Origin of the sequence: Clostridium chromiireducens (assembly GCF_003575225.1) — a bacterium.
Lineage (GTDB): Bacteria > Bacillota > Clostridia > Clostridiales > Clostridiaceae > Clostridium > Clostridium chromiireducens.
Genome location: NZ_QXDJ01000007.1, coordinates 115,344 through 173,014 on the forward strand (window position 1 = coordinate 115,344; position 57,671 = coordinate 173,014).

Consider the following 57,671-nt stretch of genomic DNA (forward strand, 5'->3'; position numbering starts at 1 on the left):
TAAATTTGTAGCATTTCCCTTAATTAAATCTTTAAAGGTTTGCTCTTCTTCAGGAGTAACATCATCACCATATCCAATAACAATAAACTTAAGATTGTCATTATTATAACGAGGAAGATGATGAAGTTCACCATTAACTGTTTGAAAGAAAGGCAATAAAAATCCTATGGACCTATCAATAACATTTTTGACATAGGAAGTATAACATCCATACTTTATTTGAGTAATAATTACGAAAGTACCACCTTCTAAGATGTATTTAGGCATTTCAGTATAAGAATCTTCTATAATACATCTTCCAGGAGTTTTAATCCAGCAATTAAAGCAACCTATACACCCTTTAATATTGTTTATCTCTCTTGAGAGAATTTTAGATTCAGATGGCAGCAGTGGGATAATCTCCTTTGAATCTTTGTCATTTAAATCATGAACTAATAACATTATAAGTCCTCCTTATATTAATATTAATTTATATTCAATGTATAATTTATTTATGTTTACACTGTCAACTTGATAATATCATAACATCTTAAGTTTACAGTGTCAACATGCCGTGGTATTATATATATAATCTCGGTAAGTTATCATATAAGCGTAAGCTATATATTGTATATCTATAAAGGAATTTAGAAAAGAGGTTTTTTAAATGCAAAATGATAAATATCACCATGGTGATTTGAGAGAAAGCTTAATTAGAATGGGATTAAAGCTATATAATGAAGAAGGTGCTGAGAAATTTTCTATTAGAAAGGTTGCGGCATTATGTAATGTAAGTCATGCGGCACCTTATAAACATTTTAAAAATAAAGAGGAGTTAATTAGCGCCATATCAGATTATGTATTTAGTAATTTTGAGTATTCATTAAGCGAAATAGTAGAGAAATATAGAACTGATCCATATGAAAGAATTATTGAATTAGGAAAAAAGTATGTGATATTCATGGTAGAAAATCCGGATTATTTAAAATTTGCCTTTTCTCAAAATAATGAGTACGGAATAACTGTAGAGAATAATGAATTACAAAGCTCTGATTATGGTACATTCAATATTTTTAAAAATTGTGCAATTGATTTCTTGAAAAGTAAAAATGTAAAAGAGGAAAAATATATACAAGATATAATTGCTATGTGGGCAATGGTTCATGGTCTTGCAACTATGTTATCTAATAAGATGTTCATATATAAAGGAAATTATATTGAATTAGTTGAAGAAATATTAAGACAAAATATAACTTATTAATATAACTTATGTCATTAAAATCAATGAGTGAAAAAAATTAATCATAGTGACTTTGTCGGAAAAAAATGATATATTAATAAAAAATGGGCTTATTTAAAGTTGAATTTTTATTAGAAGGAAGGTTGATGTATTCATGTATGAAATGAAAGAAGAGTATAAAATTGGTATAGAACAGATTGATGAACAACATAAGAAACTTTTTGAATTAGCAGATAGGGCATATATACTATTAAAAGATGAGTTTGCAATTGATAAGTATGATAAAATAGTAGAAATACTAGACGAACTAAAGGATTATACTATTTTTCATTTTAAATCAGAAGAAGAATATATGGAGAGTATAGGTTATAAAAGGCTATTTACTCAAAAAATAGAACATGCAAAATTTATCGAGTCCCTTGAAAATATAGATTATAAACACATCGATGTAGATCAAGATGAAAGTTTAGTTAAAATTTTGAACTTTTTAAATGATTGGTTAACAGAACATATATTAAAAACAGATAAATTTATAGGACAATAATATATTAATTGAAATAGATATAAAAGTTAAGAATTAGTATATAGAAAAAGTATTGCATATTTTATTATATAATTATATAATAAAAGTAAATAAATATTATATCTTCAGGGCAGGGTGTGAATCCCTACCGGCGGTATAGCCCGCGAGCTTTATAAAAGCAGATTCGGTGTAACTCCGAAGCCGACAGTATAGTCTGGATGAAAGAAGGTAACCTATTAGGAATTAAGATTTTCTTTATTCTTATTTGTTTGAGTATATGCCCTGATGTATTTTGCATCAGGTTTTTTTATTTCCTTTTATAAATCAAACAATTAAGTTATATAAAGTGAGAAGGTTTGAAAAGATTAAGCCTAATAAGCTACCCCAAGAAGATAAACTTTTGGGAGGCGTTAAAATGAACGAAAAAACAAGTAAACTAATCAAAATTTCTTTATTATCAGCAATTGCAATTATTCTTATGTATTTAGATTTTCCAATAATACCTGCATTTTCATGGTTGAAAATCGATTTAAGTGATGTACCAGCATTAGTAGGGGCATTTGGTTTTGGACCTATAGCTGGAGTTATAATAGAATTAATAAAAAATCTTTTGATTCCACTAATAAGAGGAAGCCAAACAGGATTCGTTGGAGAAACTGCAAACTTTTTATTTGGTGCTTCATTAATATTACCTGCATCATTTATCTATTATAGAAATAAAAGCAAAAAAAATGCGATATTAGGAATGATCATTGGTGGAGTTGTTATGGAGATAATGGGAATAGTGGGTAACATATACTTATTATTACCGGCTTATGGAATGAAAATGCCAGCGGATATGTTACAAAGCTATATTTGGGCATTGCTAGCGTTTAATGGTGTAAAGGCTATTATGGTATCAGTATTAACATATATATTGTATAAAAAAGTGTCTGTATCAATTTTTAAGGCTGAGCCAAACTTTGGTGGATCAGGAAAGAAGACAAAAACTGTATAATAATAGTGTAGTTTATTAAAGGTTATAACAAGATTTTGAAAATTTTGTTATAGCCTTTTATTTAGTTTTAGTTCATATGTGATATTATTCACAACGCCTTTCTTTTTTACCAAGCCAAAACCAATATAATATTTCAAAATTATTATATTTTACTTAAAAATAAAAAATCAATATTAATTAATAATTAATATTGATTAATAAAGGATTATTTAGTATTATATTAATATAAAGGTATTGTAATCATTATTAACCAAAAGATAGGAGGAAATACTAAAGTTTATAAGAATATATAAAGCTTATAGATAATAACATAATGTATAGCAGAGTAAATAATAAGTAATAATAATGTCATATTATTAAAATTTAAAATGTTAGCTTTAAAATATTTCAACTATAAAGCTAAATATAGATGTGTTATTTAAGCAAAGGAATTATGATATAAATGCTTAATTAATATATATATTGGAAATAAAAATACGCACTTTAGTATGTAATTATTAATACAATATATATATTTGATTATATTATATAATTAATTTAAGGGAGGTTTTTAATATGGAGAAATATGTATGTACAGTGTGTGGTTATATTTATGATGAGGCAGAAGGTGATCCAGATAATGGTGTAGCTCCTGGAACAAAATTTGATGATATTCCAGATGAATGGGTTTGCCCGCTATGTGGAGTACCAAAATCAGATTTTGAAAAAGAACAATAATTTGTATTGTTTTTTATACAATAATAAGGATATAATTTTATAAGGAGAAATAAAACAGTAGCTTTAAGAACTGTTTTATTTCTAGGGATGTAACCATAAGGGGCTATCAAAATAATTATAAAAGTTTTGAAAGTCCCTTATTTATATAAATATTAATTAATAATGTAGTGCAACAATAACAAGCAGGAGAATGAGTAGTATGTTTACTGAAGAAAGACTTAACGAGATATTAAATATTCTAAATATACAGGGGAAAATAAAAGTCAAAGATTTGAGTCAAAAATTTAAAGTAACGGAAGATTGTATAAGAAAAGATTTGAAACAGTTAGAACATGCGGGAAAACTAAAAAGAACATATGGAGGCGCTATTCAAATTAGGCAGTCGTCCCAATTACATGATATTTCAGAAAGAGAAAAAGTCGATATTTCAACTAAAACTGAAATTGCCAAGAAAGCATTAGATCTAATAGAAGATAGGGAAACCATATTCTTAGATATATCTACAATTAATATTTTGATAGCAAAAGCTATCGTGAACACTGCTAAAAGAGTAACAGTAGTAACTAATATGCTAGAAATTGCAAATATCTTATCGGCTTCAAATAATAATATAACGGTAGTATTGGCGGCTGGAGTTTTAAATAAATCCTTAAATGGATTTATAGGATCTGCAACAAATGATTTTATTAAAAAATATAAATTTGATAAATCATTTATAGGTAGTTGTGGAATAGATGCCTTTGACCGAAGTATAACCACTTTTGAGATCGAAGACGGAATAACAAAAGCAACGATAATACAATCTAGTAAAAAGACATTTTTAGTTATGGAAAATAAGAAATTCTTTGCAGATGGTAATTATAAATTTGCGATGATTGATGATATAAATTCTATAATAACTGACGAAAAACCCAATGAGCAAATTATTGATATATTAGAAAACAATGAAATTGAATTAATTTGATAATAGTTACCTGCATAATTAATATGGTTATGACCCTAGAAAGTTTGAAAAAACAATTAATACCTTAATAATGGTTTTTAGCTAATAAAACATACACTTGTGAATATAAGTGTATGTTTTATTTATGAGCTATTTATGTTTTAGTTTTATCTTAGCCACATTATCACTGCATCTTCTTTATTGTCTTCATAATAGCCTTTTCTAATGCCATCTTGCTTAAAATTATGTTTTTCATAAAGAGCTTTTGCGGCTGTATTGCTGCTTCTTACTTCTAAAGTATAGGCTACGCAGCCTTGCCTTTTACAGTGAGAAAGCAATTCTTCAAGTAGTTTAGATGCGATTCCTTGCTTTCTGTAGCTTGGGTGTACTGCTATATTTGTTATATGTGATTCATCTAATACAATCCATGTTCCTGCAAAACCAACAACTTTATCATCAATTTTAGCTACAAAATATTTTGCAACAGGATTAGTTAATTCTTGAATATAGGAACTTTTACTCCAGCAAACAGCAAAGCTTAATGAGCTGATAGTTAAAACGGCCTCAATATCTTCTTCTTTCATTAAATCAATATTTACACACATCTTACTTCATCCTTTGCTCATATTCTCTTTCAGCCTGCGGTTTTTTTAGATAAAATGGACTGGAATCTGAATTATCAAATATTCCATTTCTTAATAGAGAACTGCCAATCTCTCCTAAAGAAGATGCACGAACTAAATTAAGGTGATTAGGAGGGAAGAAGCAATTTGGACAATTTTCAATTAAATAGTCCTTATACTTATCTAGACCATCACCTATAAAAATTACTTTTTCATTCTTTGATTTGATTATTTCGATTAATTCATCCATGTCTAAAGCAGAATAATCTAAAAGTTTCTCAAGATAAACCTGCAGGTCAGTGTTTGTATCTAAATCTTTTGTTTTGCTTGAACTAGTTAAATTAGAATGTCCTCTATATAATGATGTGTAGACACTATTTCTTAAAGCATCCATTATTGGACATATAATACCGTCAAAATTAGCGACACTAAGTGCTAGGGCATCTAGGCTAGATACGCTTACATAAGGTTTTCCGCTTCCAAAACTAAGACCCTTTATTGTTGCCATGCCAATTCTAAGTCCTGTAAATGAACCAGGTCCTTTTGAAACTACATAACCATCAATGTCATTAATACTCATATTATTTGTATTTAATAAAGTTTCAATTATTGTCATTAAAATAACTGAATGTTCCTTTTTGTCATTTAGAGTAATTTCTCCAAGCAATTTTCCATCTTTCATTAAAGCAACAGTTGCAACCTTGGAAGATGAGTCTACTGCAAGTGTAATCATATTTTCAGCTCCTTTATATAATTATATCTCTCCCCATAAGGAGTCAAAAGTATTTTTCTGTAATCTTCACCTTTATTAAGATCTTTCGTTATCTTAATATGTAACAAATCCTCTGGCAGGATTTCTTCTATATAATTTGCCCATTCTATAATTGATACGGCATCTGAAAAAATATAATCATCAAATCCGATTGCATGAACCTCATCAGGATCACTTACTCTATATACATCAAAGTGATTAAGTTTTAATCTTCCACTTTCATACTCGTTAACAATTGTGAATGTTGGACTGGTGATAGTATCATATATACCTAGGCCTTGAGCAATTCCCTTTGTAATATGAGTTTTGCCGGTACCTAAATCTCCGGTTAAACAAATTATATCACCAGGATTTAGCATCTTGCCAAGTTGTATTCCTAATTTTGTAGTAGTATCTACATTATAAACTTCAAATTCCATGAAATTCCTCCTTTGGGTAAGAATCTAAATCTTACATTGTAGGATTTTAAGTTATTATATGTTCACATAATATAATTCTTATTATGGGATAATAAATGTAAAGATAATGAATTCTTATCTTCTTATTTTATAACAAAATTATATAAAATCAAATTATTAAATAATATTTACTATAAAATATATTATTAACCTAAATCTTTATAATACAAATTTAATAATCAGAAAAATGTAATAAATTTGTATATATTTATTTTGAATTAGTTGGTATAATAAGAACAAATGCATACTAAACTTAAATTGACAGATGAATAAGAAAGTAAATATGCATTATTACATATGATACTAACATAAGATTCTATGTTTAAATTAATAAATTTATTGGGGAATAAACTTTAGAAATTAATTAAGAATAAGTTAGAAAATTTATAAGTAAATGAGTTGAATTCTGGAGGTGACTTATTTTGAAGAAGATTACCTTTGCGATGGTAATCATAACTATTGCATTGTCTTTAGGTATGAGTTTATTTTCAAGCCCGTTATTAGCCAATACAGAAAATAATAGAACTGAAAGTAGAGATAAGTATTTAAACATAATGACAGTTAATAAACCACAGTATGATATGGTTAAGAAAATTATAAAAGATAAGTGTAATGTACAGTATATGTTTACTAATGAAAAGGACATTAGTGAATTCAAATATAGTGAAAGTGTTTTAAATAATATATCAAATATGGATTTGTTTATATATTCAGGTACTTCTTTTGAGCCCTGGAGTGTTTCGCTCATCGATGAGCTAAAAAAGGGGAATCTAGGTATAATAAACCTAGCTAGAGGTGTTAGACTTTTAAATTATTCTAATGAAAATAATACTAAAGAAAATCCATATTATTTTGAAGGTATAGAAGAATATAAGATAGCATTATATAATGTAAAAGCAGCTATTCAAGATAGGGATCCTCAAAATAGAGATTATTATGAGGATAATTATAACATAGCTATAAAAGAGTTTGATAAAAATATTAAATTATATGAAGATAAGTTAAAATCACTTAGTGAATATAGATTTATAACACTAAATAATGATTTTGATTACTTAACTAAATCATTAAATTTGAATACTATTCAACTTGATAATCACGAAATAGCTGAATTTATTAAGATAAATAATTTGGATCCTAAAAAAGTAATTATAATAGTAGATGGAGAAAATGGAACTAAATTAGATTTATCAGCATATAACACCATAAAATTATGGAAATATTATGGTGATATGTCTTTTGATGATTTGATTTTATATAATGTAAAGGAATTATCAAAGTGGGCAAAAGCAAAAGAAACAACATCAGTTACTACAACGAGTGAAGCATAATATAAATTATGAGTATATTGTATTAACCGTTATTTAATTATCTACTACCTTAAAAAGCATGTCTATTCGTTACTAGATGCACTTTTTAGGGTAGTTTTAATTTAGACATATAAAGGTAAATTTAAAAAAATTGTTGATTTATTTATAAATATATTATATAATGAGTAATGTCTTAGGGGTATGGCTCAACGGTAGAGTAGTGGTCTCCAAAACCATTGGTTGTGGGTTCAAATCCTACTGCCCCTGCCATAATTGTCGTAGTACGTTGTACTACGGCTTTTTTATTTTGTTAAAAATATATAATACTATAAATTTGAGAGCAATTTAAGGAAAATTGATTTAAGAATTATAATTTAATTAACTGAAAAATTTCACATTACTTAAAATCTGATGTAAAAACGAAATCTTGCTAATACGATCAATAAAGATAAATATATCTAATATATGCAACATTGAAAAGATCTGAGAATATAATATACGGTGTTGAATTTGTAAATATATTATTTTACTTTAAGTAAAATATGCAATTGTATTAGTAAATGAAGTTTACAATATTAAGGAAATGAAAAATATTTTGGAGGTTAATTTTTATGTCAAAAGAATACTCTAATAAAGATAAAGATTCTATAGGTTTTGATTTTATTTTCGATAAAAATGGAGATTATATTTATACAGCTAGTGAGTATGGTTTTGGTAAAAATGTAAAGATTCGTGGAAAGATTACAGCACCGGAAGATGGAAGTTATTCAGTAAGTATTGTATCTTCAGATGGCGGTGGTGGCCAATGGCAAAGTATTAAGGCAAGCGAGGAAATATCATGTATTATAAGTACCAGTTTCTTTCATAAAACCACTATAACAGTTAAGATAAGCTCAAATAAACCTGAATGTAATGGACATGCAGCTATAGATTATTCTATAAGTTGACAATTGCTTTAAATTTGATGATTTACTAGAAATATAGCATTAACAATTGATTTGAGATATAAAGCTCGAGTTGATTGTTAATGCTATAATATTTAAAATGATTGGTAATAAATTATTTAAGGAGCAAGTATTTTCACATAATTTAATAACTTACAATAAGACTATATTAAGTTACACATACTAAATAAAATATGAAAATAATAATAATTATGAGAGAGGAAATCATCCAGAGTAACATGCAATAGGAAAATTCTAGTTTAGATATGTTGACTATTTATATAAGCTAATAGATAATAATAGATACGTAGAAAAAAAGTGTAAAAACCTGCTGACTGTGAGGAGAGATTTATATGATTGGAGAAAAAATAAGAGAAAGAAGGCAACAATTAGGATTGAGCCTAAAGGAATTAGCTGAAAAAACAGATTTGACATCTGGTTTTTTAAGTCAAATAGAAAGGGACTTATCAGAGCCATCAATTTCATCACTACGTAAAATTGCAGAAGTTTTGGGAGTGGCTGTGTTTTACTTCTTAATAGATAATAAGGCCAAAAATCCAGTAGTGAGACATAATGGAAGAAAGAAAATAAGATTTTCCGAATCTCATATGACATATGAATTACTATGTCCAGATATGGATAGGCAGCTTGAAATGTTTATGGCTAAGCTGGAGCCAGGCGCAATGACTTGCAGTGAACCATTAACTCATCCTGGAGAAGAAGTAACCTATGTTTTAAAAGGTATTATGTGGATAAAAATAGGTTCAGATGAGTATACCCTTGAAGAAGGAGATACGATTTATTATTTTGGAACAACGCCACATCAAATTATTAATACCGGTACAGAAGAACTAATATTTATTTCAACCATTACTCCTCCTCAATTCTAAAAAATAATACAATCATTATGAATTTATTGACAACCTCTCTAAGAAATGATATTATACAGACATTAAATAAATTTAGTCACATTAAACTTATATTGACAATGGAGTCATCACATAATTATTTGTGGTGGCTTTTTTTTATTGGTACGAGATATTGAATAAGTATTCTTTAATTAAAATAAACATAGAGTAAGCGGTTTGTGCAAAGGCGTATATTATCATTAATCTATTGTTAAATAATTAGATAGAATAAGAAGTATCATGAAAAATTAAGTATAGGTAAAAATAATAGCAACTGATTTTATGTATTAAAGAGTAGAGAGGATAATCATAATGACTGAAAATTTTAAGAATGTTAACTTTAAGAGGAAAAATGAAAAGAAAACATCATTAGATTTTTTAAATATTGATGTTGCAAGAAAGGCACAAAAATTTCATAGTAGTTTTCATAATTATAGTATGACTCCGCTTACTGAGCTAAAAAATTTAGCGAGTGCTTTAGGCGTGAGTAATATATATGTAAAAGATGAGTCATACAGATTTGGATTAAATGCATTTAAAGTACTTGGAGGAAGTTATGCAATAGGTAATTATATTGCTGAAAAACTAGGACAAGATATAGATAATCTACCGTACGACAAAATGACTTCTGATGAAGTAAAAAAAGAACTTGGTGATATAACATTTATTACTGCAACAGATGGAAATCACGGGCGTGGAGTAGCATGGACAGCAAATCGCTTGAGACAGAAATCCGTAGTTTATATGCCAAAAGGCAGTTCTTTAGAAAGGTTAAATAATATAAAAACCGAAGGGGCAGATGCTTCAATAACTGATATGAATTATGATGAGGCCGTAAGATTTTCAAATGATTTAGCTGAAAAAAATGGATGGGTAATGGTTCAAGATACAGCATGGGAAGGATATGAAAAAATACCTACTTGGATTATGCAAGGATATACTACAATGGCATATGAAGCTTATATGCAGTTGCAAGAAATGAAAGAAGATATGCCAACACATATTTTTTTACAAGCAGGGGTTGGAGCTTTTGCAGGAGCGGTTCAGGGATTTTTTGCTAGTGTCTATGGTGAAAATAGACCAATAACAACAATAGTTGAACCTAATAAGGCAGATTGTATCTATAGAACTTCAGAAAAAAATGATGGAAAGCTCCATTTTGTTACAGGTGATATGGATACAATAATGGCAGGACTTGCTTGTGGGGAGCCATGCAGAATAGGGTACGAAGTGCTACACGACTATAGTGATAATTTTGTATCATGTCCAGATTATGTGACGGCAAAAGGTATGAGAGTTATGGGAAACCCTGTTGAAAGTGATAAAAAAATTATTTCAGGGGAAAGCGGAGCGGTTACCGTTGGACTCATTGCAGAAATTTTGGAGAATAAAGATTTACAATGGTTAAAGGAAGAATTAAAGCTTGATGAAAATTCAAGAATCCTTTGTTTCAGCACTGAAGGAAATACAGATAAAGAAAGCTATAGAGACATAGTATGGAATGGAAAGTATCCAAGCTATAGATAAACAACATATAATTTATACTTTCGATAAATTATCGCATAGGACTAAGTTAGCATTGGTTATGTAGTATGGGGATACACAGAAGTTTAATATATATGATATTTAAATTATAAGAACATTTTATGCAGTTTTTATCTATAAGACTAAGGAGGGTGGAATTAAATGAAAGGTTGCGAAAATGACACTAAAATTTTAAAGGGAAATATAGTATATACAGAAACAAGTGAATTGTTTAATATAGTTGAAAATGGATATATAGTAGTTTGCGGGAACTCTGTTGAAGGAGTATATAAGGAATTACCAGAAAGATATAAAAATATAAAGATTAATGATTATGGAAATAAACTTATAATTCCTGGTTTTGTAGATTTGCATACGCATGCTTCTCAATTTGCTATAAAAGGTATTGGATATGATAAAGAATTGTTACCTTGGCTTAAAACATATACTTTTCCGGAAGAAGCAAAATTTCGAGACCCATCTTATGCTAAAAAGGTGTATAAGGAATTTGCTAATGAACTATATGCTGAAGGAACTACAAGAGCTGTTATTTTTGCAACAATTCACCCTGAAGCTACAGAAGTTTTAATGAACTTAATTGAAGAAAAAGGAATAATATCATATGTAGGAAAAGTGAATATGGATAGAAATTGTCCCGATATATTAAGAGAAGACAGTGAAGAGTCAATAAAAATGACAATAAAGTGGTTAGATAATTGTAGTAAAAAATATAAATTTGTAAAACCGATAATTACACCAAGATTTGTGCCAAGTTGTACAGGATATCTAATGGAAGCGTTAGGTAATATCGCAACAAACCAAGTTGTACCAATCCAATCACATCTATCAGAAAACTTATCAGAAATTAAATGGGTAAAGGAATTACACCCAGAATGTAAAAATTATGGTGATGTATATAATCAATTCAATCTCTTTGGACAAACTAAAACTATAATGGCTCATTGTGTTCACTTAACAGAAGAAGAGATAGACACAATCGTAAAAAATAATGTTATAGTGGCTCATTGCCCAACTTCTAATGTAAATTTATCAAGTGGAATATCTCCAATAAATAAATTATTAAAGAAAAAAGTTCAGATAGGACTTGGTTCCGATATAGCTGGTGGAGAAAGTTTAAGTATGTTTTCTGTAATGGCATGCGCAATTAAAATATCAAAATTAAGAAAAGTATGCTTTATGGAAGATGAAAAATCTTTATCACTTCAAGAAGTTTTTTATTTAGCAACAAAAGGTGGAGGAAGCTTTTTTGGAAAAGTTGGAAGCTTTGAAAAAGGATATGAATTTGATGCATTAATAATAGATGATGATAACTTATGGAAAATTGATAAAGGAACGATTGAAGAAAGATTAGAAAGATTAGTATATCTAGGTGATAAGAAAAATATAACAAATAGGTACGTATGTGGAAATGAAATATAGGAAGGATGGGATATTTGTGGATAAGGATAGAAAAGAAAAATTAATAAAACTTTGCCAAGATATTATTAAGATTCAAAGCTACTCAGGGAACGAAGGAGAGGTAGTTGGGTGCTTGGAAGAGAATATGAAAAGTATTGGTTTCGATGAAATTATTGTAGATAAGTATGGAAGTATAATTGGAAAAATAAAAGGGAACAGACCGGGTAACAAAGTACTTTTTGATGCTCATATTGACACAGTTCCAGTAAATAATCCAGAAGAATGGAAGCATGATCCCTTTGGAGCAGAAATATATGAGGATAAGATTTATGGAAGAGGCACATCTGATATGAAAGGTTCTTTAGCAGCTATGATAATTGCAGCAGAATATTTTGCTAAGGACAATAACAGGGATTTTCCAGGAGAAATATATATAGCTGGGGTAGTTCACGAAGAATGTTTCGAAGGAGTTGCAGCAAGAAATATAAGCGAATTTGTAAAACCAGATTATGTAGTGATAGGAGAAGCCTCTGAACTTAATCTTAAAATAGGGCAGCGTGGACGTGCTGAAATTGTTGTTGAGACCTTTGGAGTTCCTGCTCATTCAGCTAATCCGGAAAAAGGAGTTAATGCAGTTTATAGCATATCTAAAATAATTGATAAGCTTCAAGAAATTAAATATGAAGAAGATGAGTTTTTAGGAAAAGGAATTCTAGAACTTACAGATATTAAATCATCGCCTTATCCAGGAGCATCTGTTGTACCAAGCTATTGTAAGGCAACCTATGATAGAAGGTTACTAGTTGGTGAAACTAAAGAAGGTGTTTTAGAGCCAATAATAAAATTAATAGATGAGTTAAAAAATGAATCAGCTAATATTAATTACAAGGTCTCTTATGCTAAAGGAACAGAGAAATGTCATACAGGAGAAGTGATTAAAGGAGAGAGATTCTTTCCAGCTTGGTGTTATAAAAAAGAAGAAGCATTTATACAAAAAACTTTCAAGGGGTTATGTGATATAGGATTGAATCCAGAAATAACTAATTATTCTTTCTGCACAAATGGGAGCCATTATGCTGGTGAAGCCGGTATAAAAACTATAGGATTTGGTCCATCAAAAGAAAACATAGCACATACTATTGACGAATATATTGAAATAGAACAGTTAGCTAAGTCATGTGCAGGTTATTATAAGATAATGGAAACATTATTAGGATTAGAGGACTAAGAAAATGAAATGGATGATAAGCAATGGAACTATAGTTGATGGAACTAATAAACCAGCATATAGTGGAGATTTAATTATAAATGATGATACAATTGTAGAAATTGGCGATTTAGAAAATAAAAAAGAAACTATGGATTATGTATTAGATGCAAGAGGTTTGATTATTTCTCCAGGATTTATCGATACTCATAGTCACTCGGATTTAGAAATATTAAGTAATCAAAATATAAAGCCTAAGATTTACCAAGGAATAACAACTGAGGTTTTAGGACAAGACGGTATATCTATGGCGCCACTGCCAAGTAAGTTCATTAAGGATTGGAGGAAAAACTTAAGTGGTCTTGAAGGTGACAGTGATGAGATTTCGTGGAATTATGAAACCGTAAAAGATTATTTTAATGCAATTAAAGATAAAGGATTAATATCTAATGTATGTTATCTTGTGCCCCACGGTAATATTAGAATGGAGGCAATGGGGCTTTCTGCTAATAAAGCAGAAAAAGATGATATAGAAAGCATGAAAATAATTTTACGAAGAGAGCTTGAATCTGGTGCTATTGGGATATCTTCAGGACTCATATACATTCCATGTGCATATGGTGATACAGAAGAGTTAATTGAGCTTTGCAAAGTAGTTGCAGAATATAATAAGATTTTTGTGGTACACCAAAGAAGTGAGGCAAACGAAATTATTGATTCAATGAAAGAAATAATTAGAATTGGTAAAGAAAGCGGTGTTAAAATACATTTTTCTCATTTTAAAATCTGTGGAAAAAATAATTGGCATAAAATAGATGAAATAGTTTCTCTTATAGAAGAAGCAGAAAAAGATGGAGTAAATATATCTTTTGATCAATATCCTTATGATGCTGGAAGCACGATGCTTAGTGTTATTATTCCACCATGGGTTCATAATGGTGGAACTAATAAAATGCTCGAAAGAATAAAGTCAAAAGATTTAAGACAAAAGATTATTAGTGAAATATATGAAAAAAACTGCAATTGGGATAACTTTGTTGAATTTGCAGGAGTAGATGGAATATATATTACGTCAGTAAAAACAGATAAGAGTAAAGCTGTTATAGGAAAAAGCCTAAAAGAGCTAGGTGAAATAAGGAATCAAGATCCGATAGAAGCAACTTTAGATTTATTAATAGAAGAGGAAAATGCGGTCGGTATGATTGATTACTATGGATCAGAAGAACATATAATCCAATTTATGAAAAGGCCAGAACAAAATTTTTGTACTGATGGTTTGCTTGGAGGAAAACCCCATCCAAGGGTATATGGAGCTTTTCCAAGAGTATTAGGTAGATATGTCAGAGAGCTTAAGGCTTTAACATTGGAAGAAGCAATATATAAAATGACTAGTAAATCTGCAGTCACAATGGGAATAAAGGATAGAGGATGTCTTGATGTCGGATTTAAAGCTGATATAGTAATATTTGATAAAGATAAGATAATAGATAAAGGTACATTTATAGAACCTGAGCAATTTCCAGAAGGAATATCATATGTAATTGTGAATGGAAATATTGTTTTAGAAAATGAAAATTACTCTCCAGGCAATTATGGAGTGATCATAAAGTGAGATAATTAGAATAAACTTTTACTATATCATTTAAGCCTTAAGAATTCTATATATTAAATGAAGAGGAACGAAGAATGATGGATGTAGATGGAGTTATACTAGCGGCGGGATATTCAAGTAGAGCTAATGCTTTTAAAATGGAACTTGAAATTAATAACAAGGCAATTTTACAGAGATGCATAGAAGCTTTATATGATAACTGTGATAATATAATAGTAGTTAGCGGATATAAGCATGAGAAGATAAATAGACTGGTAGAAAATTATACAAAGGCAAAAGTAGTATATAATGATGAATTTCATAAGGGAATGTTTAGCTCTATAAAAAAGGGAATACAAAATGTTAAAGCATCAAAGTTCTTACTTACCCCTGGAGATTATCCTTTAATAAATAAAAATATAGTAGAGAAATTACTGTGTGAAGAGAAGGAAATAGTTATACCAAGTTTTAATAGGAGAGGAGGACATCCGGTTTTATTAAGTAGAAATCTAATAAGAGAAATATTAGATGAACCTGATGATTCTAATCTAAAGAAATATTTAAGTAAGAAGCAGTGCTCGTACCTTAACATAGATGATGAGGGAATATTATTGGATGTTGATACCATGGAAGATTACGAAAATGTGAAGTATATTATTAAAAAATAATTATAATAATAAATTATTTTCAATATTATTGACTTATTGGAGAAAGAAGATATATAATATTTAATAAAAATAAAAAAATTTAATAAAAGTTAAGCATAGACAAAGAGGTCTTATTTCAAAATTAGAAGTAAGGCCTCTTTTTGTTTTTTTATCACTTAAAAAATTCTAATAAGGCTAAATTAAGAATAATTTTAGATAAGTATAATATAAAAATTTAGAAGTTCAATTTAAAAACTAAACTAAAGATATGCAAATTTATAAGCTGATTATTACTTAAAAGGATAACAGAAATAAAAATAAAATTTTTAAATTATCTAAGGTAGGGGGAGATATTATTTTTGATTTAGGAATATTAAATGGAAGATTATATTTAGAAGGAAATTTCATATACAGCAATCTATATATAAAAAATGGAATTATAGATACACTATCCACATCAATTTTGGATTGCAAAGAAAAATATGATGCAAATGGGAAAATGGTTTTACCAGGTTTCATAGATGCACATGTACACTTTAATTTAGGCGTTGGAGAAAATACTTCAAGCGATGATTTTTTTAAAGGTTCAAAAAAGGCAGCTATGGGAGGGATAACAACATTCATAGATTTTTTAGATCCAATTAATGATGTTAGTCAGCTAGACGAAGCTTTTAATAAAAGATATGAACTCGCAAAAAAAAGTGTTGTGGATTATGGTTTTCATGTGACACTTGGAAATCCAGATGGGGATGTTAAAGAGCTTTTAAATAAAAGTTCCTTACTTGGTATGCCAACTATAAAATTATTTACAACATATGCATCAACTAATAGACAAACAAAGGATTATTACATAGATGAATTGCTAAAGTATTCAAAGAAAACGAAAACTAGAGTATTAGTTCATGCAGAAAATAATGACATGATAAGAGAAAAAAATATTTTGGTAAAAGATCACGAGAAAGCAAGACCAGCACTTTCAGAAATTACAGAAGTTTTAAAATTAGCTGAAATGGCAAGATATAGAGATGGTCTTTTATATATTGTTCATACCAATTGTGGGACTACTATTGAAAGACTAAAGGAAGTTTATTCAGATGAATTACATTCAACAATAATATTAGAAAGCGCACCTCATTATTTTAGATTTAATTCTTCATTATATGAAAAAGAAGATGGATACTTATATACTATGACGCCACCTTTAAGAAGCGAAGAAGAAAGATTAAAGATGGTTAATAATATAGATGCAATTGATGTAATAGGTACAGACCATTGTCCGTTTTCTAAAAGATTAAAAAATAAGAAGTATACAAGTGAAATTCCTATGGGAATAGATGGAGTAAAATATTCGTTTTTAAATATGTTTACTCTTTTTGGAGAAAGCATAATCTCTAAATTTACAGTAGAACCCTCAAAGATTCATGGATTATACCCTAAAAAAGGAACAATAATGCCAGGAAGTGATGGAGATATAGTGATTTTTGACCCAAATAAGACAACTAAAATAATGGATGATAATTCTATTTATAATGATGAAATCCTGAAAGGTGAAATAAGTGCAACTATATCTAAAGGAAAGATTGTAGTTAGCGAAGGTAAGTTTTTAGGTGGACAAGGTGAGTATTTACCACGGAGGTTACAAGTATGATTAAAGCATTAATAAATGTTAATATATTTAATTTTGATTCATTAAAAGAAAAATCTTATGTGTTATTTGATAAACAGATAATAGAAGTAGGCTCGATGGAAAACTTTAAGGGAGCAGATGAAGTATATGACTGCAATAATCAAATATTAATGCCTGGACTTGTAAATTGTCATAGTCATATATATTCAACCTTTGCTAGGGGATGGATTACTGAATTTAATCCAAAAAGTTTCGTGGATTTATTAGAGCAAATGTGGTGGAAATTAGATAAAGTTCTTGATGAAAAAGATGTTTATTATAGTGCTCTTGTAAGTGGAATTGAATTTATAAAAAATGGAGTAACTACAGTAGTAGATCATCATGCTAGTGGGAAAAAAATAAAAGGCAGCTTAAATTTATTAAAAAGTGCCTTATGTGATCAGATAGGAATCAGAGGAGTATTTTGTTTTGAAAGTAGCGATAGATTCCCGATAGATGAATGTGTCGAAGAAAACATAGAGTTTAGTAAAATACATTCAACTATGACAAGTGGATTATTTGGAATGCATGCATGTTTGACATTAAGTGATGAGTCCCTAAAGAAAATAGCCGATAAGAGTAAGGGAATGCCAATACACATTCATGTTGGTGAAAGTGATGAGGATAATATAGAGAATATCAAAAATTTCAACAAAACACCTATAGAGAGATTAGAAGAACATGGATTGCTTAGAGAAAACTCGATTTTATCACATTGCATATACTTAAGTGAAAATGATATGGATATTTTAAAAAAGTATAAGGTTTATGTAGCATTAAATCCTACTTCTAATTTTAATAATGCAGTGGGTTTAGCTGATGTGTTGGAACTTGAGAAGAGAGAAATAAAATGTATTTTAGGTAATGATGGACTTGGATTTAATTTAACTAGAGACATGGTTAATTTAATGTTTGGAATGCATTTGAGGTATAAGAACCCTACAGCGTATTCTTTAGGGAATATTAGGAAGATTATAGAGAACAACTACGAGTATGCAAGTAACATATTAGGTTGTAAGCTTGGAAAAATTGAAGAAGGATACGAAGCGGATTTTCTAACTTTAGAATATACTGCACCTACGCCAATAACAGAAGATAATTTATTCGGTCATTTTTTTTATGGGATGTTAGATAATTTTAAACCTAAGAATGTTTGGTGTAATGGTGAAATTAAATTAAAAGATTATAAGGTATTGCATGATGAAGAAAAAATATATAAAGAATCAACTCAAATAGCACGTGAGATTTGGGAAAAGTGTAAGGAGAAATAATATATGAATTTGAATACAAGTTTAAGTGGAATAAATTTAGAAAATCCTCTAATGCCAGCATCAGGACCATTAGTTGGAGATAGCGAAAAAATGAAAATACTATCTGACTTTGGAGTTGGAGGAATTGTTACCAAAACAATATCTAGTAAAGGTGCAGAAGTAGTTAGGCCATGTATATATGGTGGACAAGACTTTGTTATGAATGCCGAGTTGTGGTCAGAATATGATCCAGAAGTATGGTTAGATAAATTTCTACCTGAAATAAAGGCAGAGATAAATAAACCATTATTTATAAGTGTAGGATATTCAAAAGAGGACATGGAAAACTTAATTCCAAAGCTAGATAAGTATGCTGATGCTTTTGAAATATCAACTCATTATGTGGGAAAAGATTTATCAACAATACAAGAAACGTTAATAACTATAAGAAAGCATACAAAAAAGCCAGTTTATATGAAAATGAGTCCACACATACCTGATCCAGTAGGGTTTGCGAAAATGGTTATAGAAAACGGTGGTAATGGAGTTGTAGCGATTAATTCTTTAGGACCAACTATGAAAATAGATGTAGCATCAAGAAAAGTATTAATAGGGAATAAAGAAGGAGAAGTATGGACTTCAGGACCAGCGATAAAACCAATAGCTTTAGCACTTATCAACAAAATTAAGAAAGCCCTTCCACAATGTGAAATAATTGGTGTAGGCGGGATAGCTTCAGCAGAAGACGTAATAGAATTTTTACTTGCTGGAGCAACTGCAGTTCAAATGCTGTCTGCTGCTATGCTTAAAGGAAAGAATTTATATAAAAAGATAGTTGATGATCTTCCAAGTGCTTTAGAAAAGTATGGATTTAACTCTATTGAAGAAGTATTAAATACTGAATTACAAACTGGCAATGTAAAGTATGATCCTATTTATCCATCTATTGATTACGATAAATGTGTTAACTGCAAATTATGCGAAAATATATGTCCGTATTTTGCAATTAGTAGTAAAAATGAAAAAGTTGAAATGGATAAGAGTAAATGTTTTGGATGTGGATTATGTGAATCTAAATGTCCAAAGAAAGCAATCAAAAACGTATTTTAATTTTAGCTCCTTATGAAATGGAGGAAAGATTATGGATAGTATAAGAAAATCAGTTATAAAAGCTGATCATGAAATTAAGGTAGACGGAAGTGCTAAATATATTGCAGATATTAAATTTAAAAATAGTTTATATGCTAAGACTCTTCGTTCAGAAAAATCAAAAGCTGTTATAAAAAGAATTTTTATTCCTGAGTTAAAAGATGGCTATTATGTAGTTGAAGGAAAAGATGTTCCTGGCATAAACAAGGTGAAGATAATTCAAAATGATATGCCGGTTTTTTCGGATAAAGAAGTTAATTATATAGGAGAACCGATCCTTTTAGTATTAGGCCCTGATCTTGAAGAAGTCATAGGTATTTTAAATAATATTAAGGTTGAATATGAAGAGGGCAATCCTGTTTTTGACATGAGAAGATCTACAGAAGTTTTTGATAAATATGAATACAAAAAAGGCAATATAGAAGATGCAATTAAAAAATCTATAAAGATAATAGAAGAAGAATTTTATACAGGATATCAAGAACAAGCTTATTTAGAGACTCAAGGATTAGTAGGAACTTATGAAGATGAGAAAGTTTCAGTATATGGAACTATGCAATGCCCATATTACGTTAAAGGTGCTGTTGTTCAAGCGTTAGGATTTAATGAAGATAAAGTGAGAATTGTGCAAACCACAACTGGAGGTGGCTTTGGTGGTAAAGAAGATTATCCGTCTCTACTCGGAGCACAGGTTGCAGTGGCAGCTTATAAAACTAAAAAGCCAGTTAAGTTAATTTTAGATAGAGTTGAGGATATGGCATTTACAACAAAGAGGCATCCAGCTTTGCTAAAATACAAAACAATTCTTGATGAGAATGACAAAATAATCGGAATGGACGTAGATATCATATTAAATGGTGGAGCATATGCGACTGTTTCTAGTGTTGTTCTTCAAAGAGCTTTGCTATGTGCAATAGGAGTTTATAACATACCAAATATCAGAGTTAAGGGGCGTGTAGTAAAAACAAATACTGTTCCTACAGGAGCCTTTAGAGGTTTTGGTGGTCCACAAAGCATATTTGGAATTGAAACACATATGGCTCATATAGCTAAAGAAATAGGATGTACTCCTTTAGAATTGAAGAATAGGTACTTTGTTAAAACAGGTGATGATACTTGTACTGGTGGAAAGTTTACTTATGATGTAAAGCTTGAAGAAATGCTAGAAAAAGCTGAAAAAATAAGTGATTTTAGCAGAAAATATAGTAAGTATTCAGGTGAACAAGGAATTGTGAGAAAGGGAATCGGAATGTCAATATTTCTACATGGATGCGGTTTTACTGGAAGCGGAGAGCGAGATTTTATCAAAGCCAAGGTAAAGTTGTTAAAGTATGAAAGTGGAGTTATTGAGATTCTAGTATCTAACACAGATATGGGACAAGGTCTACAAACAACATTTAAGAAAATTGTAGCAAAGGTTCTTGATAAGAATTATCAAGATATAATTTACAAAAATCCAGATACAGATAGAGTTCCGGATTCAGGGCCAACTGTAGCTTCAAGATCAATTATGGTAGTAGGAAAATTGCTTGAAAGAGCTGCTTTAAGACTTAAAGAAAATTGGCTTGATGGAAAAGAACAAGTAATAGAGGAAAATTATAAACACCCAGATTTAATACCTTGGAATATAACAAAATTTAATGGTGATGCCTACCCAAGTTATTCATGGGGAATAAATGTTGTAGAAGTTGAAATTAATACTATAACGGCTGTTACGGAAGTGACTGGAATATATACAGTTTTTGATATTGGAATTCCAATTGATGAAACGATAATGGAAGGGCAGATACAGGGAGGAGTTATACAAGGTCTTGGATATGGTTCTTGTGAAAACATGGAATGCGATCGGGATGGAAAGGTTAGGCAGCATAGTATAACTGACTATATTATTCCAACTGCAAAGGATGTTGTAAATATTAAAAATGAATTAGTAGATAATCCATGTGATCTTGGCCCATTTGGAGCTAAAGGCGCTGGGGAGCTAACTTTAGTAGGAACTGCACCAGCTTATGCTAATGCAATAGAAAATGCACTAGGAGTAAAAGTTAATAGATTGCCTGTAACTCCAGAATGGATAATGGAGGCGATAGTAAATGAGTAACACAATCACATTAAAGATAAATAATAAAACAATAACTACAGAAGAGAGTTCTACAAAGAGACTTTTAGATTTCCTTAGAGAAGATTTAGATATAACGGGTCCAAAGGAAGGCTGTGGCGAAGGGGAATGCGGTGCTTGCGCTGTAATTATAGATAAGGAATTGATTAATTCGTGCTTGGTAACAATTGGATCTGTACAAGAAAAAGAGATTATAACTGTTGAGGGGTTAAAAGGGACAAAACAATTTGACGTTTTGGAAAAATGCTTTGCAGAAGCAGGAGCTGTGCAATGTGGTTTTTGTACACCGGGAATGATAATGGCAGCACATGCACTTTTATCTAAAATTCCAAAGCCAACAGAAGATGATGTCAGAGATGGAATTTCAGGAAATCTATGCAGATGTACAGGATATAACATGATAATTAATGGAATACTTATGGCGTCTAAAAGAGGTGATGGATTATGGTAGAAGGATATTTACCAAAAGATTTGGATGATGCATTAAAAATATTAAACGAGAAAGATGTAATCATTTATGCAGGAGGAACTGACCTAATGGTTAGAAATAAAAACGCTGCATCGCTTCTCCCAAAGTTTGATAAAAACTTGTTATATGTTGGACATTTAAAAGAATTGAAAGAAATTAATGGATTAGAAGATAGCTTAGAAATAGGGTCAGCTTGCACCTTATCATCACTACTAAGATCAGAAAAGACTCCGGAAGCATTAAAAGAATCCATAAGACAAATAGCATCACCAGCTATAAGAAATATAGGGACTATTGGAGGAAATATATGTAATGCATCTCCAGCTGGGGATACCTTGCCTATACTATATGCATTAGATGCAAAGCTTAAATTGGTTAGCGAAAATTCATCAAGAGAAGTTCATATAGAAGATTTTATATTAGGACCAAGAAAAATTATCCTTGAAAGAACTGAAATTTTAAAAAGCATAATCATACCAAAAGTAGGATTAAACAAATTATATTATGAAAAAGTTGGAGCTAGAAAAGCTTCTGCTATTTCAAAACTTTCTTTTATTGGTCTTGCAGAAGTAAAAGAAGGAAGAGTAAAAGACATAAGAATTGCAATAGGTTCAGTGGCTCCTAAAGTAGTCAGAGTGAGAGAGGCAGAAGATTTTATAAAAGAAAAAAATCTAGAGGATATAAAATCACAGATGGGGGAAATATATAAAATTTACTCCAAAGAAATAGTTCCTATTGATGATCAAAGATCTACAGCTGTTTATAGAAAAACAGTAGCATTAAGGCTTATTCAATATTTTTTAAATACAAAAATATAGAATCAATAATTTTAAAGGGGGAAATAGTTATGAATAAGAATATCAAAAAGAAATTATTAACAGTAATTACTGCAGTAGCATGTTCTACTATGCTGCTAGTTGGATGTGGCTCAGCATCTACACAAGCAACAAAAGACGATGGAAAGGCAACAAAGACAGAGGCCTCAGGCGAAAAGCTTAAGGTAGGATTCATTTACATTGGGTCAGCTTCTGATGGAGGGTATAGCCAAGCACACGATAATGGCCGTAAATATTTGGAAGAAAAGATTCCAAATGTTGAGACTATAGTGAAAGAATCTGTACCAGAAGGTCAAGAAGTGGAAAAGGTTGCTACAGATATGATTGATCAAGGTGCTAAGGTAATTTTTGCAACTTCTTTTGGATATATGGATTATATAGAAAAAGTGTCAAAGGAATATCCAGACGTAAAGTTTTTCCACTGCTCGGGGTATAAGACAACTGATAATATGAGCACATATTTTGGTAGAGAATATCAAGCTAGATACCTTACAGGAATCGTAGCAGGAATGAAGAGTAAAAACGGTAAAATCGGTTATGTAGCAGCATTCCCTATTCCAGAAGTTGTTAGAGCAACGAATGCATTTGCTTTAGGGGTAAGATCAGTAAATCCAAATGCAGTAGTAAAGGTAACTTGGACTAACACATGGTATGATCCAGCAAAAGAAAAAGAAGCTGCTATATCATTGCTTGATCAAGGTGTAGACGTAATTGGACAATACCAAGATACTACAGCTGCACAACAAGCTGCAGAAGAAAGAGGCGCATTCTCTATTGGATCTGATTTAGATATGTCAGCATCAGCGCCAAAGGCTAATATGACAAGTGCTGTTTGGAATTGGGGTACTTATTATGTAGAAGCCGTTAAAACTGTTATGGATGGAAAGTTTAAATCAGAAAGCTACTGGGGTGGTATAGATACAGGAATAGTTGACATAGCACCATTAACTAAGAATGCACCAGAAGGAGCACAAGCAAAAGTTGACGAAGCAAAAGCTAAAATGGTGAGCAAATCTTGGGATGTATTTACAGGACCAATCAAAGATCAATCAGGAGCTGTAAAGGTTGCTGAAGGTCAAAAAATGACAGATAAGGAATTGCTAAGCTTTGACTGGCTTGTTGAAGGAGTAGAAGGTCAAATTAGTAAATAATAATGAGGAAAGAAGGTCTCTTTATGGAACAATGTGTGAGTGTTGAACTAAAAAAAATAACAAAGACTTTTGGATCTGTCATAGCTAATGAAGATGTGGATTTAAAGGTACAAAGTGGAGAAATTCATGCACTCCTCGGGGAAAATGGGGCTGGAAAAAGTACTCTAATGAACATGCTATCAGGAATTTACAATCCTGATAGTGGTTCAATTTATATAAGAGGAAAAAGAGTTCAGTTTAAATCTCCAAAGGAATCCATTGAATGTGGAATAGGTATGGTTCATCAACATTTTAAATTAGTTGAGAGATTTACAGCAAAAGAGAATATAATTGCTGGCAATAAGGGAAAATTTTTTACAAAAAATAAAGAAGTAGATCAAAATATACTAAGCTTATGCGATAAATATAATTTACAAATAGATTTAAACAAAAGAGTAAGTGAAATGTCTATAGCTGAAAAACAAATGCTGGAGATAATTAAAGTATTGTATAAAGGTGCAAATATTTTAATACTAGATGAGCCAACAGCGGTATTAATGCCTCAAGAGGTAGGTAGATTATTTAATATAGTGAAACGAATGAAAGAACAAGGGTGTGCAGTTATAATAATAACTCACAAGCTGCATGAAGTAATGGCTATCTGTGATAAAGTATCAGTTTTAAGAAAAGGAAAAAACATAAAGACTATAAATATAGCTGATACAAATATAAATGAATTAACAGAGCTTATGGTAGGTTATAAAAGTGATTTGAAGATAGATAAAGTATCATCAAATAAAAACGCATTGATATATAATGTAAAAAATATTTCAGTTAGAAATAAACTAGGAGTAAAAGTACTCAACAATATTAGTTTTAATATGGCTGAAGGTGAAATTTTAGGAGTAGCTGGAGTTGCAGGAAGTGGTCAGAAAGAGCTTTGCGAAGCTTTATTTGGGTTACAAAAAGTAGAAAGTGGGAATCTCATATTTAAAGGAGAAGATATTACTAATAAATCTCCAAGAGAAGTTTATAAAAAAGGAATTAAAATGGGACTTATACCAGAAGATAGATTAGGTATGGGTTTAGTTGGAAGTATGGGGATTGTAGATAATTTATTACTTAGAAAATATTATGATCAAAAAGGATTGTTGTTAAAAAGGAATGAATTAAAAGATATTGCTACAAGTATGGTCGAACAGTTAGATATAAAAACACCAGACATAGATCATCCAGTTAAGCAATTATCAGGTGGAAATATACAGAAAATATTATTAGGCAGGGAAATAAGTTTAAGCCCAGATATACTTATTACTTCATATGCAGTAAGAGGATTAGATATTGGGGCTACATATCAGATATATGATCTTTTAAATAAGGAAAAGGAAAAAGGAGTGTCTATATTATTTGTAGGGGAAGATTTAGATGTTCTTTTGGAATTATGTGATAGAATAATGGTTTTATGTGATGGAAAATTAATAGGTATTGTAACTGCAAAGGATGCGACAAAAGAACAAATTGGTATGATGATGGCAGGACACATGGAAGAAGCAGCATTGGATATTAAAGAAAGTGAAATTGAAAAAGTAACGAGTTTGAAGGGAGGGGACTTATATGATTAGAATGAGAGTAGTAAAAGCAAAGAAGCTAAGTAAGAAAAAGAAAATATTACTTCAGGCATTTGCAGTCTTACTGGCTTTAGTGCTAACTGGTATTTTCATTTTGTTTATGGGTCATGATCCTATTAAAGTTTATGTATCGATGTTAGATGGATCTTTTGGAAGTGGACATAGAGTCAAGGAGACGATTGTAAAAACAATACCTCTCGTAATAGCTGGATTAGGTATTGGAATAGCATTTAAAATGAAGTTTTGGAATATTGGAGGAGAAGGACAAATGCTCATGGGAGGATTTGGTGCAACTTTTATAGCTTTAAATTTTAAAGATTCTCCTAAATTTCTGGTAATAATTCTAATGATAATAGTGGGGATGATCTGTGGAGGTCTATGGGCTTTATTTGCAGGAATTTTAAAGTCAAGATTCAACACAAATGAAACTATAATAACACTAATGATGAATTATATTGCTCTAAAATGGATTATTTATCTTCAATATGAACTTTGGAAGGATCCAGCATCACTAGGATTTCCTAAGATAGCTAATTTTAGTGACAATGCAACCTTGCCAAAGGTATTTGGAATTCATATAGGGTGGATAATAGCGCTTATTTTGGTAATAGCAGTACATGTATTTTTAAATTATACAAAAAAAGGATATGAAATTTCTGTACTAGGAGAAAGTGAAAATACTGCGAAATATTCCGGAATGAGCGTAAAAAAGATAATACTATTAACAACTTTTATAAGTGGTGCATTAGTCGGACTCGCGGGTGTTATCCAAGCTTCTGCTGTTACAAATACACTTAGTACTCAATTGACTTCTAATGTAGGTAACACTGCGATAATAATATCTTGGCTTTCAGGGCTTAATTCTATATGGACACTATTAGTTTCAGTAGCTTTTGCTGTTTTGATTCAGGGAGCATCTTATATACAAACAGCATTTCAAATACCCCAAGCTGCAGCAGATATTATACAAGCTATGATTTTATTCTGTGTACTAGGATGTCAATTCTTCTTACAATATAAAGTTGTATTTGAAATTTCAGATAAATCGGAAAGTGAAATAGATATGACTAAGGGAGGTGAAACATATGGACATTAGTTTATTTTTATCATCAGCAGTCATAGCAGGAACACCATTACTTTTCGCTACACTTGGATGTATTTTGGGAGAAAAAGTTGGAAACTTAAATTTAGGAATTGAAGGCATGATGTTAATGGGTGCTATTGGTGGATTTATTTTAGGTTATACAACAGGGAATGTATTTTTAGCGTTTCTATTTAGTATGTTACTTGGGGCTATCGGAGCACTAATATACTCTATTCTTACAGTATCGCTTAGAGCAAGCCAAGTTGTTACAGGCCTTGCATTAACAATATTTGGGGGTGGATTTTCAAGTTTTATCGGAAAGAATTATGTTGGGCAAGTACTATCAGATAATTTTAAAAGTATTTTGGCGCCTATAAAAATACCTTTAATAAGTGATATACCAGTTGTAGGGGCGGCCTTATTTAATCAAAGTATATTTGTGTACTTAGGATATATATGCGCTATATTAATTTATTTTTATCTTAATTTCACAAAATATGGATTAAACATGAAAATGATTGGAGAAAACCCCTATGCAGCAGATGCAGCTGGAATAAATGTTTCACTATATAAATATATTAATTTATTAATTGGTGGAGCTTTATGTGGACTTGGTGGAAGCTTCTTATCTTTAGTTTACATACCTTCGTGGCAGGAAAATGTAACAGCAGGTAGAGGGTGGATTGCTGTAGCATTAGTAATTTTCATCGGATGGAGTCCTGTAAAAGCTATTTTTGGGGCTATTCTATTCGGGGGATTAGATATACTAGGACTAAGGTTACAAGGAACAGGGATAGAAGTAAATCAATATTTTATAACAATGCTTCCTTATGCAACTACAATAGTAGTATTGGTATTAGGTGGATTAAAGAAGAATAATTTAAATTCATCACCGCAGGCTCTCGGAGAAGCATACTTTAGAGAAGACAGATAAAAAAATTAAGTTAGAATTTGATAATTAACAGTTAATAATATAATGAGGAAAGCCTATATAGGCTTTTCTTTGAATATACATATTTAGAAGTTTTTTTAGAGAATTAATACAATTTTATCTGTATTATCTTGTAGCTGTTGATTTATCTATGTTTTGTGGGAGAGGTGCTTTGAATGTTTAAAGTAAATATAAATGAAAAAGAATATGAGTCACAGACGGATATGGCATTAATGGATTTTCTAAGAGATGTGCTCAAGATAACATCAGTGAAAAACGGATGTAAGGAGGGTGCATGCGGAACTTGTACTGTTATTATTGATGGGAAGACAACACGTGCATGCATTCAAAAACTTTCTAAGCTTGAAGGGAAAAAGGTACAGACTATAGAGGGATTTACAGAAAGAGAAAGAGAAGTGTTTGCATATGCTTTTGCTGCAGTAGGAGCTGTACAATGTGGGTTTTGCATTCCAGGAATGGTTATTAGCGGGAAGTGTTTAATAGATCAAAAATTGAATCCATCGAGAGAAGATATAAAGCAAGCAATTCGTACTAATATTTGCCGTTGCACTGGTTATACAAAGATTGAGGAGGGTATTCTTTTAGCAGCAAAAATGCTAAGAGAAAACTTAGAAATACCTGAATTGAAGCAAACTGGAAGGGTTGGAGAGAGAACATGTAGAGTAGATGCTCGTGATAAAACACTAGGAACTGCAAAGTATGTAGATGATTATACTTTTGATGGGATGTTATATGGAAAGAATGTATTTAGTAAATATGCACGTGCAAAAATACTATCTATTAATATAAATAAGGCTTTAACAATGCCAGGAGTTGTTGCCGTATATACTGCAAAAGATATTCCAGGTCAGAGATATATTGGCCACTTAGCACAAGATTGGCCTGGAATGATTGATGTGGGAGAAGAAACAAAGTGTTGTGGAGATACTCTTGCAATGGTTGTGGCTGAAACAAGAGAAGAGGCTATGGCTGCAGTAAAGGCTGTTGAAATAAATTATGAAGAATTAGAGCCTATTCGTAATCCGAAAGAGGCTGGAATTGATGGTGCATACCAAGTGCATGGAGAAGGTTTTATGCAATTTGGAAAGTTTAGAATTCCAGAAAACAATGTATTTGATCATGAGGAAGTAAAACGAGGTAATGCAGAAACTGCACTTGAAAATTCCAAATTTATAGTAGAAGGAACTTTCTATCTTCCGCCGACTGAGCATGCTTTCATGGAACCTGAAACTGCTATTGGATTGCCAGATGGAGATGGAATAATGGTCATTACAGGAGCTCAAGGAATTTATGATGAATATCATGAAATTAGTAATTATCTAGGAATTCCAATGGAAAAGGTTAGAATACAAAGTGCAGTTGTTGGAGGTGGATTTGGTGGCAAGGAAGATATGAGCGTACAGCATCAAGCAGCTCTGTGTGCATATTTAACAAAACGACCGGTAAAAGTATTTTTTAGTCGTCAGGAAAGCATAAATTATCATCCAAAACGCCATGCTATGGAGATTTACTGTAAAATCGGTTGTGATGAAAATGGTATATTGCAAGGTATGAAAGCCAGGATTACTTCTGATACTGGCGCCTATGCTTCCTTAGGGGGGCCAGTACTCCAAAGGGCTTGCACACATGCCGGAGGTCCTTATAATTATCAAAATGTAGATATTGAAGGAAACGCTTATTATACAAATAATCCACCAGCTGGTGCATTTCGTGGTTTTGGGGTAACACAATCCTGTGCAGTTGTAGAACCATTGATAAATAAATTAGCTGAAAAAGTTGGTATTTCAGGATGGGAAATTCGTTATCGTAATGCTATAAGAACTGGGCAATCACTACCAAATGGTCAACTTGCAGATGATGGGACTGCCATGGTAGAAACCTTAGAAGCAGTTAAAGAAGAATTCGAAAAATATGAAGCAGATCCTAATTACTATGTGGGCATAGCATCTGCAATGAAAAATGCTGGTGTTGGTGTAGGGGTTCAGGATATAGGACGTTGTAATTTAAAGATAATAAAAGGAAAAGTTCATGCTAGGTCCTCTGCTGGTGCAATAGGTCAAGGCATTCAAACAGTACTGCTTCAGATAATTTGTGAAATAACTGGACTGACACCCGATAAGATAATTGTTGAGCATCCAGATACTAAATATACACCTGATTCAGGAACAACAACAGCATCCAGACAAACAACATTTGCTGGGGAGGCAGCGCATCAGTCATCACTGAAATTAAAGGCGGATTTAGATAATGGATATACATTAGAAGATTTAGAAGGAAAAGAGTACATTGGAGAATTTGAGTTTAAGACAGACCCAATTGGTTCTTCAAAACCAAATCCAGTTAGTCATATTGCATATGGATATGCAACACAACTAGTTGTTATTGATAATGATGGTAAATTAGTAAAAGTTGTTGCGGCTCACGATATTGGAAGGATAATTAACCCTCTTTCTGCTACAGGTCAAGTAGAGGGCGGTGTTGCAATGGGACTTGGATACGGGTTAACAGAAGATTTTCCATTGAAAGATGGTATTCCGCAAGCAAAGCTTGGTACTTTAGGCGTTTTCAGAGCAAATCAAATGCCGACAGTTGAAGTACACTTAATAGAAAAGAATAATCCTGACAGTGTTGCCTTTGGCGCTAAAGGAATTGGTGAGATAGTATGTGTGATGGGTGCGCCAGCATGTCAAAATGCATACTACAAAAAAGATGGTATATTCAGATATAGTTATCCTTTGGAAAATACTTATTACCGTAAACCAAAACCTGCTGCTTCAAAAGTGAAATAAGAATTGAATTTGAAAGGTATATCATGAAGCAAAGTTAAAATGTAGACTTTGCTTCAAAAGTTGCTGAGGTTAATCTATGAAGATTTTTAAATATAGTAATGGAAAAATAGGAGAACAAATATTATTAATAGAGGCGTTAAAAATAGACATTAATAAGAAGAACATAATTTCATTTGTTGGAGGAGGAGGTAAAACAAGTTCAATATATAAATTAGGTGAAGAATTAAAAGCGTTAGGTAAAAAAGTTATTATAACTACAACTACGCGTATGTTTATGCCCGAGAACAATACGGTTATTACGGGGAAAAAAGAGGACATTATTAGATTATTAAATGATGAAGATATGATTACAGTAGGGTTGTTATGTGAAGAGAAGAATGAAAAAATTGACTATAACAAATTAAAAGATAGGAGTAGTCTAGGGAGCTGCGAAGAACATATTCCACGAAAAATAAGTGGAGTATCAAAAGAAATAGCTGAAAGTTTTATAGAAATAGCTGATTTCGTACTAGTGGAGGCTGATGGAGCAAAAGGATTACCATTAAAGGTTCCAGCTGAGCATGAGCCTGTAATTTTAGCAGAAAGTACTTTGGTTGTAGGAGTATGTGGCATTGATGCAGTAGGAAAGAAAATTAAAGAAATATGCCATAGGTCAAATTTAGTTTCAAGATTTTTAAATACAGACGAGGAACATATCATTAGTGCTTGGGATGTCGCGAAAATGTTAGCAAGTAATAAAGGTCAAAGGAAAGATGTAAGATGCCCTTACAAAGTTATTATTAATAAAGCAGATACAATAATAGAGTTGGAGAAAGCCAAGGAAATATCTAAGGAATTATCTGAATTAGGAATAAATGAAACAATAATAACAACATTTAAAGAGAAATTATGATATAAAGTCAATAATTATTTTAGGCATATTAAAAGATAACAAGTCATCATTGGAATAGTATTTTATATGTCTTAAATGAGAAGGTGGAGTAGTAATGATTGTATTAATAAAAGGTGCTGGAGATTTAGCAACAGGGGTAGCTCATAGATTAAAAAGATGTGGCTTCGATATAGTTATGACAGAGATTTCAGAACCTACTACAGTCAGAAGAACAGTAGCATTTTCACAGGCTGTATATGATAATACTGTAGAAGTAGAAGGCATAAAAGCAATCCTTGTTTCTAAAATGGAAGAAATCAGCAAGGTTATTAAGGAAGGAAATATTCCTGTAATAGTAGATGAAAAAGCAAAAATTATAAAAGATCTTAATCCAGATGTAGTAGTGGATGCTATAATTGCGAAAGATAATTTAGGAACAAAGATCACTGATGCTCCAATTGTTATTGCTCTTGGACCAGGATTTACAGCTGGCTTTGATTGTCATTGTGTCGTTGAGACTCAAAGGGGTCATTATTTGGGGAAGGTAGTATATAGTGGAAGTGCCATACCTAATACTGGTGTGCCAGGTGACATTGGAGGATATACCAGTGAAAGAATAATTAGAGCTATAAGTGATGGAAAGATAATTCCCGTATCTAAAATAGGAGACTATGTAGAAAATGGTGATATTGTAGCTTATGTAGATGAAATTCCAATTTTGGCGGAAATAAGCGGAATAGTTCGTGGAATGCTTCAAAAGGATGTTAATGTATTTAAAGGAATGAAAAGTGGAGATATCGATCCTAGGTGTGAAAAAAATCATTGTTTTACAATTTCAGATAAAGCCAGATCTATTGGGGGAGGCGTACTAGAAGCAATTTTATATTTAAAATCCATGTTATAGATAAACAATGTATGTTTTGGTTTTATGGCTAATTAGCTGAAATGAGATGTACTCTGTCATTTCTGGTAAAGCTATAAGAAAGTATAGAATGTTTATCTATGAATATTAAAAAGACAATACTGAATTATCATAAATGATTAAGGAGAATGCTAAATGAATAAGGTGATTGATGCAAAAGGAAAAGAATGCCCGACGCCAGTAATAATGGCAAAAAAAGAGATAGATGGTGGAAATAATAGTTTTGTAGTTGAGGTAGACAATGATATTGCTGTGCAAAATCTTAAAAAATTAGCTAATAGTCAAGGTTTTGCAGTATCAATTGAAGAAGAGAATACTTTATTTAAAGTATACTTCTCAAAGGATTTAGATAAGTTGAGCGAAGCTGAAGTGTTTAATGAAACATCTGACAAATTAGAAGAGAATAAAACGGAAATAGGTAATTGGTCAGTATTTATTGGAAAAGAAATTATTGGAGCAGGTAATGAAGAGCTTGGAAAGTCGCTAATAAAGATGTATTTTTATACAATTTCGGAGTCTGATAATTTACCAAAATCAATCTTGTTTATGAATGATGGCGTAAAGGTACCAACATTAAATCATCAAGCAGCAGAGCACTTAAGAGATTTAGAAACTAAAGGTGTTGAAATACTAGTTTGTGGCGCATGCCTTAACTTTTATGGGCTAGAAGAAAAGTTAAAGGTCGGAAAAGTAAGTAACATGTATTACATAACAAACTGCATGAAAGAGGCATCAAAGGTTATTACGCTTTAAAGGAATTAAAATATATAAAGGCAATTCATTTTATAACCATTTAGAGCTAACTCTTAATTGTCAACCGATTAATAAGGGGGGAGATTAATTTGCCTGGAAATATAAAACTTACTAGTTTAACTAAAACTTCAGGATGTGCTGCAAAAATAGGACCTGGTGTACTTAATAATGTCTTAAATAGTTTACCTAAGTTTGAAAATCCAAATTTGATTGTTGGATTTGATACTAATGACGATGCTTGTGTATATAAAATTAATGATAATACAGTAGCAATTCAAACAGTAGACTTTTTTCCACCAATGGTTGATGATCCATATATATTTGGTCAAATTGCAGCGGCTAATGCTCTTAGTGATATTTATGCAATGGGGGGAAATCCAGCAACAGCTATGAATTTACTTTGCTTTCCTTCTTGTTTAGATATATCAATTATGCATGACATACTTGCTGGTGGATATGACAAAGTTAAAGAGGCTGGTGCGGTAATTGCTGGTGGTCATACAATAGCGGATCCAACTCCTAAATATGGTCTTTGCGTTAGTGGATTTGCACATCCAAGTGAGATTCTTTCAAATAGCAATGCTAAAACTGGAGATATGCTTGTGCTTACAAAACCCTTAGGTATTGGAATAATGAATACTGCTGCCAAAGCAGAATTATTGAATGAAAGTAAGATTAAAGAAGTTACATGGATAATGTCTACATTAAATAAGTATGCTAAAGAATGTACTTCTAAACTTGATATACATTCATGTACTGATGTAACTGGCTTTAGTTTAATAGGTCATAGTTATGAAATGGCAAGTGGAAGCAATAAAACAATAGAGATTTTTAGTGAGTCGGTACCTATTATAGATGGAGCGTTAGATTATGCTAAAATGGGAATTATACCTGAAGGAATGTACAATAATCTTGATTATTTAAAAGATAAATTCACTTTAGCTTCAAATGTTACGCAGGAGCTACAAGATGTGTTGATAGATCCACAAACATCAGGTGGATTGCTACTTTCAATTCCAGAAAAAAATGTTAAAGAGTTTTTATCAAGAATTGAAGAGTTTACTCCATATGCGAGAGTTATTGGGCAAGTAATTGATAAAGGCGATAAATCTATAGTGATTAAGTAGGTACTTTATCCAAATGTAATTTTTTAAACAGCAATATGTTTTTAAAGGTTACAATAAATACTTTATTAAAGAAATATTAGTTTAAAGATAAATGTTTTAAAAGTTAAAAATGAAAAAATTTAAGAAGAAAAAAAGAAAAAAAGTTAACAATTTATAGGAAACATCAGAGATTTAAGAACTTTTATAAAAATATAGAGTATTACTTAGAAGCTATACAAAAAATGGAGGCAATTATGGAATTACAAAAGAAATTACCTGAAATATTTGAAGAATTTGCTGAAGGAAGGAGAAATGCCTTTATTAAAGCTAAGGAGCTTAAGGATAAGGATGTACCACTAATAGGTGTGTTTTGTACTTACTTTCCACAAGAAATAGCATTAGCTATGGGGGCTGCTACTGTTTCATTATGTGCAACATCAGATGAAACTATTGCCGATGCTGAACAAGATCTCCCACGTAATTTATGTCCTTTAATTAAATCAAGCTATGGTTTTGCTAAAACCGATAAATGTCCATTCTTTTTCTTTTCAGATTTGATTGTTGGTGAGACAACTTGTGATGGGAAAAAGAAAATGTATGAATATCTTTCGGATTTTAAACCAGTACATGTTATGGAGCTTCCAAATTCCCAAAGTGAAGCAGGACTCCAATTGTGGAGGCATGAAATTATAAAATTAAAGTCGACTTTAGAAGAAATGTTTAATGTGGAAATAAGTGAAGATGATATAAGAAAAGCTATCAGGGTAAAAAATAACGAACGGAAAGCCTTAAAGAAGTTTTATGAATTAGGTAAAAAAGAACCGGTTGCAATGCTTGGTCAAGATATATTTAAGGTTATAAATGGGACAACTTTTAGTTTCGATAAAGAACAAATTCCAAAACAAATGGATGAATTAATTGAAAAGATTAACTCTGAATATGAAATGGAGAACAAATATGAATCTAAGCCGCGTATATTAATTACTGGTTGTCCCATTGGTGGCGCAGCAGAAAAAGTTATTAAAGCAATTGAAGATAATGGAGCGTACGTAGTTGCTTTTGAAAATTGCAGTGTTGCGAAAGCAGTTGATGAGTTAGTAGATGAAGAAAATGCTGATGTTTACAATGCTCTTTCACGTAAATATGTATCAATTGGTTGTTCTTGTATGAGTCCTAATCCTAATAGAATTAAACTTCTTAATAAAATGATTGATGATTATAAAATAGATGCTGTAATTGATGTAATATTGACAGCTTGTCATACGTATAGTGTAGAAACATTATCAATTAAGAGATTTGTAAACAATGAAAAAAATATACCATATATGAGTGTTGAAACAGATTTTTCTATTAATGATGTAGGCCAATTAAATACAAGAATGGCGGCATTTATAGAGATGCTGTAAGCATAGCTATGAATATAAGGTGATAGATTATGAGTAAATATACTTTAGGAATTGATTCTGGTTCCACAACTACAAAAGGTGTATTATTTGATGGCAAAACAATTGTTAAGACTATGATTATAAAGACATCTGCAAAACCAAAAGATAGCATTCGTAAAGTCTATGATGAACTCTATTCTAAGGATGTGAAATATACTATAACCACCGGGTATGGTAGAAGTTTATTAGAGGAAGCAGATAAAACCATCACTGAAATAACTTGTCATGCGCAAGGTGCAGTATTTCTTAATCCTACTATTAGAGGAGTTATAGATATAGGAGGGCAGGATTCTAAAGTTATTTTGTTAGATAACTCATTAAATGTTGTGGATTTTTTAATGAATGATAAATGTGCTGCCGGAACGGGAAGATTTGTTGATGTTATGATGAGAATTTTAGAAGAAGATATGAGGAATATTGATGATTTTGTAAGAGATAGAAATCCAGTAAGTATATCTAGCATGTGTACTGTTTTTGCTGAAAGTGAAATTATTAGTCTTCTTGCAAAAGATATTCATAGAGGTGATATTGCCCTTGGAATAATTCATTCAATTTCCAAACGAACAGCTAACTTTGCACAAAAATTAAATTTGCAAGGAGACATATTTTTTAGCGGAGGATTAGCATTATCGGAAACATTTAGAACAACTCTTGAAAGTTATCTTAATAAAAGAGTGATGACTAATGAGTTATGTCAATATGCAGGTGCAATTGGAGCAGCTGCAATTGGATATAAAAAAATTAAATGAAGTAATGAAAGGAAAGTTATGCAAAAAAATCACAGGTATAACTGAGAATGGGAGTTATGAAGATAAATTTAATTTTACTAGCTGCAGGAAATAGTAGTAGATTTCAAGGAAATAAATTATTAGCTATAGTAAGCAATAAACCTATGTACATGAATGTGGTAGAAGAAGCATTAGGGATAAATTTTAATAAGATAATTTTAGTTACGCAATATGAAGAAATAGTGGACGCTTTATTAAAGCAAAAAATTGAAGTTGTCATGAATAAGAATAGTGAACTTGGCATATCTCATTCTATAAGGCTTGGAATTGAAGTAGATATGGAAGCTGATGCTTATATGTTTATGGTATGTGATCAACCGTTTATATCATTATCGAGCATTGAAATATTAATTGATAGATTTATAAAAAGTAATAAGGGAATGGCTTGTTTAGAGTATGAGGGCAACCTTGGAAATCCAACTATATTCTCTAAGAAATATATAAATGATCTATTAAGTTTAAAAGGAGATGTTGGAGGTAAGTCCATTATGAAAAAACACCTTGATGATTTAGAGCGAGTTAGAATAATGAATGAAATAGAATTGATGGATATCGATACTAGAGAAGAGTTGAAGAATTTTTTATACAGACAAAAATATTAATAAAGGCATGCGCTCAGTGTAAGTTGGACTTTTGTAGATATTTAATGCAATTAACTAAGAATAAAAAATAAAGATATGAGGTGATCTAATATGAAAAAAATTTTTTATAGTAATTTAATCAATGCACTCAATGAAAAAGGCGAAATCAATGTAGTTACTGTAATTAGCGGAATTTACGATGGTAAAGATATTGTAGGTCAGAAGCTTCTTAAAAGTGAAAATCACATTATTATAGAGGATGAGAGTCTAAAAGACTTTTGGAATTCTATGTTGAAAACATTAGATTTTACTAAAGGAACTTGTGTAGTCAAATTAGAAAACAATGTAGAATTGTTTATAGAGTATGTTGTAGGTAAACCTCATTTAGTTATTTGTGGTGGTGGACATATTGCATTACCTTTATGCAATATTGCTAAGATGCTAGATTTTAATGTGACTATTATAGATGATAGGATTGAATTTGCGAATAATGAAAGATTTCCAATAGCAGATAAAGTCTTTTGTAATGATTTCAATGAAGCAATAGAAGAAATAAAGCCTAATAAAAGTACTTACTTTGTGATTATTACTAGGGGACATAAAGATGATAGAAAATGTTTGGAAAAGATATTACAAAATGATTTCTTTTATGTTGGTATGATCGGAAGTAAAAGTAAAGTTGCTTTTGTTATCAATAATATGTTAGAAAGTGGATATACAAAGGATCAAATAGACAAAGTTCATACGCCAATTGGACTTAGCTTAGGAGGACAAACTCCGGCTGAAATAGCTGTAAGTATAGCTGGAGAAATAATTTTAGAGAAGAATAAAAAAGAAAGCAGCAATATAGAGGATAATATTTTAAATGAAATACTCAATAGAAAAGAATCTATGGTTCTTACGACAATAATTGAAAAACATGGGTCGTCTCCAAGAGGGGTTGGAGCTAAGATGCTTGTATATGAGAATGGAGAATTCATAGGGACCGTAGGTGGAGGAAGCGTAGAAAATGCAGTGTATGAACAAGCGTTAGATTTAGTTAAATGTAAAAAGTCATTAGTAGAGAAATATGATTTATCAAATTCAGCTGCTTCAAAACTTGGTATGGCATGTGGAGGAACAATAAAAGTTTTATTTGAGTTTATTGATATATAAAATACATATTTATAATACAAAACTGAAGAAAGTGAATTAGATTTATTATATAAGAGATGTGATTGGAGAGGAGGAGTATAGCAATGAAGATGATAAAAACTATAGAGGCTGTTGGGCATGTTTTATGTCATGATATTACTAGGATAATAAAAGATGTAACTAAAGATGTTGCTTTTAAAAAAGGTCATATCATTAGGGAAGAAGATGTACCAATATTGCTTTCACTAGGTAAGGATAATATTTATATATGGGAAAAAAGTGAAGATATGCTTCATGAAAATGAAGCAGCAGATATTTTATTCAACATCTGTAAAGGAAAGAATATAAGTGGAAGTGATGTTAGGGAAGGAAAAATTGATCTTATAGCAGACGTTGATGGACTTCTACGGGTTGATGTGGATAGATTAAATATGGTTAATTCATTAGGCGAAATGATGATAGCCACACGTCATAATAATTTTTCGGTTAAAAAAGGAGATAAATTAGCGGGAACTAGAATTATTCCACTAATCATCGAAAAAGAAAAGATGACTGAAGCTATAAAAATAGCAAGAAATGAGCCGCTGATTAATATTATAAAGTTTAATCGTAAGAAAGTTGGAATTGTTACAACAGGGAATGAAGTGTATTATGGACGAATTAAGGATTCTTTTGGTCCTGTTATAATAGAAAAATTATCAGAATATAACGTTGAGATCTTAGGACAAGAAATAGTTAATGATGACCTTGACAACATAACTAATGCTATCAACAAATTCTTAGAAAAAGGTGCAGATATTGTGGCTTGTACAGGAGGTATGAGTGTTGATCCTGATGATCTAACGCCAAGTGCAATAAAAAATACAGGAGCTGAAATTATATCATATGGAGCACCTGTGTTGCCAGGAGCAATGTTCTTATTGTCATATTATAAAGATAATATTCCTATAATTGGACTACCAGGTTGTGTAATGTATTCTAAGCGAACTATCTTTGATTTAGTACTACCAAGAATAATGGCAGATATAAAGTTAAGTAGTAAGGATTTAGCTTTAATGGGGCATGGCGGTTTGTGCTTATCATGTGATATATGTACTTATCCTAATTGTGGATTCGGAAAGGGAATGTAAAAAAGGAGGAGAATACTAATGAATTTGACCCACTTTGATAATAAGGGAAATGCAATAATGGTAGATGTAACAAATAAGGAAGTAACAGAAAGAACAGCTATTGCGAAAGGAAGAATCAAAGTAAATAAAGAGGTGTTTGAAGCAATAAAGAATGGGACATCTAAAAAAGGAGATGTTTTAGGTGTTGCAAGAGTCGCGGGAATAATGGCAACTAAAAGAACATCAGATTTAATACCAATGTGTCATGTTCTAATGATTACAAAAAGTAGTATTGATTTTGAGATGTTTGAAGAAAGATTTGAAGTTGAAGCTACATGTACTGTTAAAGTGAGTGGCAAAACTGGTGTTGAAATGGAAGCATTAACAGGAGTATCAGTAGCACTTCTTACTATATATGATATGTGTAAAGCTATGGATAAAAATATGGAGATAAATCAAGTTTATTTACATAATAAAACAGGTGGGAAAAGTGGAGATATAGAAAACAATAGATAGATACAATTTTATAAATAATGGAGTATAGGATCAATTTAAGCATATAAGGAGGTATACTGATTTTGTTAGATTTATATGGACGCAATATAGATTATCTTAGGATATCTATAACTGATAAATGCAATTTTAGGTGTAAATATTGTATGCCAGAAGATAGAGTTGCTACTTTAATGAATAATGAAATTTTAACCTTTGATGAAATTATTAAAATCTGCAAGAGTGCCTCCAAATTAGGAATTCAAAAGATTAAAGTAACTGGTGGGGAACCACTACTTAGAGATGATGTTACAGATTTAATAAGGTCAATAAAAGAACTTCCACTTGTAAAAAATGTTACATTAACTACAAATGGAGTATTTCTTTATGATAAAATTCATGAATTAAAAAAAGCAGGAATTAATAGTATAAATATTAGTTTAGATACGCTAATAAAAGAAAAATTCAATGATATAACTAGAAGAGATAAATATGATGAAGTTATTAGAGGTATAAAAGAAGCTCAAAATATAGGAGTAAAAATAAAAATTAATAGTGTTCCAATTAAGAATTTTAATTTTGATGAAATAGTAAATATTGCAGCTATAAGTAAAGATAAAAATATAGATGTTAGATTCATAGAAATGATGCCTATTGGATTAGGAGAATCCTTTAAAGGAATATCAAGCATAGAAATATTAAATATACTTGAGAAGGAGTATGGAAAATTCTCAAGATTAGAAGGATCTAATGGTAATGGGCCAGCCGTATATTATAAGAATGAAGAATTTAAGGGACATATAGGATTTATAAGTGCAGTGAGTAATGAGTTTTGTGAAAATTGTAATAGAATTAGAATTACCGCTGATGGGTTCTTAAAACCATGCCTATGCTACGGTACTGGACTAGATCTAAAAGGTCTAATTAGAAATGGAATTAATGAAAAAGAATTAACAGATGAAATAAAAAAAGGCATATTAAGTAAACCAGAACATCATGAATTTAATAAAGAAAAGAAATCTAGTAATATTGAAATAAAGAAAATGTCACAGATTGGAGGATGACTATGGGGAAAGTAGTAGCTGTATGTATTAGTGAAAAACGTGGTACACAAAAGAAAAATATTCAAGAGGGAAAATTTATAGAAAACTATGGAATACAAAGTGATGCTCATGCAGGAGATTGGCATAGGCAAGTAAGTTTATTGTCTTATGAAAAAATAGAGGAATTTAACAATAAAGGTGCAAATGTAATAGATGGAGCCTTTGGTGAAAATCTTGTAGTAGAAGGAATTGAATTTACCAAGCTGCCTATTGGGGCAATACTAAGATGCAACGATGTTGTTTTGGAAATTACTCAAATAGGAAAAGAGTGCCACAATCACTGTGAGATTTATAAGAAAATGGGAGATTGCATTATGCCTAGAAATGGTGTGTTTGCAAAAGTTATTGTTGGTGGAAAAATAAGATGTGGGGATGATATGAAAGTTGTAGTGTAAATATTGAACATATAACATAATATGAGTACAATTGTAAGTAAGATATAAAACCTAAAGAAAATGTTGAGTTTCTCATTAACTTTTCTTTTAGGGTTTTAAATAAATAAACTATTAAATTAACTTGATTTGGAGGAATTAGAAATGCTAAAAGTAACAAATACAGAAAATGCTCCAGCAGCTATTGGTCCATATTCTCAAGCGGTAAGCTTTGGGGATCTATTATTTACATCAGGACAAATTGCTTTGGATCCAGTAACAGGGGAAGTAGTAGGAACAGACGTAGAGGAACAAGCTTTACAAGTTATGAAAAATATAACAGCTATATTAGAAGCTAATAATATTGATTTTAATAATGTTATAAAAACAACTTGTTTTCTTGCAGATATGAGTGATTTTGCTAAGTTTAATGAAGTATATGCAAAATATTTTATTAGTAAGCCAGCACGTTCTTGCGTAGCCGTAAAGGAACTTCCTAAGTCAGTCTTATGCGAAGTTGAAGTAATAGCATGTAAAAACGTATAATTTAGACATTTATAGTTGGTAAGTAAGAGAATAAATTTAAATTTTATTTTAGATAACTCTTGTATTAAAAATAATAATGTACAGAAATAAAAATTGCCACTTATCTATTATCCAAAGAATCAGATAAGTGGCAATTTTTTATCTAAGATGAATTAGGCATTTTTTAATTCAGAAACTAGCTCATCCATAAGTTCTTTAACGGTAGTTATTTTTGTTATTTTACTTGCATTTTCACCACAGAAGATAAGACCTTCATCAAGGTTTCCTTTTACTGCATTTATTAATGCTTTACTTATACAGTAAGGTGTATTAGCAGGATTACATGGTGTTAAACAATTATAACAGTGTGTAATTTTTTCCCTTTCAACAGCAGTTCTACTAACAAATGGGTTTGTAATAGCTCTTCCAGGCATTCCTACAGGACTTTTTACTATTTGTATATTTTCCAGCGTACAGTTAACATAAGCATTTTTAAAGGCATCAGAAGCATCACATTCTTCAGTAGCAACAAATCTTGTTGCCATTTGAACACCACTAGCTCCTAACTTAAGATATTTGGCAATATCATATCCATCGAAGACTCCGCCAGCTACTACTACTGGAATTTCCTTATTATATTTCTCGGCATATTTCTTTGTTTCATCTATTATATCTGTTACGATTTTATCAAAATTAAGATTTTCATCTTCTAATTCTTCTACCTTGAATCCTAGGTGACCGCCAGCCTTTGGTCCTTCGATTACAACAAGGTCTGGGGCAACATTATCATGTTTATCCCAAAGCTTTAAAATTACTTTTGCAGCTTTTAAGGAAGAAACAATTGGCGCAATTTTTACAGATGATCCTTTTACTATTTTAGGTAGCATAGTAGGAAGTCCAGCACCAGAAATTATTAAATCAACTCCTGCTTCTATAGCAGTCTTTATATGTTCTTCGTAATTATTTGTTGCAACCATAGCATTAATACCTATAATACCATTTACTGCTTTAGCCTTTGCAAGAGTAATATGTTTTTTTAAAGCCCTTAAATTTGCCTCTAAAGGGTTCTTTTCAAAATCATCTTCTTCGTAACCAAGCTGTGCAGCAGAAATTATTCCAACCCCACCAGCATTTGCAACAGCGGAAGCTAGGCGAGAAGATGAAACACCAATTCCCATACCCCCTTGAATAATAGGAATAGGAGCAATTAAATTTCCAATTTTAAGAGAATTAAAATTCATTTTACATATATCCTTTCACGAGAAATTCGACAATAAAATATTTTGACAATCAAATTATTTTATTATATTATAGAATAATATTGATACTTAAACAAGAAGTATTTAAAAAAACTACTATTTGTAATACGTTTTCAGTAGGTAAAAAGTCTAGGAATTGAAGCAATATTTAAATATTAAAATTAATAATGATAAATTTCTTGACATAAACTATTAACACGTGATAAAATAACAAATGTCTTAGGGGTATGGCTCAACGGTAGAGTAGTGGTCTCCAAAACCATTGGTTGTGGGTTCAAATCCTACTGCCCCTGCCATAATTGTCGTAGTACGTTGTACTACGGCTTTTTTATTTTTCGTGAAAATTAACTAAAGCAATTGAAAGAATTCCGTAAACATATAGTTTTAAATATAATAATGGCATTTTCCTTTTAAAAGTCTTATGAGCTAGAATTATGATTCCGCATTATTCAGAAATGAATTTGCGGTTTTTTTTATATACTGACTATCTATAAATTTAATAAAGGAATAGTAACAACTCTTTTATGAGAGAATAATTTTATGAAACATAGTACATAAAATTATTGACTCAAAGTTATTTTTTCAAGAGTTAAAATGTTTTATAAAGCGTTTATATAAATCAAAATTTTGAGCGGAAGTAGGGGATATAATGGTGCATCAGCTGAAGATATTACCACAAGATTATAAATTAATAAAAGAAGGCAGTAAAACGTTTGAACTAAGAAAATATGATAGAAATTTCAATGTTGAAGATATACTTGTATTAAGAGAATATGGAGATATTACCGGATACACAGAAAGAGAAATCATTAAACAAATTTCTTATGTATTCAAAGGTGGAGAACGTGGATTAGATAAGGAGTTTTGTATACTTGGATTTAAGAATACTTTATGCGTAGAGCTTAAGAATACAGGAGGGAATGAAACAACGTTAATAAATCAATTAAGAAAAGTTGAAGAAGAAAATGATGAGTTTGAAACGGCAATAATTAAAAATGATATTAATAACGCAATAGAGGAATTTTGGGATAAAGTTCAATCCTCGTTAGGTGCATTGGAGAAGATAGGAATTAAGGCGGATATTGTAATTGAAGATTATCAAAAACATCTAGATAAAATTAGGAATAGATTATAGATAAGGAATAAAAAGAAAAATATAGGTCGATAATTATTAAAAAGATTTGAATATGTGAATAAGGAGGGATAAAAATGTATATGTTATCGACTGACAAGGTACATGGAACAATGGAAATCAGACCTTTTAAGGGGAATTTGAATACAAGTTATGCTAAGAAGATTCAAGAAGGGAAAATTGTTCAATTTAATAGATATCATGTTGCAAATAGACAAAGAATTTTAGAAGAGTTAGCGAATAAAATAAAAGAACAATGGATAAATGAAGCTCAAGAATCAATTAGAAGGTATAAGGATTTAAAAGTTCAAATTAAATAAATTGATATAATCACGTATAAGAAAATTACGTAATAATTTTTATCAGTTTCATTTAATTATATTATAAGACTATAATAAGAGCATATTTATGAGAAATATTGTGGTGAGTCTGGTAAATATGCTCATAATTAATATATAACAGTTGAAGCATGAAAATACGATTAAATTTTTATATAATACGGGATAAATTCATAAAGTTTTAAAATAAATTATAATGTTAGTAAGAATTTTCAGAAAACATATTGAATTCTGAAAATTATTATGTTAATATATATACAAGAAGAAAGTAAATTTCTTTTAACAAATTCTAGTCTATAATATTAATAAAAAATGAAATTTTAAAATTTTATATCCACTCATATTAGTTAGTAGATATTACGGAAGGAGTGTTAAATTAGCAATATTATCCATAGAGTAAGGTTAAGTTGGATTTACTAAGTACAAGCTATCAAAAATATATTAGTAAGTAACTGAAAGTATCCTAAATAAATTTGTTAAGTTGGAACTTAAAGGTTTATATGAGATATCTATAATAATATTTGATAAGGATACAATGTTTTGTAGCAATTAATATAAATTAAAGGGAGGTGTGCAGGAGTAGTTATAAAAATTATGTTTGTGGAAAGGGTGATGATAATTCAAATAGATTCGGACATATTTAATAATAGATTAGAATTTGTTTAACCACTGATTAGTTAAAAAACTTTAGCTAATTAGTGGTTTTTAATTTTGAAAAATTTAAAATCTAATATTATAATTATTTATTTTAAATTCTAGTAAATATATAATTGAACATTGAAATCTATCTCTAAATAATAAGTGTATAAATTATAATTTATGGTTACCATACATAATGGATTTGAATCGTAGAATAGTATAAATTTGATTCTTGAAAAAACTTGATTTTTGTTGAAAGAAGTATATAATTTACTAATATGATAAAAACTAAAATAAAATTAGTGATTTTACGTTAATTGAATGTCATTTTGTGTCTTATATAATTTTATATAAAATGAATTCAATATTTGCATATTATAAACATATTATGGTAATAATCCATTATGAGGTGGACTACGATATGAATAAATTGATTTTATTAAATGAAATAAAAAAAGAAAAAATGAGATATAGTAATTATTCATTAAAATTAAATGGGTTTAAAAACGAACAAGAAGATAATGATAAATCATACATTGATTTCAAAGAGAAGTTCAATTGTATTCAAGATAGAGAAGAGATAATAAATTTAAATGAAATAAATGAAAAGGGGATTAAATATAATAAAAATGAGAAGAATTTAAATAAAATTATGAGAAGAATCTTTTTATTGAAAAATAATATACCTTTTATTAATTTTATCAATTCTATATATAATGATGATCTAAGTACAAGCACTAAGCTTGAGTATATACAAATCAAAAAAGTTGTAAATAAAAATGAAGTGATATTATTAAAGAATTCTGTTTACAGCGTTAGAATTTTAGTGGAAGATGTGTATAAAAAAATTGAATATAGGATAAAATTTCAAGCTAAAGATGATGAGAACTTAGCTATAATTATAAATAGAACAGATCATACTGAAACTAAAAATATAATAAGTCTTAACCAAAAGAAGAAAGAGCATAACTTAAATAATAGCTTAAAAGAATACAGTAGTGATAGATGTATTATAATGTTAAACTCTAATATTGAGGTTCCTGATGTATGCGAATTTAAATTTAATGCTGAGGGTGAAAATACAGATTGCAAAGTTACTGTAATTAAGGGCTGGAAATATGACTTTAAGCAGCTGCTCGAAAATGATATGTATCTGCTATTTCCAATGAAGGTTTTAGATCTTAAGCAAAGACTTATAAGTATAAGCAATGAATTTGCAACCAAAGAACTTGTTAAAGATGAGATAATTAGATTCTTTAAAGTTATGAATAGATATTTAAGAAAAATTCAGGAAATGAATTTAATTACCGAGAAGGATATAAATGAATTAAATTTAATTGCCATTGATTTATTGAATAACTTTATAACTGAGAAGAATAACATTTTTGTCGATATAAAAAGAGATATAGAGGCTACTTTAAAGAATATCGTTGTTTAATAAAAGTAGATGAGAATATAATATATAGTAAGAATTGTTATGACAAATTACAATTAGAAAATTTATTCTCTTAGGTAAACTTAGTGGTTGAAGGGTAAATATTGAAAAATACCCGTATATTAATAAGAATAAAATAGTATGTGAAGGTTAAAATACTAATATCGGTAGATGAAATTAATTTAAATTTTATCTGCTGATTTATACCAAATTAACCGAGGAGGGGATCGTTATGTCAAGTAATAATAGGACATTAGTTCCAGAAGCAAGACGAGGCTTGAAAGAATTCAAGAACGAAGTAGCTCAAGAACTAGGAGTTCCATTTAAAGAATATAATGGAAACTTAAGTTCTAGACAATGTGGTTCAGTAGGCGGAGAAATGGTAAAAAGAATGGTAGAGGAATATGAAAGTAGGATTTAATTGGAATCAGAAGATTCTCAAAACTAGATTTGAAAGTATATATGTTATAAATAACATAATCATATTCTAAAGCAGGGAGATACATTACACAGATATGTAATGTATCTCTTCTTTTATTTATGAAAATTAGAAAATTTTAAGCATAAGAATAGTCTTTAGATTTGGACTCTTCATAAGTTTCATGATAGAATTAGAACAAAGGTTCGTTGTATAAAATGATTGCAGGTGATTAATATGAGAAGAATAAAAATTTTACATACAGCAGATATACATTTTGATACACCCTTTAGTGGAATGACACCCAAGGGAGCGCTAAAAAGTAAAGAAGAGCTAAAGCAAGTATTCGATAAAATAATGAAAATATCCCTAGAAAGGGAAATTGATATTCTTTTAATAGCAGGAGATGTATTTGATAATTTATCTGTAAATAAGACCACACTTTATTTTATAAAAAGTTGTTTTGAAAAAATAAGTCAAGTAAGAGTATTTATAAGTCCGGGCAACCATGATCCTTTTAATGAAAAATCATTTTATAGTATTGTAGATTGGCCAAGTAATGTTTATATATTTAAGGGAGAAATGGAAAATGTAATTCTTGAGGATTTGAATACTGTAGTGTGGGGCGTCGGATTTAATACTCCACATGTTAATAAATCTCTATTAAAAGAAATTAGAAGAATAGATGGGTATAACAATATTATGGTTATGCATGGAGAAATTACAACTTCAAAAGAAACAAATGAATATAATCCAGTTACTGAAAATGATATAGCTAAAAGCAATATGGATTATGTGGCCTTAGGGCACAGGCATAAGTTTTCAGAAGTGAAAAAGATAGATAATACCTATTATAGTTATTGCGGCTGTCCTCAAGGTAGAGGGTTTGATGAACTCGACGATAAAGGAATAGTTCTGATAGAACTTAAAGAGAGATTTGTAGAAAGTGAGTTTATTAAAACTTCAATAAGAAATTATTATGAGAAGGAAATAAGTATCGAGGGATGTTTTGGGTATAATGAAGTTAAAGATAAGGTTATCAACGAGATTTTAGGTTTTGATAGAAAAAATAATTTCTATAAGATAATTTTAAAGGGACAAGTATCCGAAGAGTTTTCAATAAATGAAGAAGTTTTAGAAGAGTTACTTAAAACCGAATTTTATTTTGTAAAAGTTATAGATAAAAGTGAGATAAGGTTAGACATAAATGAATTAATGAAAGGATACTCTCTAAAAAGTATATTTGCAAAGAAGATATACGAAAAATTACAGAGTGCACAAACAGAAGAGGAAAAGGAAATTATTAATTCAGCACTGAAAATAGGGCTTCAGAGTATATCAGGTGATGAGGTTAAAATGTATGATAATTAAGAAAGTTAACATAAGATTTTTTGCAGGAATAAAAGAAAAATCTGTAGATTTTGCAAAAGGATTTAATTTAATCTATGGAAAAAATGAAAGAGGAAAAAGTTCCATTGAAAATTTTATTAGAATATGGTTATACGGAATTGATGGCTCTAGAAGTAAGCTTAACGATAGAAAAAAATACTTGCCATTAACGGGAGAAAAAATCTCTGGTGAATTAATTGTTGAGGATAAAGGCAGGGGATATATTATAAAACGTGCCTTTGGAGTTACGAGGAAAGAAGATGAATGTGAAATATTTGATGAAATAACAGGTGAAATTATAGAAATTGACTATAATAATGAACCGGGAAGATATTTCTTTGATATAAATTCAGCTACATTCATGAAGACTTTATTTATAAATCAATTAGGTGTTATGGTTTCTAAAGATAAAGAAGAAGAAATTATGGAAAAAATAACAAACATTTATAATACAGGAGATGAAAATACATCTATAAGAAAAATTATTGAAAGACTTGAAAAAAGAAGGAAGCAGCTAGTTGGCGTTAGAAAGGGAGGAGAACTTGACTTATTAAAAGAGAATAGTAATTCTCTTAAAGCAGAGTTGTGGGAAGCGTACAAATTAGGAGAAGAAAGTATAGAGAATGAAGAAAGTTTATTAAAAAAGAATGAGGAAAAGATTAGTATAAAGGATAATATTCAAAAATTAGACTTATATAAAAAATATATTAAGAAGGTAAAATTACAAAAAGACTATAAGGAAATAAGTAATTATTTAATTAAAGGAGAAGAACTCAAAAGAAAGCAAAATGCCATTAGTGAGGAACTCAAAAAAGGTGATGGCTATATAACTATTGAACTTTTAGAAGATATTAATGAAAAATGTTCTAAATATTTAAGTTTACTAGATGTAAAGCAAGAAAAAATAAATAAATTTAATATTGTACAAGAAAGTGCCAGAGAAAAAAAAGATAATATAAAAAAATACAATGTGTTTGATTCTATGGGAAAAAATATTAAAGAAAAGATATACACTTTGAGACTTGACATGAAGAGTCTAGAAGAAAAGCTTAATGATGTTATTAATATTCAAAATTTAATAGCCAGATATAAAATGGATATAAACAAAAAAGCTAAGAACATTCATAATTTAGAATTTATTATGAAATACAGAGAAGATATAGAAGAGACTCTTAATTTGTATAAAGAAAGCTTGAAAGAGTTAAAATACATGATGGAAAATAATAGTTATAGCAAATTAGAAGTAAATTCAAGGAAGTCTTATAATACTATAAAATTTACTTATATTTTGGGGAGTGTTAGTATTATAGCTTTTATTTATTGTGTACTAAAGCAAATAATGCCTATTATAATCGTATTTATTCCTATTTTCATTGTATTAATCAGATTATATTTAAAACATTTACTAATAATAAAAAATAACGAATTAGCAGAAAAAAGTAATCAGGCTATTGTCATTTCAAAGAAGCAAATTGATGAATATGAAGAAAAATTAAATTTATATATAAATAAAACTGAATCTTTGTCTTATGAAGAGTTTATTAACAAGATAACTCAATATGATAAGTTTAAAAATTATAATGATAATATAAATTTAATTATTAAAAATAAGGAAGAAGAAATTAGTAAATATGATATTACTCAACTGAAATCAAATTACAATAAAACTAAAGGGGTAATGGCTTCATTATATAGCATTCTGTCGTGCAATACTTTAGATGAGGTATTAGATAAATTAGACGTATACGAAAAATTAAAAGAAGATCTATCTAGGAATGAGTATGAAATTAATGGACTAAAGCAAGAAATTAAAAATATTGATGAACAATTATCTGATAAAGAGCTTGAAATAAAAAAGAAGACTACTGTTCTAGGATTAGAAAATGTGGAAATAGTGGATTTGCATATAAGTTTAAAAGAATATAAAGAGAAAATAAGTAAAATGAAAGAAATAAAGAATGCACTTGATAATGTGGAAGAAACATATAAAGTTTTACTCAAAGATAGGAATATAGATGAAATAAAGGAAGAAATGAAACAATTGATAAATCAGGATATAATGAATTATTCTTATGAATCTGAAGAAGAAATTGATGCTGAGATTAGAGCTAAATCTAATGAGCTATTAATAGTCGAGAAAGAAATAAAAGATTTGGAACATCTTATAGAAAAAAGATATCTTGGAAAAAGGGAAATTTCAGAAATAGAGGAAGATGTCCTCATTAATAATGAAAGAATTAGTAAATTAGAGAAAGAGTTTAAAGCGCTAGAATTAACTGCTGAACTATTTCAGGAATCGTTTAATGAAATTAGAAAGAATGTTGGTCCAGATTTAAATAATAAAGTTATTAATAAATTTAATTTTTTAACTGGTGAAGAATATGAAGAAGCTAAGATCTCTGAGGAGTATAAATTAAAAGTTAGGAATAAAGGAATACTATTTGATGGAGATATATTAAGTAATGGAGCTAAAGATCAACTGTATCTAGCACTTAGATTTTCATTTATTAATATGCTATTTAATGATAAAGATATACCTATATTTCTTGATGATGCTTTTGTTCAGTATGATGATGAGAGAAGAGAAAAAGCAATAAAACTCTTAATGAAAGAAGAATTCAGCCAAATAATTTTATTTACTTGTCAGGAAATTGAGAAATCTATCTTGGACAGTAATGATTATAAATATAATTTAATAACTTTAAGCTAAAATCAGAAAATATATTGGGATGACTTGTTATAATGATTTCGTTAGTGGGAAATATATAAATGGTTATTATTTTTTACTGTTCTTGACATATTTAAACTTTCACTGTAATATTATTAAAGAGTTGCAAATGCAAATCACATGCAAGTGGAGGGGTTATATGCGAAAGAAGATTATTTCGGGAGTATTAGCTATATTAATGGGGATTACATTAATTGGCTGTGGAGACAATACTAAAGCTACAACAAAAAATACAGATGATAATAAACTAAGTGTTATAGTTTCTATATATCCATTAAAGGAATTTACTGAAAAGATTGCTGGGGATAAAGCAGAAGTAACGTGCTTAGTACCAGATAATATGGAGCCACATGATTATGAACCTAAAACCAAAGATTTTCAAACTTTAACTAAAAGCAAAGTTTTCATTTACAATGGATTGGGCATGGAATCATGGGTAGACAAAGTTAACGAAACTATAAAAGATAAAAATTTAGTGATTGTGGATTCAAGTTCTGGCATTGAAGTTAGGAAAGAAGAAGATGCAGTTGATCCTCATATTTGGTTAAGCTTAAAGAATGCAGAAATACAATCACAAAACATTAAAGATGCGCTTGTTAAATCAGATGAAAAAAATAAAGATTATTATGAAGCTAATTATAATAAATTTAAAGAAGAACTAGAGAGCCTATATAGTGAATATAAACCTAAATTTGATGCAGTAAATCAAAAGAATTTTATTACAGGTCATGCTGCGTTTGGGTATCTGTGCAGAGATTTCGGATTAACACAAAAATCAGTAGAAAACTTATTTGCAGAGGGAGAGCCAACTCCAAAACAATTAGAAAGTTTAGTTGGTTTTTGTAAAGAAAATAACATAAAAACTGTTTTCTCTGAGTCGTTAGCCAGCCCTAAAGTATCGGAAACGTTGGCAAAAGAAGTTCAAGCAAATGTTGTTCCAATACTAACCCTAGAATCAAAAGAAGATGATAAGAGTTATTTAGAGGCTATGAGATATAATCTAGATGAAATATATAGATGCATGTTATCAGAGCAAAAATAAAATTTTAACTTTACATTGTGAATTATGAATACATCTGTGACTAAGTAAATGAAAATATGAAGTAAATTAAAATATCATTATGAAAATAGATATTTTAATTTACTTTATTTTATTATAAAACTAATTTTAAAAATTATATAGGAAATAATTGACACATAGTTTTAATGACGTAAAATAAAGATAGTGATTATTAGGAGTGGTAGAGATATTATAATTTCTTATTAAGGTTTAAAATAAAAAATTATTATGGGAGGAATTATGAGATTAGCAGAAGAATTTTATAAAGGTAACATAGAAAAGAATACAAGGAAAAGTAAAATATTAAGCTCAAAGGTAGAAGTTATTGGATGGAGTAGATTGATTGTATTTGCTGTTTGTGTTTTAATTGATTATTTCTTATATAAACAAAATAAAATAAGTTTAGCAATAGTAGTGACAATAGTTCTTTTAGGGTTATTCCTATTTTTAATATTTTATCATAATAATATTTTCGAGTTAAAAAAAAGGATTGATTTATTAGTATATATAAATCAAAATGGCTTAAAAAGAATAAATAATGAATTCACTAGTTTTGATGATAATGGCTCGGAATACTTGGACGATGAGCATCCATTTATAAATGACTTGGATGTATTTGGTGAGAATTCAATTTTTCAATACATTAATACTACTGTAACAAAGGGTGGAAGAGAAGAACTAGTGAGTCTACTAAAAAATGAGAAAAAATTAAGTAAAAATGAGATAGTAAAAAGGCAGCAAGCAATTAAAGAATTAGGAGAAAAAGCCGAATGGAGACAAAATCTAATTGTTGAAGGCAGTGTTAAAAAATCAAAAGATATAGATTTAGGTAGTCTTCTTAAATGGAGTAAAGATAATGAATCGTCAAGTCCTTTGAGAGTAGCTATTGCTTGTACGTTTATTTTGGCAACAATATGTTCTATACTGGCAGCTGTAAATGGGATAATACCGCAGTCATTTTTACTCTTAGATTTTTCTGTTAATTTTATTGTTATTAAGATATTATCTAAAGGGATGAGAAGAGAACTTGAGCTATTCGAATCTATAAAACATAGTGTGTATGCATATAGTAAAATTTTATGGTTAATAGAAAATGAAAATTTTAATTCTGAGTATTTGATAAAAATAAGTAGTAAATTAAGAAATGATTCAGTAAGTTGCAAAGAGGAAATTAAAAAATTTTCTAATATACTTGATTGGGCTGGAAACAGTAAATACAATGCGTATTATTTAATATTGAATATACTCGTGTTTTCAGACGTATTCCTTATGAGGAGTTTGGAAAAATGGAGAGAGAAAAATGGTAAAAAGCTTGAAGAATGGCTTGAAGTAATGCATGAGATAGATGCATTATGTAGTATATCGAATTTATCATTTGAAAATGATAATTGGGCCTACCCTATAATATTGGATAAAAACGAAATTGAAGGAATAAATATAGGCCATCCATTACTTGGAAAAAAGGCGGTTAGAAATACATTTTCATTAAAAGGGGAGCACAAGGTATCGCTAATAACTGGCTCAAATATGTCTGGAAAGAGTACGTTTTTAAGAACATTAGGAGTAAATCTAATTCTTAGCTATATTGGAGCCCCAGTATGTGCCGATGAATTTTCTTGTGGAATTATGAATACTTATACTTGCATGAGAACAAAAGATAATTTAGAAGAAAGCATCTCCTCATTTTATGCAGAAATTTTACGAATAAAAATGTTAATAGAGGCCTGTAAAAACGGAGAAAAAATATTTTTTCTCTTAGATGAGATATTTAAGGGCACAAATTCTAAAGATAGGCATGTTGGGGCGATAGTTCTCATTAAGCAGTTAATAAAATATGGAGGAGTAGGTCTTGTATCTACTCATGATCTAGAGTTATGTGACTTAGAAAAAGAAAATAACAGTATAATAAATTATAACTTTAGAGAATTCTATAAAGATGGTAAAATTAAATTTGATTATATATTAAGAAAAGGTAAGAGTGAAACGCAAAATGCAATTCACTTAATGAAACTTGCAGGAATAGATTTTTAGAATTTAAATTAAAAGTGATTTTAGAAAGGATTAGATATGGGGTACATTATTATTGATTTAGAGTTTAATAACTTAAAGAATATAACAAACTATTATAAGAACTTTTTTGAAATGTATGGCGAGTTTGAATCTATAGGTATAGAAAATGAGATTATAGAAATAGGAGCTGTAAAGGTAGATAAATACATGAAACCTATAAGCGAAATTAGAGAATATATAAAACCAAGTGTTTTTCCTGTAATTAATCCTATTGTTACTGAAATTACTAAAATAGATATGAATATACTTAATGAAAAGGGCATAACTTTTAAAGAAGCTATAGATAAGCTCGAGGATATGTTCGAAGAGGGTGATGTTCTTTGTTCATGGGCAAAAGATGATGTCGCAGAATTAATCATAAATGCGCATTACTATAATTACAGCAGTCTAAAATGGCTTAATGAGTATTTAGATATTCAGGAATATACTACTAAGATGCTAGCTCATAAAAAGGCGCTGGGATTAAAGGCAGCTTTAGATGAATTGAAGATTAAAGTTGATGACACTAAATTGCACGATGCGTTAAATGATGCAAAATATACAGTAGAGGTGTTTAGAAGGGTATACAATTCGAGGATTATTAAGAATTATCTGGTTAAGGATATTTATAATATGCCTGCAATTCATATATCAGATCTTGAAAGCGTTAAAATTGATGAAGATAAGTTAGAGTTAAAGTGTCCAAAGTGTGGTAAGAGGGTTGAATTGGAAACGGCAATTGAACTTTTAAATTGGAGATTTGCATCCGTAGGAACATGCCCTAAATGTAAGAGTAATGTTTTGTGTGAAATCATGGTAAAGAAAACTCTTCAAGGAGAAGATGGATATGATGAAGTTAATAGTATTTTAAAAGATGAGTCATATCTAAATTATATATATAAGTTAGAGAATAGTGGCAAGAAGAGGTGATTTTAATAAAAATTCAATGATAAGTAATAATTTCTTAAAAGAATTTTAAGAAAAAATATGATAAAATAGATTTGTAAATAAAAATTAAACGAATACATTTAAGGAAAGGATTTTATTTATGAATATAGCCTTTTTTCTTACACCTAAAAATGAGGTAATATGTGAAAATCAAGATGCAACAATGAGACAAGTCATGGAGAGAATGGAGCATCATGGGTATACTGCAATTCCAATTATAAATAGAGAGGGAAAGTACGTAGGAACGCTAACAGAGGGAGACCTACTATGGAAACTAAAAAATACGAATAATTTAAACTTTAAAAATACTGAATCTGTTAGGGTTAAAGATATACAAAGAAGAATAAATCATAAATCAGTATCTATAACATCTAATATAGAGAGCTTAATTTCTTTGGCAGAAAGTCAAAATTTTGTTCCAGTAACTGATGATAATGGAACTTTTATAGGAATTATAAAAAGAAGTGATATAATAAATTACTGTTTCAATGAAATGGAAAAAAGAAAAGCATTAGAAGTGCAACAATTCTCAATGTATTACGAAGGTTAGTGTATTGTAAAAAATACTTGTATTAGGAGATTATCTTAAGTTTAGTGCTAAAAAACCGAAATGGAATATATGTGTTTGCTCCGGTTCCTTGAAGATTTTGCAGGGTGATTCTAAGATTATAAGTTGTGCCCAAAATGCTAGCCTCAAAGACAAGCTTTGAACTAGCATATTTGGAACAACTTATATTCTAAGAATCGCAACCAGCAGAATCTTCTAATGAACACTGTGCAAAAACATATATTCCATTTCTTTGTTTAGTGTAATTTAAAGTAAAGGATATATTCGTGCAAGTATTTTTATACTTGTCCGATTATCAATACCTTCTCATTGAAGAAAATTCACAAGTCTTAACACAATTCATATTTTTTTTATAATATAAATATACTCTTTATATAGGTATATGTGAAACGCTTGAAGTGATACAAGAACAAAGAAATAGGACACATATATGTGGAGCAGGCATTGAAAAATAAGCTGTTGGAATATCTTAATGGAAGGTTGTTCCACTTTTGCTTGTCCTGTGTTTGTCACAGGAGCATGCAGAAGTGGTGCAACCTTCCATTTGGATATTCCCAGTGAGATTTTTCATAGTCCTGAGGAACATATATGTGTTCTATTTCGGTTGTTTATTCCATCACTTTAAGTTTTCACCATACTATGCATTTTGGTATGTCTCTACTACAAAGTCAAATTCATTAGGATCAGTTATTTCACCAAAGGAATCTTCTCGAATTCCAGGGTAGTAATATAATACTAATTTATCATTAGAGTCTTTAAGATTTTCAAGAAGAATATATAAGTTATTTAGAGTACAATCTTCGACGACAGCTAAAGCTTTATATTTTGAGGCCCTTCCGTTATCATTGTTAGTAAGGTCTAGTGTGAAATTTTCAAACTTTCTAACATTAACTCTTTCCTTGTCACAGAAACAAATCATAGATGCATCCCTACAACTTGAACATTTTTTGAAATTACATTCAAAAGCACAGCTTAGGCATTCACAGTTAGAGCATTTTTCTAATTGCTTAAAAGTATCTCTGTTTTTTGTCTTAAAATCTTGTAGTAAGCCAATACTTGGATTAGATTTAAACATTGAAAATATAGATTTCTTTTTACAGTCAGCTTCAGCGGAATCTAATAGTTTAGTATACTCTTGAAGAACTGAAGCTTTAGTATAATATTTTCTGATTTTTAAATCTTCTTCTGATATGAAAGGAGAAATTTCGCTTATTGCATAAGCTATATCAGTATATATCTTTCCCCAGTATCTTCTTTCTTCATTAATAAAATCAATATCTTTATCATTATCCATCTGATCACCTAGTTGGTTTTGTATTTTGCTAATTCAAGATCTAAGTCAACTTCATCTAATTTTTCAAACTCACTATCAAAATTATCTAAATCTCTTAACTCACCTAATCCTTGAGCAAGTGATTCTTTTCTTTGAATTTTTCTTTCAATACTATCAATTTGTATTGAATTGCTCTTTGTTTGCACATTAGCAAGAACTTCATTAACCTTTTGAGATGCTTCAGCATTGGCAAATCTTGCAGCAGCTTCATCTCTGTAACTCCTAGTCTTTGTTATTTCTTCTTCTAAAGCGCGAAGATTTGCCTTTATTGTATCAGCTTGAGCTTTAGCATTATCATAGC

The 57,671-nt window shown here is 30.0% G+C and carries 54 protein-coding genes, 2 tRNA genes and 1 riboswitch (2 of these 57 cut by a window edge); of the genes, 49 read left to right on the plus strand and 7 right to left on the minus strand.

From position 1 onward, the window contains the following. Positions 1-441, minus strand: the 5' portion of a protein-coding gene (locus tag D2A34_RS22630; RefSeq protein WP_119367993.1) for a flavodoxin family protein. Its footprint begins 72 nt before the window's first position; only the first 441 of its 513 coding nucleotides appear in the window; it begins with the start codon at positions 439-441; the stop codon falls past the left edge of the window. 205 nt (positions 442-646) lie between these two features. On the opposite strand from D2A34_RS22630, the gene D2A34_RS22635 reads away from it, so the two are divergent. From D2A34_RS22635 to D2A34_RS22655, 5 genes are all read left to right on the plus strand, one after another. Then, positions 647-1,240, plus strand: a complete 594-nt coding sequence (locus D2A34_RS22635) for a TetR/AcrR family transcriptional regulator (protein ID WP_119367994.1) — start codon at positions 647-649, stop codon at positions 1,238-1,240. 133 nt (positions 1,241-1,373) lie between these two features. Beyond that, positions 1,374-1,763 carry a bacteriohemerythrin gene (locus D2A34_RS22640; RefSeq protein WP_079442121.1) on the plus strand — a complete coding sequence of 130 codons (390 nt, stop codon included), beginning with the start codon at positions 1,374-1,376 and terminating at the stop codon, positions 1,761-1,763. 96 nt (positions 1,764-1,859) lie between these two features. Beyond that, positions 1,860-1,976: riboswitch (FMN riboswitch) on the plus strand. A 181-nt stretch (positions 1,977-2,157) separates the two neighbouring features. Further along, positions 2,158-2,739: an ECF transporter S component gene (locus tag D2A34_RS22645; RefSeq protein WP_079442122.1), complete on the plus strand. Its 582-nt coding sequence runs from the start codon at positions 2,158-2,160 to the stop codon at positions 2,737-2,739. Between the two features lie 555 nt (positions 2,740-3,294). Next, positions 3,295-3,456 carry a rubredoxin gene (gene rd / locus D2A34_RS22650; protein WP_079442462.1) on the plus strand — a complete coding sequence of 54 codons (162 nt, stop codon included), beginning with the start codon at positions 3,295-3,297 and terminating at the stop codon, positions 3,454-3,456. Between the two features lie 199 nt (positions 3,457-3,655). Continuing rightward, entirely contained in the window at positions 3,656-4,420 is a 765-nt protein-coding gene (locus D2A34_RS22655) for a DeoR/GlpR family DNA-binding transcription regulator (RefSeq protein WP_079442463.1), read from the plus strand. Positions 4,421-4,566: 146 nt separating this feature from the next. Here D2A34_RS22655 and rimI read toward each other — a convergent pair whose 3' ends face one another. The 3 genes from rimI to tsaE are packed head-to-tail and all read right to left on the minus strand — an operon-like array spanning position 4,567 to position 6,213. Beyond that, positions 4,567-5,004, minus strand: coding sequence for a ribosomal protein S18-alanine N-acetyltransferase (rimI, locus tag D2A34_RS22660; protein ID WP_079442464.1), 438 nt, complete (start codon positions 5,002-5,004; stop codon positions 4,567-4,569). Position 5,005: 1 nt separating this feature from the next. Continuing rightward, positions 5,006-5,755 (minus strand): tRNA (adenosine(37)-N6)-threonylcarbamoyltransferase complex dimerization subunit type 1 TsaB, encoded by a 750-nt coding sequence (tsaB, locus tag D2A34_RS22665; protein ID WP_079442465.1) that lies wholly within the window; start codon positions 5,753-5,755, stop codon positions 5,006-5,008. Next, a complete protein-coding gene (tsaE, locus tag D2A34_RS22670; protein ID WP_079442466.1) occupies positions 5,752-6,213 on the minus strand; it encodes a tRNA (adenosine(37)-N6)-threonylcarbamoyltransferase complex ATPase subunit type 1 TsaE in 462 nt (153 codons plus the stop codon). The genes tsaB and tsaE overlap by 4 nt, the downstream gene beginning before the upstream one ends. Positions 6,214-6,674: 461 nt before the next feature. Between tsaE and D2A34_RS22675 the strand changes: the two genes are divergently transcribed. The 33 genes from D2A34_RS22675 to D2A34_RS22835 all read left to right on the plus strand — a co-directional run bounded on the left by D2A34_RS22675 (position 6,675) and on the right by D2A34_RS22835 (position 42,095). Further along, on the plus strand, positions 6,675-7,583 hold the full coding sequence (locus D2A34_RS22675; protein WP_119367995.1) for a metal ABC transporter substrate-binding protein: 909 nt from the start codon (positions 6,675-6,677) through the stop codon (positions 7,581-7,583). Between the two features lie 174 nt (positions 7,584-7,757). Continuing rightward, positions 7,758-7,832, plus strand: a tRNA-Trp gene (locus tag D2A34_RS22680). Between the two features lie 341 nt (positions 7,833-8,173). After that, the gene (locus D2A34_RS22685) at positions 8,174-8,509 is read left to right on the plus strand and encodes a hypothetical protein (RefSeq protein WP_079439866.1); all 336 of its coding nucleotides are present in this window, start codon (positions 8,174-8,176) and stop codon (positions 8,507-8,509) included. A 350-nt stretch (positions 8,510-8,859) separates the two neighbouring features. Then, positions 8,860-9,396 carry a helix-turn-helix domain-containing protein gene (locus D2A34_RS22690; protein ID WP_079439865.1) on the plus strand — a complete coding sequence of 179 codons (537 nt, stop codon included), beginning with the start codon at positions 8,860-8,862 and terminating at the stop codon, positions 9,394-9,396. 330 nt (positions 9,397-9,726) lie between these two features. Next, on the plus strand, positions 9,727-10,941 hold the full coding sequence (gene dpaL / locus D2A34_RS22695; protein ID WP_079439864.1) for a diaminopropionate ammonia-lyase: 1,215 nt from the start codon (positions 9,727-9,729) through the stop codon (positions 10,939-10,941). Between the two features lie 159 nt (positions 10,942-11,100). Further along, complete coding sequence (gene guaD / locus D2A34_RS22700; RefSeq protein WP_079439863.1) at positions 11,101-12,378, plus strand: guanine deaminase; 1,278 nt, start codon at positions 11,101-11,103, stop codon at positions 12,376-12,378. After that, a complete protein-coding gene (locus tag D2A34_RS22705; RefSeq protein WP_341467269.1) occupies positions 12,368-13,585 on the plus strand; it encodes a YgeY family selenium metabolism-linked hydrolase in 1,218 nt (405 codons plus the stop codon). The genes guaD and D2A34_RS22705 overlap by 11 nt, the downstream gene beginning before the upstream one ends. 4 nt (positions 13,586-13,589) lie before the next feature. Further along, positions 13,590-15,176: an N-acyl-D-amino-acid deacylase family protein gene (locus tag D2A34_RS22710; protein ID WP_119367996.1), complete on the plus strand. Its 1,587-nt coding sequence runs from the start codon at positions 13,590-13,592 to the stop codon at positions 15,174-15,176. A 74-nt stretch (positions 15,177-15,250) separates the two neighbouring features. Further along, positions 15,251-15,823 (plus strand): nucleotidyltransferase family protein, encoded by a 573-nt coding sequence (locus D2A34_RS22715; RefSeq protein ID WP_242966017.1) that lies wholly within the window; start codon positions 15,251-15,253, stop codon positions 15,821-15,823. Between the two features lie 442 nt (positions 15,824-16,265). Further along, positions 16,266-17,450 (plus strand): amidohydrolase family protein, encoded by a 1,185-nt coding sequence (locus D2A34_RS22720; protein ID WP_243128386.1) that lies wholly within the window; start codon positions 16,266-16,268, stop codon positions 17,448-17,450. Then, positions 17,447-18,739 carry an amidohydrolase family protein gene (locus tag D2A34_RS22725; protein WP_119367998.1) on the plus strand — a complete coding sequence of 431 codons (1,293 nt, stop codon included), beginning with the start codon at positions 17,447-17,449 and terminating at the stop codon, positions 18,737-18,739. The genes D2A34_RS22720 and D2A34_RS22725 overlap by 4 nt, the downstream gene beginning before the upstream one ends. Positions 18,740-18,742: 3 nt before the next feature. Beyond that, positions 18,743-19,828 (plus strand): 4Fe-4S binding protein, encoded by a 1,086-nt coding sequence (locus tag D2A34_RS22730; protein ID WP_119367999.1) that lies wholly within the window; start codon positions 18,743-18,745, stop codon positions 19,826-19,828. Positions 19,829-19,859: 31 nt separating this feature from the next. Next, entirely contained in the window at positions 19,860-21,968 is a 2,109-nt protein-coding gene (locus D2A34_RS22735; RefSeq protein ID WP_119368000.1) for a xanthine dehydrogenase family protein molybdopterin-binding subunit, read from the plus strand. Beyond that, complete coding sequence (locus tag D2A34_RS22740) at positions 21,961-22,437, plus strand: (2Fe-2S)-binding protein (RefSeq protein ID WP_079439856.1); 477 nt, start codon at positions 21,961-21,963, stop codon at positions 22,435-22,437. The genes D2A34_RS22735 and D2A34_RS22740 overlap by 8 nt, the downstream gene beginning before the upstream one ends. Continuing rightward, a complete protein-coding gene (locus D2A34_RS22745) occupies positions 22,431-23,273 on the plus strand; it encodes an FAD binding domain-containing protein (protein WP_119368001.1) in 843 nt (280 codons plus the stop codon). Before D2A34_RS22740 ends, D2A34_RS22745 begins: the two co-directional genes overlap by 7 nt. A 29-nt stretch (positions 23,274-23,302) precedes the next feature. Then, a complete protein-coding gene (locus D2A34_RS22750) occupies positions 23,303-24,442 on the plus strand; it encodes a BMP family ABC transporter substrate-binding protein (RefSeq protein WP_182629444.1) in 1,140 nt (379 codons plus the stop codon). A gap of 23 nt (positions 24,443-24,465) precedes the next feature. Beyond that, the gene (locus D2A34_RS22755) at positions 24,466-26,043 is read left to right on the plus strand and encodes an ABC transporter ATP-binding protein (RefSeq protein ID WP_119368002.1); all 1,578 of its coding nucleotides are present in this window, start codon (positions 24,466-24,468) and stop codon (positions 26,041-26,043) included. After that, complete coding sequence (locus D2A34_RS22760) at positions 26,036-27,145, plus strand: ABC transporter permease (protein WP_119368003.1); 1,110 nt, start codon at positions 26,036-26,038, stop codon at positions 27,143-27,145. Before D2A34_RS22755 ends, D2A34_RS22760 begins: the two co-directional genes overlap by 8 nt. Further along, positions 27,135-28,067, plus strand: coding sequence for an ABC transporter permease (locus D2A34_RS22765; protein ID WP_119368004.1), 933 nt, complete (start codon positions 27,135-27,137; stop codon positions 28,065-28,067). The genes D2A34_RS22760 and D2A34_RS22765 overlap by 11 nt, the downstream gene beginning before the upstream one ends. A gap of 173 nt (positions 28,068-28,240) precedes the next feature. After that, entirely contained in the window at positions 28,241-30,874 is a 2,634-nt protein-coding gene (xdh, locus tag D2A34_RS22770; protein ID WP_119368005.1) for a selenium-dependent xanthine dehydrogenase, read from the plus strand. Between the two features lie 76 nt (positions 30,875-30,950). Beyond that, positions 30,951-31,766 (plus strand): selenium cofactor biosynthesis protein YqeC, encoded by an 816-nt coding sequence (gene yqeC, locus D2A34_RS22775; protein ID WP_119368006.1) that lies wholly within the window; start codon positions 30,951-30,953, stop codon positions 31,764-31,766. Positions 31,767-31,860: 94 nt separating this feature from the next. After that, positions 31,861-32,649, plus strand: coding sequence for a selenium-dependent molybdenum cofactor biosynthesis protein YqeB (gene yqeB / locus D2A34_RS22780; protein WP_119368007.1), 789 nt, complete (start codon positions 31,861-31,863; stop codon positions 32,647-32,649). A 153-nt stretch (positions 32,650-32,802) separates the two neighbouring features. Next, complete coding sequence (gene yedF, locus D2A34_RS22785; protein WP_079439847.1) at positions 32,803-33,420, plus strand: sulfurtransferase-like selenium metabolism protein YedF; 618 nt, start codon at positions 32,803-32,805, stop codon at positions 33,418-33,420. A gap of 89 nt (positions 33,421-33,509) precedes the next feature. Beyond that, on the plus strand, positions 33,510-34,547 hold the full coding sequence (gene selD, locus D2A34_RS22790) for a selenide, water dikinase SelD (protein WP_079439846.1): 1,038 nt from the start codon (positions 33,510-33,512) through the stop codon (positions 34,545-34,547). A 233-nt stretch (positions 34,548-34,780) separates the two neighbouring features. Continuing rightward, on the plus strand, positions 34,781-35,932 hold the full coding sequence (locus tag D2A34_RS22795; protein WP_119368008.1) for a double-cubane-cluster-containing anaerobic reductase: 1,152 nt from the start codon (positions 34,781-34,783) through the stop codon (positions 35,930-35,932). A gap of 29 nt (positions 35,933-35,961) precedes the next feature. Next, positions 35,962-36,720 carry an acyl-CoA dehydratase activase gene (locus tag D2A34_RS22800; protein WP_119368009.1) on the plus strand — a complete coding sequence of 253 codons (759 nt, stop codon included), beginning with the start codon at positions 35,962-35,964 and terminating at the stop codon, positions 36,718-36,720. Positions 36,721-36,776: 56 nt separating this feature from the next. After that, positions 36,777-37,361 carry a nucleotidyltransferase family protein gene (locus D2A34_RS22805; protein WP_119368010.1) on the plus strand — a complete coding sequence of 195 codons (585 nt, stop codon included), beginning with the start codon at positions 36,777-36,779 and terminating at the stop codon, positions 37,359-37,361. Positions 37,362-37,451: 90 nt separating this feature from the next. Further along, entirely contained in the window at positions 37,452-38,495 is a 1,044-nt protein-coding gene (locus D2A34_RS22810) for an XdhC family protein (protein ID WP_119368011.1), read from the plus strand. An 83-nt stretch (positions 38,496-38,578) separates the two neighbouring features. Continuing rightward, positions 38,579-39,604 (plus strand): molybdopterin-binding protein, encoded by a 1,026-nt coding sequence (locus D2A34_RS22815; protein WP_119368012.1) that lies wholly within the window; start codon positions 38,579-38,581, stop codon positions 39,602-39,604. Between the two features lie 18 nt (positions 39,605-39,622). Then, positions 39,623-40,099: a cyclic pyranopterin monophosphate synthase MoaC gene (moaC, locus tag D2A34_RS22820; protein WP_119368013.1), complete on the plus strand. Its 477-nt coding sequence runs from the start codon at positions 39,623-39,625 to the stop codon at positions 40,097-40,099. 62 nt (positions 40,100-40,161) lie between these two features. After that, positions 40,162-41,139: a GTP 3',8-cyclase MoaA gene (gene moaA, locus D2A34_RS22825; RefSeq protein ID WP_119368014.1), complete on the plus strand. Its 978-nt coding sequence runs from the start codon at positions 40,162-40,164 to the stop codon at positions 41,137-41,139. A gap of 2 nt (positions 41,140-41,141) precedes the next feature. Next, the gene (locus D2A34_RS22830; RefSeq protein ID WP_119368015.1) at positions 41,142-41,573 is read left to right on the plus strand and encodes an MOSC domain-containing protein; all 432 of its coding nucleotides are present in this window, start codon (positions 41,142-41,144) and stop codon (positions 41,571-41,573) included. Between the two features lie 141 nt (positions 41,574-41,714). Further along, positions 41,715-42,095: a RidA family protein gene (locus D2A34_RS22835; protein WP_119368016.1), complete on the plus strand. Its 381-nt coding sequence runs from the start codon at positions 41,715-41,717 to the stop codon at positions 42,093-42,095. Between the two features lie 152 nt (positions 42,096-42,247). On the opposite strand, the gene D2A34_RS22840 is transcribed toward D2A34_RS22835, so the two are convergent. Continuing rightward, positions 42,248-43,315, minus strand: coding sequence for an NAD(P)H-dependent flavin oxidoreductase (locus tag D2A34_RS22840; RefSeq protein ID WP_079439836.1), 1,068 nt, complete (start codon positions 43,313-43,315; stop codon positions 42,248-42,250). Positions 43,316-43,554: 239 nt separating this feature from the next. Between D2A34_RS22840 and D2A34_RS22845 the strand changes: the two genes are divergently transcribed. The 11 genes from D2A34_RS22845 (at position 43,555) to D2A34_RS22895 (ending at position 56,019) form a co-directional block, all read left to right on the plus strand. Next, positions 43,555-43,629, plus strand: a tRNA-Trp gene (locus tag D2A34_RS22845). A gap of 353 nt (positions 43,630-43,982) precedes the next feature. Then, positions 43,983-44,468 (plus strand): DUF3850 domain-containing protein, encoded by a 486-nt coding sequence (locus D2A34_RS22850; protein ID WP_079439835.1) that lies wholly within the window; start codon positions 43,983-43,985, stop codon positions 44,466-44,468. A gap of 74 nt (positions 44,469-44,542) precedes the next feature. Next, positions 44,543-44,785, plus strand: a complete 243-nt coding sequence (locus D2A34_RS22855; protein WP_079439834.1) for a hypothetical protein — start codon at positions 44,543-44,545, stop codon at positions 44,783-44,785. A gap of 1,078 nt (positions 44,786-45,863) precedes the next feature. Continuing rightward, entirely contained in the window at positions 45,864-46,880 is a 1,017-nt protein-coding gene (locus D2A34_RS22860) for a hypothetical protein (RefSeq protein WP_119368017.1), read from the plus strand. Between the two features lie 229 nt (positions 46,881-47,109). Further along, a complete protein-coding gene (locus D2A34_RS22865; RefSeq protein ID WP_079439832.1) occupies positions 47,110-47,298 on the plus strand; it encodes an alpha/beta-type small acid-soluble spore protein in 189 nt (62 codons plus the stop codon). Positions 47,299-47,532: 234 nt separating this feature from the next. After that, positions 47,533-48,666: a metallophosphoesterase family protein gene (locus D2A34_RS22870; RefSeq protein WP_119368018.1), complete on the plus strand. Its 1,134-nt coding sequence runs from the start codon at positions 47,533-47,535 to the stop codon at positions 48,664-48,666. After that, positions 48,656-51,394, plus strand: coding sequence for an AAA family ATPase (locus D2A34_RS22875; protein WP_119368019.1), 2,739 nt, complete (start codon positions 48,656-48,658; stop codon positions 51,392-51,394). Before D2A34_RS22870 ends, D2A34_RS22875 begins: the two co-directional genes overlap by 11 nt. A gap of 157 nt (positions 51,395-51,551) precedes the next feature. Continuing rightward, positions 51,552-52,454 carry a metal ABC transporter solute-binding protein, Zn/Mn family gene (locus D2A34_RS22880; RefSeq protein WP_079439829.1) on the plus strand — a complete coding sequence of 301 codons (903 nt, stop codon included), beginning with the start codon at positions 51,552-51,554 and terminating at the stop codon, positions 52,452-52,454. A 258-nt stretch (positions 52,455-52,712) separates the two neighbouring features. Further along, positions 52,713-54,503, plus strand: coding sequence for a MutS-related protein (locus D2A34_RS22885; RefSeq protein WP_119368020.1), 1,791 nt, complete (start codon positions 52,713-52,715; stop codon positions 54,501-54,503). Between the two features lie 36 nt (positions 54,504-54,539). After that, entirely contained in the window at positions 54,540-55,451 is a 912-nt protein-coding gene (locus D2A34_RS22890) for a 3'-5' exonuclease (RefSeq protein ID WP_079439827.1), read from the plus strand. 118 nt (positions 55,452-55,569) lie between these two features. After that, positions 55,570-56,019 carry a CBS domain-containing protein gene (locus D2A34_RS22895; RefSeq protein WP_079439826.1) on the plus strand — a complete coding sequence of 150 codons (450 nt, stop codon included), beginning with the start codon at positions 55,570-55,572 and terminating at the stop codon, positions 56,017-56,019. Between the two features lie 655 nt (positions 56,020-56,674). Here the strand turns inward: D2A34_RS22895 and D2A34_RS22900 are convergent. Then, complete coding sequence (locus D2A34_RS22900) at positions 56,675-57,331, minus strand: DUF1292 domain-containing protein (RefSeq protein WP_119368021.1); 657 nt, start codon at positions 57,329-57,331, stop codon at positions 56,675-56,677. Between the two features lie 8 nt (positions 57,332-57,339). Further along, positions 57,340-57,671, minus strand: partial view of a PspA/IM30 family protein gene (locus D2A34_RS22905; protein ID WP_079439823.1) — the 3' portion only. 319 nt of this gene lie beyond the right edge of the window; the window shows 332 of its 651 coding nt (coding positions 320-651); its start codon lies beyond the right edge, outside the window — the gene reads right to left on this strand; its stop codon occupies positions 57,340-57,342.

Bases quoted from the DNA above. Each gene is read 5' to 3' on its own strand.
- D2A34_RS22635 (WP_119367994.1), top strand. From the start codon at position 647: ATGCAAAATGATAAATATCACCATGGTGATTTGAGAGAAAGCTTAATT.
- D2A34_RS22640 (WP_079442121.1), top strand. From the start codon at position 1,374: ATGTATGAAATGAAAGAAGAGTATAAAATTGGTATAGAACAGATTGAT.
- D2A34_RS22645 (WP_079442122.1), top strand. From the start codon at position 2,158: ATGAACGAAAAAACAAGTAAACTAATCAAAATTTCTTTATTATCAGCA.
- rd (WP_079442462.1), top strand. From the start codon at position 3,295: ATGGAGAAATATGTATGTACAGTGTGTGGTTATATTTATGATGAGGCA.
- D2A34_RS22655 (WP_079442463.1), top strand. From the start codon at position 3,656: ATGTTTACTGAAGAAAGACTTAACGAGATATTAAATATTCTAAATATA.
- rimI (WP_079442464.1), bottom strand. From the start codon at position 5,004: ATGTGTGTAAATATTGATTTAATGAAAGAAGAAGATATTGAGGCCGTT.
- tsaB (WP_079442465.1), bottom strand. From the start codon at position 5,755: ATGATTACACTTGCAGTAGACTCATCTTCCAAGGTTGCAACTGTTGCT.
- tsaE (WP_079442466.1), bottom strand. From the start codon at position 6,213: ATGGAATTTGAAGTTTATAATGTAGATACTACTACAAAATTAGGAATA.
- D2A34_RS22685 (WP_079439866.1), top strand. From the start codon at position 8,174: ATGTCAAAAGAATACTCTAATAAAGATAAAGATTCTATAGGTTTTGAT.
- D2A34_RS22690 (WP_079439865.1), top strand. From the start codon at position 8,860: ATGATTGGAGAAAAAATAAGAGAAAGAAGGCAACAATTAGGATTGAGC.
- dpaL (WP_079439864.1), top strand. From the start codon at position 9,727: ATGACTGAAAATTTTAAGAATGTTAACTTTAAGAGGAAAAATGAAAAG.
- guaD (WP_079439863.1), top strand. From the start codon at position 11,101: ATGAAAGGTTGCGAAAATGACACTAAAATTTTAAAGGGAAATATAGTA.
- D2A34_RS22705 (WP_341467269.1), top strand. From the start codon at position 12,368: ATGAAATATAGGAAGGATGGGATATTTGTGGATAAGGATAGAAAAGAA.
- D2A34_RS22710 (WP_119367996.1), top strand. From the start codon at position 13,590: ATGAAATGGATGATAAGCAATGGAACTATAGTTGATGGAACTAATAAA.
- D2A34_RS22715 (WP_242966017.1), top strand. From the start codon at position 15,251: ATGATGGATGTAGATGGAGTTATACTAGCGGCGGGATATTCAAGTAGA.
- D2A34_RS22725 (WP_119367998.1), top strand. From the start codon at position 17,447: ATGATTAAAGCATTAATAAATGTTAATATATTTAATTTTGATTCATTA.
- D2A34_RS22730 (WP_119367999.1), top strand. From the start codon at position 18,743: ATGAATTTGAATACAAGTTTAAGTGGAATAAATTTAGAAAATCCTCTA.
- D2A34_RS22735 (WP_119368000.1), top strand. From the start codon at position 19,860: ATGGATAGTATAAGAAAATCAGTTATAAAAGCTGATCATGAAATTAAG.
- D2A34_RS22740 (WP_079439856.1), top strand. From the start codon at position 21,961: ATGAGTAACACAATCACATTAAAGATAAATAATAAAACAATAACTACA.
- D2A34_RS22745 (WP_119368001.1), top strand. From the start codon at position 22,431: ATGGTAGAAGGATATTTACCAAAAGATTTGGATGATGCATTAAAAATA.
- D2A34_RS22750 (WP_182629444.1), top strand. From the start codon at position 23,303: ATGAATAAGAATATCAAAAAGAAATTATTAACAGTAATTACTGCAGTA.
- D2A34_RS22755 (WP_119368002.1), top strand. From the start codon at position 24,466: ATGGAACAATGTGTGAGTGTTGAACTAAAAAAAATAACAAAGACTTTT.
- D2A34_RS22760 (WP_119368003.1), top strand. From the start codon at position 26,036: ATGATTAGAATGAGAGTAGTAAAAGCAAAGAAGCTAAGTAAGAAAAAG.
- D2A34_RS22765 (WP_119368004.1), top strand. From the start codon at position 27,135: ATGGACATTAGTTTATTTTTATCATCAGCAGTCATAGCAGGAACACCA.
- xdh (WP_119368005.1), top strand. From the start codon at position 28,241: ATGTTTAAAGTAAATATAAATGAAAAAGAATATGAGTCACAGACGGAT.
- yqeC (WP_119368006.1), top strand. From the start codon at position 30,951: ATGAAGATTTTTAAATATAGTAATGGAAAAATAGGAGAACAAATATTA.
- yqeB (WP_119368007.1), top strand. From the start codon at position 31,861: ATGATTGTATTAATAAAAGGTGCTGGAGATTTAGCAACAGGGGTAGCT.
- yedF (WP_079439847.1), top strand. From the start codon at position 32,803: ATGAATAAGGTGATTGATGCAAAAGGAAAAGAATGCCCGACGCCAGTA.
- D2A34_RS22795 (WP_119368008.1), top strand. From the start codon at position 34,781: ATGGAATTACAAAAGAAATTACCTGAAATATTTGAAGAATTTGCTGAA.
- D2A34_RS22800 (WP_119368009.1), top strand. From the start codon at position 35,962: ATGAGTAAATATACTTTAGGAATTGATTCTGGTTCCACAACTACAAAA.
- D2A34_RS22805 (WP_119368010.1), top strand. From the start codon at position 36,777: ATGAAGATAAATTTAATTTTACTAGCTGCAGGAAATAGTAGTAGATTT.
- D2A34_RS22810 (WP_119368011.1), top strand. From the start codon at position 37,452: ATGAAAAAAATTTTTTATAGTAATTTAATCAATGCACTCAATGAAAAA.
- D2A34_RS22815 (WP_119368012.1), top strand. From the start codon at position 38,579: ATGAAGATGATAAAAACTATAGAGGCTGTTGGGCATGTTTTATGTCAT.
- moaC (WP_119368013.1), top strand. From the start codon at position 39,623: ATGAATTTGACCCACTTTGATAATAAGGGAAATGCAATAATGGTAGAT.
- D2A34_RS22830 (WP_119368015.1), top strand. From the start codon at position 41,142: ATGGGGAAAGTAGTAGCTGTATGTATTAGTGAAAAACGTGGTACACAA.
- D2A34_RS22835 (WP_119368016.1), top strand. From the start codon at position 41,715: ATGCTAAAAGTAACAAATACAGAAAATGCTCCAGCAGCTATTGGTCCA.
- D2A34_RS22840 (WP_079439836.1), bottom strand. From the start codon at position 43,315: ATGAATTTTAATTCTCTTAAAATTGGAAATTTAATTGCTCCTATTCCT.
- D2A34_RS22850 (WP_079439835.1), top strand. From the start codon at position 43,983: ATGGTGCATCAGCTGAAGATATTACCACAAGATTATAAATTAATAAAA.
- D2A34_RS22855 (WP_079439834.1), top strand. From the start codon at position 44,543: ATGTATATGTTATCGACTGACAAGGTACATGGAACAATGGAAATCAGA.
- D2A34_RS22860 (WP_119368017.1), top strand. From the start codon at position 45,864: ATGAATAAATTGATTTTATTAAATGAAATAAAAAAAGAAAAAATGAGA.
- D2A34_RS22865 (WP_079439832.1), top strand. From the start codon at position 47,110: ATGTCAAGTAATAATAGGACATTAGTTCCAGAAGCAAGACGAGGCTTG.
- D2A34_RS22870 (WP_119368018.1), top strand. From the start codon at position 47,533: ATGAGAAGAATAAAAATTTTACATACAGCAGATATACATTTTGATACA.
- D2A34_RS22875 (WP_119368019.1), top strand. From the start codon at position 48,656: ATGATAATTAAGAAAGTTAACATAAGATTTTTTGCAGGAATAAAAGAA.
- D2A34_RS22880 (WP_079439829.1), top strand. From the start codon at position 51,552: ATGCGAAAGAAGATTATTTCGGGAGTATTAGCTATATTAATGGGGATT.
- D2A34_RS22885 (WP_119368020.1), top strand. From the start codon at position 52,713: ATGAGATTAGCAGAAGAATTTTATAAAGGTAACATAGAAAAGAATACA.
- D2A34_RS22890 (WP_079439827.1), top strand. From the start codon at position 54,540: ATGGGGTACATTATTATTGATTTAGAGTTTAATAACTTAAAGAATATA.
- D2A34_RS22895 (WP_079439826.1), top strand. From the start codon at position 55,570: ATGAATATAGCCTTTTTTCTTACACCTAAAAATGAGGTAATATGTGAA.
- D2A34_RS22900 (WP_119368021.1), bottom strand. From the start codon at position 57,331: ATGGATAATGATAAAGATATTGATTTTATTAATGAAGAAAGAAGATAC.